The organism is Nostoc sp. CMAA1605 (assembly GCF_021596505.1).
GTDB lineage: Bacteria > Cyanobacteriota > Cyanobacteriia > Cyanobacteriales > Nostocaceae > Trichormus.
The window spans coordinates 115,344-173,014 of record NZ_PJIZ01000002.1 but is presented as its reverse complement, the minus strand read 5'-3'; the positions used below and the strand labels follow the sequence as shown (position 1 = coordinate 173,014).

The 57,671-nt window shown below is 41.2% G+C and carries 48 protein-coding genes, 4 pseudogenes and 1 CRISPR repeat array (2 of these 53 cut by a window edge); of the genes and pseudogenes, 30 read left to right on the top strand and 22 right to left on the bottom strand.

The window, feature by feature from the left end; all coding sequences use genetic code 11:
* Together CV014_RS01675 and CV014_RS01670 are read left to right on the top strand one after the other, a co-directional pair.
* Positions 1-1,467: the 3' end of a PAS domain S-box protein gene (locus CV014_RS01675; protein ID WP_236140423.1), read on the top strand. The gene continues 3,066 nt to the left of window position 1, outside the view; 1,467 of the gene's 4,533 nt are visible here — the last part of the coding sequence; its start codon lies off the left edge, out of view; the stop codon is at positions 1,465-1,467.
* A 14-nt stretch (positions 1,468-1,481) separates the two neighbouring features.
* Complete coding sequence (locus CV014_RS01670; protein WP_236140422.1) at positions 1,482-2,558, top strand: hybrid sensor histidine kinase/response regulator; 1,077 nt, start codon at positions 1,482-1,484, stop codon at positions 2,556-2,558.
* 126 nt (positions 2,559-2,684) lie between these two features.
* Here CV014_RS01670 and CV014_RS01665 read toward each other — a convergent pair whose 3' ends face one another.
* The 5 genes from CV014_RS01665 to CV014_RS01645 form a co-directional block, all read right to left on the bottom strand.
* Positions 2,685-3,338: an HAD-IA family hydrolase gene (locus tag CV014_RS01665; protein ID WP_236140421.1), complete on the bottom strand. Its 654-nt coding sequence runs from the start codon at positions 3,336-3,338 to the stop codon at positions 2,685-2,687.
* A 124-nt stretch (positions 3,339-3,462) separates the two neighbouring features.
* Positions 3,463-4,668 carry an NAD(P)/FAD-dependent oxidoreductase gene (locus CV014_RS01660; RefSeq protein WP_236140420.1) on the bottom strand — a complete coding sequence of 402 codons (1,206 nt, stop codon included), beginning with the start codon at positions 4,666-4,668 and terminating at the stop codon, positions 3,463-3,465.
* 214 nt (positions 4,669-4,882) lie between these two features.
* The gene (locus CV014_RS01655) at positions 4,883-5,077 is read right to left on the bottom strand and encodes an RNA-binding S4 domain-containing protein (RefSeq protein WP_236140441.1); all 195 of its coding nucleotides are present in this window, start codon (positions 5,075-5,077) and stop codon (positions 4,883-4,885) included.
* A 105-nt stretch (positions 5,078-5,182) separates the two neighbouring features.
* On the bottom strand, positions 5,183-5,428 hold the full coding sequence (locus CV014_RS01650; RefSeq protein WP_236140419.1) for a ChaB family protein: 246 nt from the start codon (positions 5,426-5,428) through the stop codon (positions 5,183-5,185).
* A gap of 124 nt (positions 5,429-5,552) precedes the next feature.
* Positions 5,553-7,172 (bottom strand): DUF655 domain-containing protein, encoded by a 1,620-nt coding sequence (locus CV014_RS01645; RefSeq protein ID WP_236140440.1) that lies wholly within the window; start codon positions 7,170-7,172, stop codon positions 5,553-5,555.
* 211 nt (positions 7,173-7,383) lie between these two features.
* On the opposite strand from CV014_RS01645, the gene CV014_RS01640 reads away from it, so the two are divergent.
* Complete coding sequence (locus CV014_RS01640) at positions 7,384-8,553, top strand: cysteine desulfurase family protein (protein ID WP_236140418.1); 1,170 nt, start codon at positions 7,384-7,386, stop codon at positions 8,551-8,553.
* A complete protein-coding gene (locus CV014_RS01635) occupies positions 8,484-9,533 on the top strand; it encodes a S1 RNA-binding domain-containing protein (protein ID WP_236140417.1) in 1,050 nt (349 codons plus the stop codon). The genes CV014_RS01640 and CV014_RS01635 overlap by 70 nt, the downstream gene beginning before the upstream one ends.
* Positions 9,534-10,316: 783 nt before the next feature.
* Here CV014_RS01635 and CV014_RS01630 read toward each other — a convergent pair.
* Positions 10,317-11,276 carry an aldo/keto reductase gene (locus CV014_RS01630; protein ID WP_236140416.1) on the bottom strand — a complete coding sequence of 320 codons (960 nt, stop codon included), beginning with the start codon at positions 11,274-11,276 and terminating at the stop codon, positions 10,317-10,319.
* 80 nt (positions 11,277-11,356) lie between these two features.
* Here CV014_RS01630 and CV014_RS01625 point away from each other — a divergent pair, with 80 nt between their 5' ends.
* Together CV014_RS01625 and CV014_RS01620 are read left to right on the top strand one after the other, a co-directional pair.
* Positions 11,357-11,944, top strand: a complete 588-nt coding sequence (locus CV014_RS01625; protein ID WP_236140415.1) for a DUF1802 family protein — start codon at positions 11,357-11,359, stop codon at positions 11,942-11,944.
* A gap of 355 nt (positions 11,945-12,299) precedes the next feature.
* The gene (locus CV014_RS01620) at positions 12,300-12,563 is read left to right on the top strand and encodes a hypothetical protein (RefSeq protein ID WP_103135824.1); all 264 of its coding nucleotides are present in this window, start codon (positions 12,300-12,302) and stop codon (positions 12,561-12,563) included.
* A gap of 65 nt (positions 12,564-12,628) precedes the next feature.
* On the opposite strand, the pseudogene CV014_RS01615 reads toward CV014_RS01620, so the two are convergent.
* Positions 12,629-13,435: pseudogene (locus tag CV014_RS01615) on the bottom strand (gamma-glutamyltransferase); the annotation flags it as partial.
* A gap of 110 nt (positions 13,436-13,545) precedes the next feature.
* Between CV014_RS01615 and CV014_RS01610 the strand changes: the two are divergent.
* The gene (locus tag CV014_RS01610) at positions 13,546-14,781 is read left to right on the top strand and encodes an RNA-guided endonuclease InsQ/TnpB family protein (RefSeq protein WP_236140414.1); all 1,236 of its coding nucleotides are present in this window, start codon (positions 13,546-13,548) and stop codon (positions 14,779-14,781) included.
* On the opposite strand, the pseudogene CV014_RS01605 reads toward CV014_RS01610, so the two are convergent.
* A pseudogene (locus CV014_RS01605) lies at positions 14,737-15,744 on the bottom strand (gamma-glutamyltransferase family protein); the annotation flags it as partial. The gene CV014_RS01610 and the pseudogene CV014_RS01605 sit on opposite strands and share 45 nt — an antisense overlap.
* A gap of 183 nt (positions 15,745-15,927) precedes the next feature.
* Here CV014_RS01605 and CV014_RS01600 point away from each other — a divergent pair.
* Together CV014_RS01600 and CV014_RS01595 are read left to right on the top strand one after the other, a co-directional pair.
* Positions 15,928-17,076 (top strand): AAA family ATPase, encoded by a 1,149-nt coding sequence (locus CV014_RS01600; protein WP_236140439.1) that lies wholly within the window; start codon positions 15,928-15,930, stop codon positions 17,074-17,076.
* Positions 17,073-17,681: a DUF4276 family protein gene (locus tag CV014_RS01595; protein ID WP_236140413.1), complete on the top strand. Its 609-nt coding sequence runs from the start codon at positions 17,073-17,075 to the stop codon at positions 17,679-17,681. The genes CV014_RS01600 and CV014_RS01595 overlap by 4 nt, the downstream gene beginning before the upstream one ends.
* A gap of 23 nt (positions 17,682-17,704) precedes the next feature.
* Here CV014_RS01595 and CV014_RS01590 read toward each other — a convergent pair whose 3' ends face one another.
* The 7 genes from CV014_RS01590 to CV014_RS01560 form a co-directional block, all read right to left on the bottom strand.
* Positions 17,705-18,445, bottom strand: a complete 741-nt coding sequence (locus tag CV014_RS01590) for a phytochelatin synthase family protein (protein ID WP_236140412.1) — start codon at positions 18,443-18,445, stop codon at positions 17,705-17,707.
* A 137-nt stretch (positions 18,446-18,582) separates the two neighbouring features.
* Positions 18,583-19,251, bottom strand: a complete 669-nt coding sequence (locus tag CV014_RS01585) for a Coq4 family protein (protein ID WP_236140411.1) — start codon at positions 19,249-19,251, stop codon at positions 18,583-18,585.
* Between the two features lie 105 nt (positions 19,252-19,356).
* Entirely contained in the window at positions 19,357-19,989 is a 633-nt protein-coding gene (locus tag CV014_RS01580; protein WP_103135829.1) for an ABC transporter permease, read from the bottom strand.
* Positions 19,986-20,744 carry an ATP-binding cassette domain-containing protein gene (locus tag CV014_RS01575; protein ID WP_236140410.1) on the bottom strand — a complete coding sequence of 253 codons (759 nt, stop codon included), beginning with the start codon at positions 20,742-20,744 and terminating at the stop codon, positions 19,986-19,988. Before CV014_RS01575 ends, CV014_RS01580 begins: the two co-directional genes overlap by 4 nt.
* A gap of 97 nt (positions 20,745-20,841) precedes the next feature.
* On the bottom strand, positions 20,842-22,503 hold the full coding sequence (locus CV014_RS01570; RefSeq protein ID WP_236140409.1) for a hypothetical protein: 1,662 nt from the start codon (positions 22,501-22,503) through the stop codon (positions 20,842-20,844).
* Between the two features lie 111 nt (positions 22,504-22,614).
* Complete coding sequence (locus CV014_RS01565) at positions 22,615-24,516, bottom strand: ABC transporter permease subunit (RefSeq protein WP_236140408.1); 1,902 nt, start codon at positions 24,514-24,516, stop codon at positions 22,615-22,617.
* Positions 24,517-24,540: 24 nt separating this feature from the next.
* Positions 24,541-25,491, bottom strand: a complete 951-nt coding sequence (locus CV014_RS01560) for an ABC transporter ATP-binding protein (protein WP_236140407.1) — start codon at positions 25,489-25,491, stop codon at positions 24,541-24,543.
* Between the two features lie 432 nt (positions 25,492-25,923).
* On the opposite strand from CV014_RS01560, the gene CV014_RS01555 reads away from it, so the two are divergent.
* The 3 genes from CV014_RS01555 (at position 25,924) to CV014_RS01545 (ending at position 30,651) form a co-directional block, all read left to right on the top strand.
* Positions 25,924-26,715, top strand: coding sequence for a fatty acid desaturase (locus CV014_RS01555; RefSeq protein ID WP_236140406.1), 792 nt, complete (start codon positions 25,924-25,926; stop codon positions 26,713-26,715).
* A gap of 110 nt (positions 26,716-26,825) precedes the next feature.
* A CRISPR array of direct repeats spans positions 26,826-28,496; the repeat unit is 37 nt; unit sequence GTTTCAGTCCCCTTGCGGGGAAATAGTTAATGGAAAC.
* Positions 28,497-29,116: 620 nt separating this feature from the next.
* Positions 29,117-30,103, top strand: a complete 987-nt coding sequence (locus tag CV014_RS01550; RefSeq protein WP_236140405.1) for a hypothetical protein — start codon at positions 29,117-29,119, stop codon at positions 30,101-30,103.
* 188 nt (positions 30,104-30,291) lie between these two features.
* Positions 30,292-30,651: a hypothetical protein gene (locus CV014_RS01545; RefSeq protein WP_236140404.1), complete on the top strand. Its 360-nt coding sequence runs from the start codon at positions 30,292-30,294 to the stop codon at positions 30,649-30,651.
* Between the two features lie 79 nt (positions 30,652-30,730).
* On the opposite strand, the gene CV014_RS01540 is transcribed toward CV014_RS01545, so the two are convergent.
* The gene (locus CV014_RS01540) at positions 30,731-33,181 is read right to left on the bottom strand and encodes an ATP-dependent Clp protease ATP-binding subunit (protein ID WP_236140403.1); all 2,451 of its coding nucleotides are present in this window, start codon (positions 33,179-33,181) and stop codon (positions 30,731-30,733) included.
* A gap of 232 nt (positions 33,182-33,413) precedes the next feature.
* Here CV014_RS01540 and CV014_RS01535 point away from each other — a divergent pair, with 232 nt between their 5' ends.
* Positions 33,414-33,710: a DUF3288 family protein gene (locus tag CV014_RS01535; protein WP_236140402.1), complete on the top strand. Its 297-nt coding sequence runs from the start codon at positions 33,414-33,416 to the stop codon at positions 33,708-33,710.
* Positions 33,711-33,755: 45 nt separating this feature from the next.
* Entirely contained in the window at positions 33,756-33,956 is a 201-nt protein-coding gene (locus tag CV014_RS01530; RefSeq protein WP_236140401.1) for a hypothetical protein, read from the top strand.
* Here CV014_RS01530 and CV014_RS01525 read toward each other — a convergent pair.
* Together CV014_RS01525 and CV014_RS01520 are read right to left on the bottom strand one after the other, a co-directional pair.
* Positions 33,930-35,315 (bottom strand): MlaD family protein, encoded by a 1,386-nt coding sequence (locus CV014_RS01525; protein ID WP_236140400.1) that lies wholly within the window; start codon positions 35,313-35,315, stop codon positions 33,930-33,932. The two genes, CV014_RS01530 and CV014_RS01525, sit on opposite strands and share 27 nt — an antisense overlap.
* A gap of 16 nt (positions 35,316-35,331) precedes the next feature.
* Positions 35,332-36,114, bottom strand: coding sequence for an ABC transporter ATP-binding protein (locus CV014_RS01520; RefSeq protein WP_236140399.1), 783 nt, complete (start codon positions 36,112-36,114; stop codon positions 35,332-35,334).
* 117 nt (positions 36,115-36,231) lie between these two features.
* Between CV014_RS01520 and CV014_RS01515 the strand changes: the two genes are divergently transcribed.
* The 4 genes and pseudogenes from CV014_RS01515 to CV014_RS01500 all read left to right on the top strand — a co-directional run bounded on the left by CV014_RS01515 (position 36,232) and on the right by CV014_RS01500 (position 39,826).
* Positions 36,232-37,731, top strand: a complete 1,500-nt coding sequence (locus CV014_RS01515) for a phytoene desaturase family protein (protein WP_236140398.1) — start codon at positions 36,232-36,234, stop codon at positions 37,729-37,731.
* Positions 37,732-37,915: 184 nt separating this feature from the next.
* Positions 37,916-38,395: pseudogene (locus tag CV014_RS01510) on the top strand (toll/interleukin-1 receptor domain-containing protein); the annotation flags it as partial.
* A gap of 138 nt (positions 38,396-38,533) precedes the next feature.
* Positions 38,534-38,911 (top strand): annotated as a pseudogene (locus CV014_RS01505) (Clp protease N-terminal domain-containing protein); the annotation flags it as partial.
* Positions 38,912-38,947: 36 nt separating this feature from the next.
* Positions 38,948-39,826: a DUF4351 domain-containing protein gene (locus tag CV014_RS01500; RefSeq protein ID WP_236140397.1), complete on the top strand. Its 879-nt coding sequence runs from the start codon at positions 38,948-38,950 to the stop codon at positions 39,824-39,826.
* Between the two features lie 115 nt (positions 39,827-39,941).
* Here CV014_RS01500 and murG read toward each other — a convergent pair whose 3' ends face one another.
* Positions 39,942-41,012, bottom strand: a complete 1,071-nt coding sequence (gene murG / locus CV014_RS01495) for an undecaprenyldiphospho-muramoylpentapeptide beta-N-acetylglucosaminyltransferase (RefSeq protein ID WP_236140396.1) — start codon at positions 41,010-41,012, stop codon at positions 39,942-39,944.
* 84 nt (positions 41,013-41,096) lie between these two features.
* On the opposite strand from murG, the gene CV014_RS01490 reads away from it, so the two are divergent.
* Positions 41,097-41,927 (top strand): nuclear transport factor 2 family protein, encoded by an 831-nt coding sequence (locus CV014_RS01490; protein ID WP_236140395.1) that lies wholly within the window; start codon positions 41,097-41,099, stop codon positions 41,925-41,927.
* 166 nt (positions 41,928-42,093) lie between these two features.
* Positions 42,094-42,861 (top strand): SDR family oxidoreductase, encoded by a 768-nt coding sequence (locus CV014_RS01485; RefSeq protein WP_236140394.1) that lies wholly within the window; start codon positions 42,094-42,096, stop codon positions 42,859-42,861.
* Here CV014_RS01485 and CV014_RS01480 read toward each other — a convergent pair.
* Entirely contained in the window at positions 42,846-44,390 is a 1,545-nt protein-coding gene (locus tag CV014_RS01480) for an FAD-dependent oxidoreductase (protein ID WP_236140393.1), read from the bottom strand. The two genes, CV014_RS01485 and CV014_RS01480, sit on opposite strands and share 16 nt — an antisense overlap.
* Positions 44,391-44,969: 579 nt before the next feature.
* On the opposite strand from CV014_RS01480, the gene CV014_RS01475 reads away from it, so the two are divergent.
* The 6 genes from CV014_RS01475 (at position 44,970) to CV014_RS01450 (ending at position 51,989) form a co-directional block, all read left to right on the top strand.
* The gene (locus tag CV014_RS01475; protein ID WP_236140392.1) at positions 44,970-46,268 is read left to right on the top strand and encodes a glycosyltransferase; all 1,299 of its coding nucleotides are present in this window, start codon (positions 44,970-44,972) and stop codon (positions 46,266-46,268) included.
* Between the two features lie 236 nt (positions 46,269-46,504).
* Positions 46,505-47,518: a glycosyltransferase family 2 protein gene (locus CV014_RS01470; protein WP_236140391.1), complete on the top strand. Its 1,014-nt coding sequence runs from the start codon at positions 46,505-46,507 to the stop codon at positions 47,516-47,518.
* A 372-nt stretch (positions 47,519-47,890) separates the two neighbouring features.
* Complete coding sequence (locus CV014_RS01465) at positions 47,891-48,763, top strand: ABC transporter permease (protein WP_236140390.1); 873 nt, start codon at positions 47,891-47,893, stop codon at positions 48,761-48,763.
* 2 nt (positions 48,764-48,765) lie between these two features.
* Complete coding sequence (locus tag CV014_RS01460; RefSeq protein WP_236140389.1) at positions 48,766-50,043, top strand: ABC transporter ATP-binding protein; 1,278 nt, start codon at positions 48,766-48,768, stop codon at positions 50,041-50,043.
* 15 nt (positions 50,044-50,058) lie between these two features.
* A complete protein-coding gene (locus tag CV014_RS01455; protein ID WP_236140388.1) occupies positions 50,059-50,952 on the top strand; it encodes a glycosyltransferase family 2 protein in 894 nt (297 codons plus the stop codon).
* Positions 50,953-51,026: 74 nt separating this feature from the next.
* A complete protein-coding gene (locus CV014_RS01450; protein WP_236140387.1) occupies positions 51,027-51,989 on the top strand; it encodes a glycosyltransferase in 963 nt (320 codons plus the stop codon).
* 85 nt (positions 51,990-52,074) lie between these two features.
* Here the strand turns inward: CV014_RS01450 and CV014_RS01445 are convergent, their stop codons facing one another.
* Both CV014_RS01445 and CV014_RS01440 read right to left on the bottom strand, forming a co-directional pair.
* Positions 52,075-52,467, bottom strand: a complete 393-nt coding sequence (locus CV014_RS01445) for a hypothetical protein (protein WP_236140386.1) — start codon at positions 52,465-52,467, stop codon at positions 52,075-52,077.
* Positions 52,468-52,479: 12 nt separating this feature from the next.
* On the bottom strand, positions 52,480-52,788 hold the full coding sequence (locus tag CV014_RS01440) for a hypothetical protein (RefSeq protein ID WP_236140385.1): 309 nt from the start codon (positions 52,786-52,788) through the stop codon (positions 52,480-52,482).
* Between the two features lie 160 nt (positions 52,789-52,948).
* Between CV014_RS01440 and CV014_RS01435 the strand changes: the two genes are divergently transcribed.
* From CV014_RS01435 to CV014_RS01420, 4 genes are all read left to right on the top strand, one after another.
* Positions 52,949-53,125 carry a hypothetical protein gene (locus tag CV014_RS01435; RefSeq protein WP_236140384.1) on the top strand — a complete coding sequence of 59 codons (177 nt, stop codon included), beginning with the start codon at positions 52,949-52,951 and terminating at the stop codon, positions 53,123-53,125.
* A gap of 395 nt (positions 53,126-53,520) precedes the next feature.
* Positions 53,521-55,380 carry an NAD(P)H-quinone oxidoreductase subunit F gene (locus tag CV014_RS01430; RefSeq protein ID WP_236140383.1) on the top strand — a complete coding sequence of 620 codons (1,860 nt, stop codon included), beginning with the start codon at positions 53,521-53,523 and terminating at the stop codon, positions 55,378-55,380.
* A gap of 173 nt (positions 55,381-55,553) precedes the next feature.
* Positions 55,554-57,065, top strand: a complete 1,512-nt coding sequence (locus CV014_RS01425) for an NADH-quinone oxidoreductase subunit M (RefSeq protein ID WP_236140438.1) — start codon at positions 55,554-55,556, stop codon at positions 57,063-57,065.
* Positions 57,066-57,173: 108 nt separating this feature from the next.
* Positions 57,174-57,671, top strand: the start of a protein-coding gene (locus CV014_RS01420) for a CO2 hydration protein (protein ID WP_236140382.1). 825 nt of this gene lie beyond the right edge of the window; only the first 498 of its 1,323 coding nucleotides appear in the window; it begins with the start codon at positions 57,174-57,176; its stop codon lies beyond the right edge, outside the window.

Here is a 57,671-nt window from a genome sequence, read left to right as displayed (position 1 = left end):
ATCGTCCAGCAAGTAGAAAATAACTCTCCCAGAGTTTGGGGATTGATCAGTGTTCACTCCTGTTCAAGCAAGCGTCAATGGCAATCCGATGAAGCTAACTTACTCCAACAAATTGCTAGCCAATTATCTGTGGCGATTCAGCAAGCCGACCTCTATCAACAAGTGCAAATTGAATTGAGCGATCGCAAACGTGCAGAAGTAGCCTTGTCTATGCTTAATGAACAGCTCCTTGGTGTCAACACAGAATTAGCCCGCGCCACTCGCCACAAAGACGAATTCCTCGCCAGTATGAGTCATGAACTCCGCACACCCCTAAACGCCATTTTGGGAATGTCGGAAGGGTTGCTAGAAGGAGTATTTGGAGAAATTACTGATAAACAAAAACGTGCTGTATTGACTATCGAACGTAGTGGTAAACACTTACTAGAATTAATTAATGATATTCTGGATTTAGCCAAAATCGAAGCGGGCAAACTAGAACTGCAAGTTACGTCTGTGTCTGTTTGTTATTTATGTGAGTCTAGTCTGACCTTCGTAAAACAACTAGCACATCAAAAGCAAATTCAACTCAAACTCAATATTCAAAATACCATCAGGAATATTGCTGTCGATGAACGCCGCATCCGACAGGTTTTAATTAATCTACTCAATAATGCAGTGAAATTTACCCCCGCAGGCGGTTCTGTGATTTTAGCTGTGAGGCGAGAAAGAATTGAAGAAAGCAGAATCCAAAATTCCCTGAATGGGAATAGTGTTGTTGGCATCGGGAGAAAGCAAAACGCAGACTGGGTGAGCTTTTCAGTCATTGATACAGGTATTGGGATTGCCCCAGAAGATATGGATAAACTCTTCCAATCCTTTGTGCAGATTGACAGTCGTCTGAATCGTCAGTACACGGGTACTGGATTAGGACTAGCTTTAGTGCGTCAAATCGCAGAACTACATGGTGGATATGTAACTGTCAGTAGCGAAGTAGGTAAAGGTAGTTGTTTTACGGTGCGTTTACCTTACTTAGACCAAAAATTAACTTTGCCCACAGCTAAAGCGGATGTACAATTAGGCTTAGAGAGCCTATCAAATCCTAAATCATTAGCCTCAAAATCACCACTAATTCTTTTAGCAGAAGACAATCAATCCAACACTGAAACAATTTCTAGCTATCTTGAAAGTAGAGGTTACAGGCTGCTCTTAGCAACCAACGGACAGACTGCCGTTGATTTAGCTGTATCTCAAAATCCCAGTTTGATCTTGATGGATATTCAAATGCCAGAAATCAATGGTTTAGAAGCCATCCGCCGCATTCGTCAATATCAGAAATTAGTCGATGTTCCCATAATTGCATTAACAGCTTTAGCTATGCCAGGCGATCGCGAAAAATGCCTCGAAGCAGGGGCAAATGATTATGTAAACAAACCAGTGAAACTGCGGGAGCTTACAGGTATAATCCAAAACTTGCTATCAAAGTAAACACGTATTATTAAATGGACAATCAGCCTTCTATTTTAGTTATTGATGATGAACCAGATAACTTTGACGTAATTGAAGCCCTACTTTTTAACGAGGGTTATGAATTAAACTATGCTGCTAGTGGTCAACGAGTTATAGAACGCCTCAAAATTGTACAACCAGATGTGATTTTATTAGATGTGATGATGCCCGATGTAGACGGGATAGAAGTCTGTAAACACATCAAATCCCATAGCCAATGGCAGTATATTCCCATAATTATGGTGACAGCCTTGACAGCAAAGGAAGATATGGTCAGATGTATGGCCGCAGGTGCAGATGACTTTATCAGTAAACCAGTCAATGGACTGGAGTTGCGTGCCAGGGTCAACTCTATGCTACGCATCAAGCGTCAGCATGACGACTTACAAGCATTGCTAAATCTTCGAGAAGACATGGTGAAGATGATCCTGCATGATATGCGTAATCCCCTGACCTCGATTTTACTAGCTACCGAAATTCTCCAGTTACCTCATTTTCCCCCAGAGAGACAGAAAACCAAAGTTGAGCAGATTGTCAATTCCGTACAACAACTGCAAGCCTTGATTGATGACTTAATGATCATGGCTAAACTAGAGTCAGGGAAAATGGTACTAAATTATACTAATGTTGATTTAGTAAGTTTATGTTTATCAGCATTAAATAGTTTTGAAGCGATCGCAACTCAAAAAAATCTCCAGTTGATTAGCAACTTTCCCCAACCCCATATTCATCTGAATATAGATGCGTTGATATTTCGTAGAGTCATAGATAATTTATTATCCAACGCTGTCAAATTTTCCCCGAAAAACTCTCAAGTTATCTTGCAGACGAATGATTGTAGACCAGAAAGTGTCATGATTCAGATTGCTGATTCTGGTGTAGGAATCAGCGACGAAGCTAAACAAATTATCTTTGAAAAATACGAAGTGGGAACACTCATGCCAGAAGTGTCTCAATTAGGTTTAGGATTAGCATTTTGCAAAATGGCCATTGAAGCCCACGGCGGTACAATCACCGTCAAAAACAATCAACCCAGGGGGTCAGTGTTTACGGTTTTTTTACCAGGGTGAGTGCTGAGTAATGAGTAATGAGTAATGAGTAATGAGTAATGAGTAATGAGTGATGAGTAATGAGTGCTGAGTGCTGAGTAATGAGTGGTAATTGTTGACTAATGACTATTGACTATTGACTATTGACTATTGACCTTTTTCCCGATTAATCCAAATCCCTCTTAACCCAGCTGCTTTTGCTCCTTGATAATCTTCTACAATACTGTCGCCAATATGCCACGCTAATGCAGGGGAACAATCATGTTTTTCTAGTGCAGCTACAAAAATTTTGAAATGGGGTTTGGCTGCGCCTACTTGGGTGGAAATTGTCACAGACTGGAAAAAGTGACTCAAATCTAACGCTTGTAAGACTGAATAAATCCGAGAATCAAAGTTAGACAACACGCCTAGTTCAATTCCCAAATGTTTCCAGTTACTCAGGGATTGGACAACATCAGGGTAAACAAACCAAGGTTCGGCTGTTCCAAAGTGAATGTACAGTTCGCTAAAAAAACTAGAAAAGTCAGCAAATTGATTGATAATACCAGCACTTTCAAAAGTATTAACAGCGATCGCCCGCCACCATTCAAATTCTTTTTGGGGAATATCTTCTAATTCCGTATCAGGAAAGATTGGTGGTGGTGAAGCTTTAAAACTCTGCACAAAGGCTTGATCTAAAACTTCTGGGGAAGCCTCCACACCAAATTCTAGTGCCAACTGACTATAAATTTTACCGACGCTGCCTTTAACACCAAACAGTGTACCCACCGCATCTAAAAAAATAACTTTGGGTCTTTCCATTAAACTTGCTAACAATAGATTTTAATTTGATTAGGAGCAATTGCTGAGTCAATAGTCAATAGGGGCGGGTTCAGTGAGAGATTCACATTGTCAAACAGATATTTTGGTTAAACCCGCCCGTACATTAGTCATTAGTCACAGCAGAAATTGTTTCTATAATAGGACGAACTAACCAATTAAAACCTACTTTGAGCTGATGATCAAATGTGGGCATTCTATACAAATAAGCCAGACGACGCGCAACATAGGCTAGAGAACCATCTAATTTGATTCCTAAACCTGTTAAGGTAGCGTTGTCTTTGCCTAGTGCCATCATTTCCCCTAACTGTTGATAGCGGAAGGGTAGGAGGGGACGTTGTGTCAAAGAAGCCCAGATGTTCCACCCTACGTAGTCTGCTTGTTGAAAAGCCGCTTGGGCTGTAGCGGGGATTTGTTGACCATTTGCATCTAGACAGTCGGCTAAGTCTCCCAAAGCAAAAATTTCTGGATGGTCAAGAACTTGTAAGGTTGTATCGGTGGTGATTTGACCACGCTGATTTTGTTTTAAAGGCAGGTTTCTCACAACGGGTGCGACTTTTGTCCCGACAGTCCAAATCGCTAAATCGTAAGGGATGGTATCTACTTGATTTTTGTATTCCAAGGAGATGGTGTCTTGAGTAATAGATTCAACCTTGGTTTCTAAGTCGATAAATACACCCCGTGCTTCTAAAGCTTTCTTGGCGGCTTCACGGTTAAATTCTGGGGAAGTTCTTAAAATTTGGTCGCTAATTTCAATGAGGCGGAAACGGCCTCTTTCTTTGAGTCTATCTGCTAATTTACAAGCTAATTCCACCCCACTGTAACCACCTCCGACAATAGCAACACGAATTTTCTCCGCATCGGATTCTTCTAAAATTCGCAGTTGTTCTTCTAGGCGATAAACATCATTGACGGTGCGGAAGGGGTAAGCATAGGATGTTGCACCTGGAACTAAATCTAGGGGTGTTTCTCCACCTAACGCTAATACTAGGCGGTCATAGGGAATTTCTGGGCCGTTTTGTAGATGTACTCGTTTTTGGTCAATGTCAATTCCAGAAGCCACAGCTTGATAAAAGCGTACCCCTGTACCTTCTAATAGTTCTGTAAAAGGAGGGGCGATTTCCCAAGTTTGTAGTTCTCCGGTGAGTAATTCGTACAATAAGGGGGAAAATAGGAAGCGATCGCTTTGGTCTACCAAGACAATTTCGGGTTTTTGCTGAGATTCCCAAGGTAATTGACTTAAACGCAAAGCTGTGTAGAGACCACCAAAGCCTCCACCAAGGATAACAATTCTCATATTCTGTTCAGTCATGTTTCTACAGGATATCCATCCCAGACAGGCAACTAACTCTCAGTGTAATGATTTATTGCGGTGTTGTGACCATTCCAGCGAAATCTTGTTGCAATGGGGTGTAGGGGTATAGGGTTATAGGATTGTCAGGAAAGATAAATTTTTTTACCACTCTTAGAGAGTAGCGATCGCCTATTTTAATTAATTCTAGAAAAGACGATAACTCACACTAAAACTATTCTTGAATTATATCTCCCACCTTGAAGGTTTTTCCGGCGACTGTGACTTGGTCTTCTGATACTAATTTTCGTCCCCGCCGGGTTTCAACTGCACCATTCACTTGCACATTCCCATCATTAATCATGAGTTTGGCTTGACCACCAGTCGGTGCTATACCTAGATATTTCAGAAATTGGTCGAGTTTAATCATTTGTACAAGAGTTAAATTGTCAATAATGATCAATTTAACCCAAAACAGGCGGTTTATAGAAACTACAAACCGCCTTGATTTTAATTGAATTGCAAATTAACTGAACTAATTACCACCAGAAACCACAGATTTGTTGTGTACTGCTGGATCTTCGGGTTTTCTGTGCCATGTGCGATCGCTACCTTGTTCATATTCATTTCTGACACTATTCCATGCCACATCGGTAGCACCATTTTCGGTCATACCATCTCTTTGGGCTGCATTAAATGCCGCCACAAAAATTTGTTGGGCGTGTTCTGGTAATTGTTCTCTAATTTCTTCGGGTAATTCATCTCTATTTTCGTAAGGCATAAACCCACTCCGAATTATCTAATATGGGTTTATCCTAGATACTGAATCACTCAAGTTTCCTCTTTCTGGAAGTAGAGATTAATAATTCCCCTACTTGGGGCGTAATTAAGACAAAAGCGATAATCTACAATTCGATATAACCTTGCCAATTAGCTATCATTCTCTCACTGATACCTGGTACTTTTTCTAAATCTTGTAAAGAAGCGAATTTTTTCTGTTGACGGGCTGTAATAATTTTTTGGGCTAACTTATTACCAACCCCTGGCAAGGTTGATAATTCTTCTAGACTGGCTGTATTAATATTAATGGGTTTAATAGTTTTCTCTGAACTATTAGGAGCAGAGATTTGCGGACATTGCTTTTGTTCAGCTTGAATTTTAGCTTGGATATTTTCCGGGACACCAACTTTTGCCTGAGTGTAAAGCCGATTAAATTCACGCACATAATGAGCAGCGATATTCGGATTTTCAATAATAATTAAAGTCTCATCATTAGCCGCATTCGCCGCATCTGACCAATTATGAGAGCCTGTGATTACCGTTTTTTGGTCAACCACTGCAAATTTATGATGCAATAAATCACCTTTGGGTAATGTGGGAACACCAACAGTGGTGAGAGGATTTTGCCAAGGTTTATTATCCAACTCATATTTACATTTATTACTTAAAGCTACGCCCATCATGTCTAAAGCTTCGCTATAAGGACGATAGGCGAATTGCTTGTCAATCAGTGCGCGAATCGCTACATTTTGCTGATGTCGAATTTCTAAAATATTGGCAAGTCGTTGTTCGGAAAACACAAACAAAGCCATATCTACAGATTGAGTAGATGAATTTAAAGTTTCGCCAATGAGTCCATTACTAGTATTACTCCAAGGTTGGGTAGGTGATGTAGGTGAAAAATGCACAGTGATTTTGTTATCACCTAATGTAATCGTTTTTGGCGGACGCACCGGTTTATTGACACCAAATTTACTATCGGGTTTACCACCAACCCCATCACCCCACATCAGATTAAATTCTTCTGTGAATAAATTGGCTAAATCTGGACTATCAATCTGTAAAAAGTTATTAGGATTTCCTAAGCTGCTAGGATTAGTAAAATCACCAAAAGAGTCACTTAAGGTAAAATTGGCAGAAGTAATAATCACAATCCGATTATCAACAATGACAAACTTATGGTGCATCAAATTACTACCTGCTGAACCATCCGCTCGATCATCGATTACAGGGATTTTGGCAGTTTGTAAAATGATTAACGCATCCCTTTGGTTAATTTCTTCTGGGCTGAGTTGATTATCTTGATTTTGGTCTACAAATTTAAAATATTCTTGATATCTATCTTTTTCTCTTGGCGGTAATTTCTTCACTTCCGCATCTGTAAAACTACTCCAAGGACGACTGTAGTTATTTTCTAAGATAACTCTAACTTGAATACCTGCTTTTTGTTTATCACTTAAAGCCTTGGCAATTCCTGGTAAACGTAACTCTTGGACTGCAATATCTATAGTAGATTTAGCCTGAGAAATTGTCTCAATAATTTGCTGTTCTAAATTATCTCCTAGTCGAGTTTGCTGACGGTAAGGTTCGCGATATTCACTAGACTCAGACTGATTAAAGTAAACTTTCACAAAGGGGTCTTGTGGCAAAGCAGGAAGGCGCGTATTTTGGGATTGGACTTTTTGACAACCTGCGATCGCTAACAGTAAAAATAAGACTAAAGATTTCTGCAATTTCAGTAAAATCTGCACGGTGATCTGCTAAAAGTAAATTGGGCATGAACACATTTATCATTCCCAAAACTATCTATGCCACATTAATTAGACAAATAGCTGTATCAGCATTAGCAAAAATTCAGCGAGTGAGTGTCTAATCATGCTGATTTGCAGATGATGCGCCCATTTACTCTTATATCCTGCCCATATAGACAGCCCGTTGTTTAAATCATCCAATGATATGCAAATATATCTAGATTACAGTGCTACTACTCCCACTCGCCAAGAAGCGATCGCCGCGATGCAAGCCGTACTCACCCAACAATGGGGAAATCCTTCTAGCTTGCATGAGTGGGGACAACGGGCAGCTATGATTTTAGAACAAGCTAGGGTACAAGTAGCGAGCCTAATAAATGCCCCTAATTCCGATACGATTGTGTTTACTTCTGGGGGTACGGAGTCTAATAATTTAGTGATTATGGGTGTGGCGAGGTTGTTCTTAGTTCCCCAACACATCATTATTTCCAGTGTGGAACATTCAGCGATTACTGAACCCGCCAATTTACTAGAAAAGTGGGGTTGGGAAGTCACCCGTTTGGGAGTAGATAGTAAAGGTAGAGTCAACCCCCAAGACTTAAAAGCTGCATTGCAACACAACACAGCTTTAGTATCGGTGATTTACGGACAAAGTGAAATCGGTACAGTCCAACCCATTGCAGAATTATGCCAAATAGCGCGACAACACGGGGCTTTATTCCACACCGATGCAGTACAAGCCGCCGGACGTTTACCGATAGACGTACAACAGTTACCTGTAGATTTACTGAGTCTATCCAGTCATAAGCTATATGGGACACAAGGTGCAGGGGCTTTATATATTCGTCCTGGTGTAGAATTGATACCCTTACTCGGTGGTGGTGGACAGGAGAGGGGTTTACGTTCAGGGACACAAGCATTACCCGCCATTGCAGGGTTTGGAGTCGCCGCCGAACTCGCAGCCACAGAACTAGTCACAGAAACACCACGTTTAATTAAACTACGCGATCGCCTATTTTCTTTGCTAGCCGATGTTCCTGGTTTAATACCCACCGGTGATTTAGAACATCGTTTACCCCACCACGTTAGTTTCTGTCTAGAATCCGCCGACGGTGAAAAACTCAGTGGTAAAACCATAGTCCGCCAACTGAATCTAGCTGGTATTGGTATTAGTGCAGGTTCAGCTTGTCACAGTGGTAAACTTAGCCCCAGTCCCATACTTTTAGCAATGGGTTATTCCCAAAACGCCGCTTTCGGGGGAATTCGCCTCACCCTGGGATGCGATACGACAGCAGCCGATATTGATTGGACAGCGATGGTATTAAAGCAAGTGTTGCAGAGGTTGAATTCAAATTTATCTTTAGTTCAGCGTTAAATGAAATCTTTATAATAATGAAAAGAAAGATAAATTTAAGCAGTTTCCAACCTGGACAAATAATTTTGGGAAAGATTATTAAGCTAGAACCCACAGGGGTTATAGTTGATTTCGACTCTGAGCAACCAGCTTATATCACACTACAAGAATTATCATTTTCTAAGATTCAAAGTCCAGAAGAAGCTGTGCAACTGAATGAAATTCGAGAGTTTTTGGTTGTTAGAAATTATGATGGTAAGAATGATATATTTTTTTCACACTGTACTCCAGAGACGCTGCAAGAAAGCGATCGCTTGCATGAGACAGTATTGACTATAGTTGCTAATAAATGTGGTCATCCCATAACTAAAGAAGACCTTATGATTGATACTAAAATTCTTGCTGTTCATGGAGGAGGAGTATCAATCAGAATTCAGTGGTTTTTATATTCTCAAGAACGTCCACCAACAGTGTTTTTTTCAATTCGCCAAATAGAGAAACAAAAAGCATGGCAACGTTTACGGCAACTACAAGCTGATGAGGTGACATTATATCCAAAAATATTGAAAACAAATAGTAGAGGTGCAATAGTGAAAGTTGAAGGTGTTTATGGTACTGTTATAACTTATCTAGATAAGCAAAAAAGGGAACTGGTAGTAGAACAAGAAATTCCTCTCAAAATTTTAGAAATCAAGGAAGATTTTGATCGATTATTATTGATACATCATACTACTTTCGTCAGATTCAGGCAATTGGAAGTCGGTCAGGTTGTCACTGGAACTGTAGAGAAGATAAGACACTATGGAGTGTGGGTTGATATTGAAAATCTCCTTGCTTTTTTACCCAAATCTGAAATTTATCCTTCATCTTTTAACTATCCTGACCAAGCTCTCCGGGTTGGTGATAATGTGCAAGTAATGATTATTGAATTAGATAGTGATAATTTTAGAGTTAAACTAGGCAGAACTAGGAATTGCCCAAACATTAGCTTACATGGCTAGTCATCCCAATCCAGAACAACCTTGATATGGCATGATTATCAACTGTAACAGCTTTTGATTTATCAAACATTTGGGTAAGCAAATGCGATCGCAATACCTCAAGAATTTATCTAGAGTTTTAAAAATCCTCAAGCATTTGGGTAAAATCATTGCGGATGCTTGAGTTATCACAATTAGTCTTTCAGATTCCTACAAATGCCAGATTATTTGTGATGAAAATATCTACAAAATTGAAAAGCCTAGTACGGGTTGACTAGGCTTTTCAATATGTATTGATTTCAAATTTTTAAGTTTAATCAACAAAAAGCAATTGAGAGGTTTATAACTAAGGTTGACATTGAAACTAACAAACTCAGCATTCTTTGTTTTTCCGCTTTGGGATTTGGCTTACCCTGTTAGGGCTTTGTGCCACATGACATAAATTCTGCTGAAATTTGCTTGGGCTGTTGACAGGAGACACCTTGTCTTTTGCCCTGGGGTTTGGTTTGTTTTCTCTTGGTGTCTTGCTATCTAAGTTAGCACTCAGTTTGCTGATGATCAACTAGTAGTTTACGAAAGTTGATATTTTGTAGATTTTTGCAATAACGACTTAAAACTTTGATCCCTGACTATGTTTTGTAGATATCTGCTAGGTAATAGGGCATAGGGAATGGGGCATGGGGAATAGGAGATAGAAAAAACTATCCAATTTATTTTCTCCAAAACAACTGTCTTTCCCCCTGCTCCCTGCCCCCTGCCCCCTTGCCATCAATGTGATAGTATATTTTTTGAATTAGAAGTCCCTTACCAGTTCCACATGACAGAACTGTCATCAAGATGATCGGTAACAATACGACCGATCGCATCAATTTCTGATAGTTCTTCAGGAGAAAGTTTCACATCAGCAGCAAGGGCATTGTCTTTGGCTTGTTCAGGATAACGCGCGCCGGCGATCGCTTGAGTTTGGGGTTGGGCAATTAGCCAAGCTAATGCTAACTGTGCCAATGTGCAGTTATGGCTTTCTGCTATGGGGCGTAGTTTCTCTAAGGCTTGGTGGGCGCGTTCAAAGTTTTCGCCCTGAAATAGTTTGTTGCCTGTACGATTATCTTCTGGATGAAACTTATATCCAGGGGCAAATCTGCCTGTTAATAGTCCTTGGGCTAAGGGTGAATAGGCCAAGATAGAAATATTATTTTCTCTGCAATAAGGCATAGCATCTTTTTCCACTTGCCGCCAAAACAATGAGTATGGCGGTTGTAAGCTATCAATGCGTCCATATTGGGAGGCTTCTGCTAGTTGAGTGAGAGAAAAGTTAGAAACGCCAATGGCGCGAATTTTACCCTGTGCTTGCAAGTCATTAAGGGCGCGCATGGTTTCTGCAATGGGAACAATTTCAGTATTGAAAGAACCACTCGGCCAGTGAATTTGGTAAAGGTCGATGTAATCAGTTTTGAGGTTTTTCAGGGAGCGATCGCAAGCCTCAATAACTTGATCATACTGGAGATGGTTCGCAAACACCTTGGTTGCATACTCGACTTGCTCACGCACATCAGATAAAGCCTCAGCCACAATCCTCTCAGAATGTCCTTCCCCATAAACTTCGGCTGTATCTATAGTGGTGATTCCGGCTTCAAAGGCGGCGCGGATAGTTTTAATGGAGTCTGCATCTTCAATTCCTACCCACCATTTTTTCCCGGCTTGCCAAGTTCCCATGAGGATGGGGGTAATTTCTACGTCAGATTTACCTAGTCTGCGTTTTTCCATAAAGGTTCTCTCAATTCATATCCCTGGATAGTTCTATACTTTAACGGTCTGCGCTCAAAATAAAATCAGAGTTACAGTAGATGCTGATGGAATTAGGTCAAACGGTACATACCCTGAAAGAGTGGGCGATCGCCATTCAAGCTTTAGAAGCGGGTAAAACTATCATGTTGTTGCGAAAAGGCGGAATTCGGGAACAACAAGGGCGGTTTCAGGTCACGCATCCACAGGTTTTACTTTATCCTACATTTGAACATCAGCAACCTTTACTACTTAAGGCAGAATATACCCACCTTGTCCAGCCAGTAGCTTCAGGATGGCATCCAGAAACAGTGAGAATCGGTAGTTGGGCAGAAATTACGGATATTTTTCCTGTGATGGATGAGTTAATCGTCAGTCGGTTATTACCTTTCCATATCTGGAATGAACATTTTATTAGCGATCGCCTTAAGTGGAAATCCCAGCAGCCATTATTTATCCTCTTGCTACGCACTTTCAAACTTGCTCAAGTGTGGGAAATTCCCTATCGTTTAGAATATGGTGGTTGCAAGTCTTGGATTAATATCACACAACCTATTGATTTACAAGGGTCTGAACCTGCTTTATCTGACTTAGATTACCAACATCTGAGGACAGAAATTAGGACAATAATTGCCAACAAGACTGATTAAATCTCGCGTCTATACAGGAATCAATCCTGCAATTAATCATCTGCATTTCGTAACAAAAATTAAAATGTTGCTGAAATAGTAACCCTCGATACATACACCTTTGGTAGTCGCGGATAACATTAAAAAAATCTTAGTCTTACATAAGATTGAGGCACAAACATTTGAACAATCTGTCTATCTACATATCTTCTGATGAATCAGCTCAATACCGCACAATTATTTAGGTAATTGTACGATTTTGAATTGTAGGTAAGTTGACTACCCTGGGAAGATTCTAAACTATCCCGCAAGGGTGAAGAAGCATTGACAAGAAAACGCCAATATGCAATAAAGGCAAAAAGCAAAGGAGTTTCCCATGTCTCAACAAATGTGTTGGATATCGAAAAGTAGCGGTGACGATGACAAAATTTTATATTTGCAAGAAGCACCTGGAAAACCTTGGCGACCCTACACAGCTTTTCCAAAATATTCAGTCCCAGATTATCCTATTCCTCGCGGCTCTAAAGGCTGGGCTACCTATCAAAAACTCCGTAAAGCAGGGTGGACGCTAGTACCTAGCGCACGCGCCAATGAGTTTGGTGATAGTGTTTATGCAGAGTCTTCCTATACTCAACAGTAAATAGTCAATATTTGTTAGTTAGACAGTAGTTGTGCTATTTTTCTTGTCTTTCTGGAGACTGAGATTTAAAAACCTCTAGGAGAGCCTTCACCGCGAGGATCGGCTGCACCTTCTAGGTTATTGTCAACAGTAACAGCGATCGCGTTAACATTTCCCCAAGGCTGACTTTCTTTTATATTGTGTCCTCGGCGACGTAACTCTTGCAGAGTCATTGCATCTAAAGCCCAAGTTTCTACTCGCAACTCATCAGGAAACCACTGGTGATGTATGCGCGGAACAGATATTGCTGCACCAACATCCATATTGTATTCCAGCACATTCAGCACTACTTGCAAGACCTGAGTGATGATTGTGCTACCACCAGGCGCACCTACTACCATCCGCAGACGGCCATTTTCGCTGATAATTGTCGGTGTCATGCTAGAGAGGGGAGTTTTGCGTGGTGCGATGGCGTTGGCTTCGTTACCTAATAATCCAAAAGCGTTTGGTATTCCTGGTGCAGCGACAAAATCATCCATTTCATTATTCAAGACAATACCCGTTCCCGATGCCACTACTCCCGCACCATAACCGTGGTTGACGGTGAATGTCAGACTAACAGCATTGCGTTCTGTGTCCACAACATTGAGATGACTCGTTTCAGGAGACTCATAACGAGTTGCTAGTTGCAGTCTGCGATTGAGGGGAATCTGAACTTGGGGAAGATTTTTCAGGAGAATTGGTTTGATTTGGGTTGCAGGAGTAGCTTGATCAGGATTAATCTCACTCCGGCGTTGTCTTGCGTATTTGTCACTCAGTAATGCTTGCACAGGAACTTTGACAAAATCAGGATCACCTAAATATTGTGCGCGATCGCTATAGGTAATTTTCATCTAGCACCCCCATTCCTCTCGCCGCTATACCCGATAGGGTATAGCGGCGAGAGGAATGGGGTGAAGCTCCTTGCTGTTAATAACCTTTGTGGATGAGTTACAATATTAGTATGACTCAATCCATATCTGTAAAATGCAAGCTTATAGTTCCCTCTAACTTGTGCGACGAAATTGACCGCACGTTGGAGGGGTTTGCTGATGCTTGCAATCAGATATTGGAGGTAGCCAAGCACGCGAATTGCTGGAATACCACCAAGTTGCACCACAAGGTTTATAAACCTGTGCGTGAAGCTACAGGGTTGAAAGCTAATCATGTTTGTCAGGCTATTAGACGAGTTGTTGGTAACGCTAAAGCTGTTAAGCAAATCCACGCCACTTCGCACAAGTCGGGAAACCCGCCCAAGCGAGTGGCTCACAAGTTTAGACCCACCTCTATTAGTTTGGATGTTCGCACCTTTGTTTATAAGGAAGAAACCCAATCTGTAGGGGTGACTTTGATGTGTGGGCGAGTTGAATTTAAGTTGTCCATTGGTGGCTATCAAATTGCATTGCTGAGGGGTCAAACTCCAACCAGTGCGACGTTGAAGAAAACTAAGCAAGGGCAATACTTTATCAACTTCGTTGTTGATATCCCAATTCAACCTACTGGCAAAACACCCAAGGTAATTGGGGTTGATTTGGGCAGACGAGATATCGCTACCACTTCCACTGGTAAATCGTGGAATGGCAAGCAGATTCAATCGGTTCGTGACCGTTACAGTAAGGTCAGAGCGAAAGTTCAAAGCAAACGCACGCGCAGTTCTAGGCGACTGATGCGAAGGCTCTCCGGTAGAGAACGCCGCTTTCAAGAATGGTTGAATCACAATATTTCTAAGCAACTTGTTCAAGATGCAAAACGGATAAACGCGGCACTGGCTTTTGAGGATTTGACTAACATTAGAGAGTCTTTGAACCAAAAGCCGAGAAGCAAAACAGAACGTCGCAGAACTAACAATTGGGCGTTCTATCAACTGCGTTTGTTTGTTGGGTACAAAGCGAATATCGCTGGTGTTCCAGTGGTATTTGTGCCGCCTGCCTACACAAGCCAGACTTGCTCTCGTTGCCACCACATTCACCCGACCAGGGGAAAGTCGTATCGCAACGGAAAAGTTTTTAAGTGTGGGCATTGTGGATTTGAGCATGATGCTGATATAAACGCGGCTAATAATATTGCTGTTCTTGGGGTGACTTTTGTAAACTCGCCCGAAATTCCGGGGATTGCTTGTCAATTAGAGGGGCAGTTGTCTCTCTTCCCGATAGGCGAAATCTGGGATAAAGCTCCCGCTATAATTGGTACTCCGATTTAGCGGTGAGTTGTTTACTGTTTCTGTCATCAGGTGTAAAGCATTGGGATGATGCCAACCCCAGGATTTTAAATCTGCATCACCGATGATGTTTAACATCTGCAATAACAATACACCACCGGAAGAAGGTGGTGGCATAGAACATACTTGAAATTGGCGGAATTTTCCACATACAGGAGTCCGCCAGATTGGTTTGTAGGTTTTGAGGTCAGCTAAAGTAATTAAACCGCCATTTTTCGCCATATCATTAGCGATCGCACGGGCGATATCACCAGTATAAAAACTTTGGGGATTTTTAGCGATCGTTGTTAAAGTGCGTGCTAAATCCCGTTGGATTAATTTTTCCCCTGGTTGATAAAATTCGCCGTTGCGGGTGAAAATTGCCCTGGCGGCTGGGTTATTTAAAATTACTTGCAGACGATTATTATAGACTGAAGCGGAACGCCAAGTAGGTTGGTGACTGAGAGTAAAACCATTTTCAGCTAGAGCGATCGCAGGTTTTAAAACTTCCTTCCAAGGCAGCTTACCATAACGACGGTGAACTTCATACATTCCTGCCACCGTCCCTGGTGTAGCCACGGCTAAATAACCCTTAACACTTGCATTGGGACGCACCTTTCCATCTGCATCTAAGTACATATTTCTTGTAGCCTTGAGGGGTGCGCGTTCCCGAAAATCTAAAGCTTTGATTTCGCCAGTTTTCTCGTTACGCAACAATAAAAAACCACCGCCACCAATGCCGGCGGAAAATGGCTCAACTACAGATATAGCAAAAGTTGTGGCGACTGCTGCATCAACGGCGTTACCACCTTGGCGTAACATCAAAAGTCCCGCCTCACTCGCCAAGGGATGGGCAGATACTACCATTGCCTTTTTGCTGCGTAAAGGTAAGGTGATGCTGGCTGATGCTACTTCGGTGTAGCAAAGCAGGCTGAGGGAAAGTATGGTAAATGCAAGCTGCTTCATTTGGGTAAAAATAGATAGATATTTCAACACAAAGGGGCGCGTTTACCCAGAAGATTATGAAGGGTGAATGACAGACATTTATTTGGTTGTAGGAATAATTGAGAGTTGAAATTAGGGAGATGATTTGTTTAACATCATAAAAAAATGCGTAATAATTATACTGCCATAAAGTAAATAATCATGATGAATTTATTTGAAAATATACATATTCATGGATATCGTCGTTTATATGATTTATCTATCAAGATGCGTCCATTAACGGTGATGATTGGGGCTAATGGTGTAGGTAAAACTTCACTTTTAGAGATTTTTTTACTCTTAGCAGCCTCAGCCAAAGGTCAGTTAGAACCCAAAATTTCTGAATGGGGGGGATTGAGTGAGATTATGACTCGTGATCGCTCTCATAGTTTAAATATTTCTTTGTCAATGAGTGTACCCAAATATGCACCACTTGATTATCATGTAGAAGTGATTCCTAAAGCTTTATCCTATGAAATTGCTTTAGAAACTCTGACACAACAAAATAATATTTACGCATCTGAACCATTTAAGCATATTGAATCTCGCGGTTTAGATGTCAAATATTTTAGCCCAGATGATCAAAAGCTATTACGTCCTAATTGGGAGCATAATCCTTTAGAAACTTCTCTGTCCCAAGTTCCTAAAATGTACCAAGAACCTGAGAATTTTCGTAAAAGATTGGCTTCCTGTAGTTTTTATGGTGCATTGAATGTTGCCCCGAAAAGTCCAGTTAGGCTTCCGCAATCAATGCGTCCGGCGACTTTACCTGGTTCTAATGGTGAGGATTTAGTCTCTTGTCTGTATTATTTACGAGAAACAGATGCTGAAAGATTTGAAATTATAGAAGATACCTTAGCTGCGGCTTTTCCCGATTTTGAGAGACTAGGATTTCCCCCAGTTGCAGCAGGTACTTTGACCATGACTTGGAAAGATAAAAACTTTTCCCAACCCCTCTATATGCACCAATTATCTGAGGGAATCTTAAGGTTTTTATGGTTAGTCACACTGTTACAAAGCCCAGATTTATCTGTTGTCACCCTCATAGATGAACCAGAAGTCAGTTTACACCCAGAATTATTAAGGCTATTGGCTGATTTAATGAGAGAAGCATCTCAAAGAACCCAGTTAATTGTTGCCACACATTCAGATAGATTAATTAGGTTTTTATCTGCTGAAGAAGTGTTAGTATGTGATGCTGAAGATGGTTTGACAACTATGAATTGGGCTGATGCTTTTGATTTAGACAAATGGTTACAAGACTATAGTTTAGATCAAGTTTGGGCTATGAATTTAATCGGTGGTCGTCCATGAAAATAGTGATTTTAGTTGAGGGTGCAACGGAAACAGCCTTTAAACCAATTCTACTAGACTTTCTAAAATCAAGATTGCAAAAGAAAATGCCTAAATTGCAATTTCTTCCCTATGATGGGCGTATTCCTAAAGCGGAAAAACTGAGGCGGATTGTGGAAAATTTGCTTAGTGGGAGTGATGCGGCTAATGCGGTGATTGCATTAACTGACGTATATACAGGTACAAATGATTTTCAAAATGGCGCAGATGCTAAAGCTAAAATGACCGCATGGGTAGGTAAAAATCCTAATTTTTATCCTCATGTAGCGCAGTATGATTTTGAAGCGTGGTTGTTACCTTATTGGTCAACAATTCAAAAGTTAGCCAAGCATAATAAATCAGCACCAGGGGGTTTACCCGAACAAGTCAATCACGATAAGCCTCCTTCGTATCACATTAAAGAAATATTTGAAATCGGTAAATGTAAACGCAGTTATAGTAAAACGCGTGATGCAGCCAGTATTTTGCGGAAAAATAATTTAATGGATGCGGTGAATCAGTGTCCAGAGTTAAAGTCTTTTTTAAATACTATTTTGTTGCTTTGTGAGGCTGATTTGATTCCATGAATGATCTCTTATATATTTGCTCATCATGGAGATTTACTAATAAATACAAATCCTCGCGTTTTACCGGAAACTGAATCAACTGTATTCATTGCTTTCCACAAATCCATTGTCTTCACCCAAACGGGCGGATATTTATAACGGGAGACATCCATAATTAAAAATCTATCTGTCTGCTCGTTATATGCGGCTAAAGGCGATATGTGTCCCCCACGTTCCTGATTAATTTCTTTGCGTAAATAATTAACAATGACAAAATTTCCTGGCTGTTGTAAATTGGCAGCCGCCATTTTTCTAAATTCCTCTATATTAGAATCGGCAGCATGATAGACTTTAACGCTCACATGATAACTAGCAATTAATCCTCCCAATTCTGCCAAAGTCATACCTTGACGTGAGACTTTTTCTGGAGTAATGACTGCTTGAGTTTTGGGATTACTAAAAAAGTTCTCTTGTGTAAAAATTCTATAGGGAGAATATTGTGGTGCTACTGGTGCAGAAATTTCCAAGCTATTTAAAACCATTACAATACTAGCGACACCACAATAGGCTTGATTATTTTGAGTAATAAACTGGCTACTTAAAGGAAAGAAGTCTTCCCGATGACGACTAGTAATTAATAAATTTTCTCCAGCGTCAGAGTTGAAATTAACTAGATTAGGAGCTAGTTTGAGAGTTTGAGATAGTGCTTGATTGCTAGCAGTGGATAAACCGATAATGGTAGCGGAAATAAAAGTTTTAATGATTGTTTGCAGCTTAAAAATCATCTCTATACTTTTTTTATAAACAAAATTGCAATGGATGTTAAACCTGAATCGTGTTAGCGATGCGTTAGCACGGTTCAGGACTCACCGCACTTTTAGGGTAGTGAGGATGTCAAGAAATAATCAATAAGATACAATTCCTAGTTGGGATGGAAAACTGTAATTCCCAATTCACTACGCCATTGAGTTAAGGGTTTTTCCCAATTATCTTCCCATTTTTGTGCCATCAAGGGTTTTGCTTTGAGTCCCATTTCCCAACCGCGATAAATATACTGCATAATGGCTGCTAATTCTGGGGTATTATTCAAGAAGTTAATAATACCAGCAGTCATAATAGCGATCGCAATGGGCGATTTCATCTGTGCTAGCTGAAAAGCTTGTAACCCCAGTTCCCCTGACGCGTCAGTCTTAAACCCAGTCACAATATGATGGATATCGTGGGTTTGACTGCGGCGCAAACTAACATAACTAATATCGTCTTTGACTTCTCTGGGACGATAAAATGTAGGATCAAAGTTGTTTGCGGTTAGATACGCTGCAAACTGATAACCCAAGGAATCTGGCGAATAGGTGAGTAATTTGGCTACATCTGGTACGGGGGCTAAATAACGTTCCTGAATAATTGCTGCTACTTCTGGTTGTGATTTGAGATATTCTACAGAGATGGTGCTGAGTTCTGTTTTAGCGAGAATCGCGTCTAAATCATAAATTGCTGAGAACGTTGCAGGGTTTTGAGTCATGATACAAAAACTCTGGAGTGCCTGAATTTGTTCAGCTAGGGGAATTTCTTGTTGGGTAGATAAAATCATGTTTAGTTCCCTTTTTTAGTCAAAAACATAAATCTATAAATACTGCTAAACCAAAAAAATTCTACTAGACTAGGGAATGATTACCCAGATAAATTTTGATGAAACTTAATTTTCTACCTTTAACTTTTTTTCTAGCCAACCAATTAAGGAATCTGCCAATAAAGCGATCGCGGCGGCTGGAACTGCACCTGCTAAAATTAACTGGTTATTCACAATAGCAATTCCTCGAAAGATAAATACGCCTAAACCCCCAGCCCCAATTGCAGCCGCAATAGTCGCAACCCCAATTGCAATCACCGTTGCAACTCTCACCCCTGCCAAAATTACCGCCATTGCTAAGGGAATTTCTACCTGAAATAACAATTGTCTATCAGTCATTCCCATCCCCCGCCCAGCTTCGCGAATTGCAGGATCTACGCTGGTAATTCCTGTATAAGTATTACGAATTATCGGCAATAAGGAATATAAAGTTAAAGCCACAATTGCCGGAACAGCACCAACTCCGCCAATTACAGGTACAGGGATTAGTAACCCAAATAAAGCTAAACTCGGAATAGTTTGTAGGATATTAACAACACCTAAAATGGGTTGTCGGAGTTGCTTTTGCCGGGTGATGAAAATTCCTAGAGGAATCCCCACAATAATGGCAATACTAATAGCAACACCTACTAAAAATAAATGCTCTAGTGTGTGTTGTAAAATTTCTGGAGCATACTTCACTAAAAAGAAATCTTTCATAGGTTGTCTTGCTGGGAACGCAGACATTGGAGAAAAGCCAGAGTTTCTGGATGTTGGGATTGCATGAATTCATCCTTGGTACCTAACACTACCAATTCTCCCCCATACATTAACCCAATGCGTGATGCTAAAACAAAGGCTTCTTGAATATCGTGGGTGACAAACACCACTGTTTTACCTAATTCCCGTTGCAACCGCCGAAATTCTTGTTGTAATTCTAAGCGCGTAATTGGATCAAGCGCACCAAAGGGTTCATCCATTAATAATACCGGAGGATCGGCGGCTAAAGCTCTAGCTACGCCTACCCTTTGTCTTTGTCCCCCCGATAATTCATGGGGATAACGCCTAGCAAATTGCGCTGGATCTAGTCCTACTAAATGTAATAATTCGTATACTCTGGTTTTAATTTGTTTGGGTTTCCAACCTTCTAAAGAAGGGACTAAACCCACATTGCGTTCGACTGTGAAATGGGGAAATAGACCAGTTTCTTGAATAACATAGCCAATTTTCCGCCGCAGTTTAATTTCATCCCATTGGGTAGTCGCTACACCATTAAATAACACCTCACCTTGGCTGGGTGTCAATAAGCGGTTAATTAATTTCATAGTGGTAGTTTTACCGCTACCACTACGTCCAAGTAATACTAATGCTTCTCCGTGATGAATCGCAAAATTGAGATTTGACACCAGAGAACGACGGTTACGACTCAGGGTAACATCACAAAATTGAATGGCAATTGAGTTAGCTTGTGGCATGACAATGAAAAATTATGCTGCCTGTTAGCCTCAGATTCTACTCTTTTGCATACCTGAGCGTAAACCTTTTCTCTCCTTGGTGTTAATTAACTACTAGCTACAATGCCTTTGTTGCTGACTCCCCAGCTTTCTTTAATTGGCGCGTCATTAGCAACAACATGAAACTCAAAAGGATTGTGTGTCCGATAATTGCCATAAGGGAAGTAATTATTATTACTTCACCTGATGTATATAAAGCAACCACGGGTGCAGCTACGGAAAATAGCCAAAGGAAAGTATAGTGTTGAGGAGAGGAAAACAGTATACCCAAAGCTACGACTGGTAAGATCATCACACCGATCATCACACCATTAGTCAAAAATAGGCGTTGTCCGTGTTTCATCAATAGAAGTAGCTGTGTTAAGGCTGCATAGATGAGGGTGAGACTACCAGCAAAGATGAGGGCGATTAAGGAGTTGACTTTATCATATTGATCACCTAAAGAAACAAGGGTAAATAAACTCAAGCCTGTAATGGCAATCATGACATTAATTGCGATCGCCAACATCGCCGGACTTTTTTCACCCCAAATCAAATCTTGAACTAAATTCAGCTTTTTACCCTGTTGAGTGCCGAAATGACGATAACGCGCCCAATCTTGTAATGTCTGACGATGGGGAGTTAAGGCTGCAATTAAATACAAGCAAAAAAACAAGTCCAGAAACATCAAACAAGCGATGTTTTCTCGCATGGCGTAAGTATAACTACCATCACCGAAGACTAATTGTGACCAGTTAGCAAAGCCTACAGTAATAATTGTGAAAGCTGATGTGAGCCAGTAACTCTGTTGTTTACTCAGCATGGTAGCATTGCGATCGCGGAAGCATCTTTGTAATGATTGCCAGAAAAAATAAGCTCCCACTAAATGAATCACTACTGTAAAACCAATCATTTCTACCCAACTATTTCCTATTAGGAAATTAAACCAACGCACATTAGTGAAATCAATCCTACTTGTGTCGGTTCCCAAGCTGGAAATCACATAGTACGGATTCATGAAATTCAAAATTATAAATGGGTGATTACTGGTATTACTATTTGTGATTGCTTGTTGAGTTATTAACAAAAATCCCAAAACTGCGCCACTTCCTAACCATGCTTGAAAGCTACCTAACCAAGAACCAACCAAGCCAAATAACAGTGATCCACTAAAGTAAAGTAAACTGGTAGTAAGAAACAGAATATAGAAACCGCAAATCAAACCTAAAGGGATTTGCGCGTTTAAACCTAACCATAAATGAAACGGAATAGCTAGGCATACTCCCAAATAGACTAAGATGGGAACTCCTAAAAGTTTACCGAAAAGAATACTTTGGGGTGATTGTGGACTCAAGCGAATAAAGTTGAGTGTATCGCGTCTTTCTTCCGTAGATAAATCATTAATGAGTAGGTAACTACCCGCCACAATAATTATAAAAATTCCCAGAATACTCAGCCAGCTAAATGTGTCTTGAAACCACACTTGCCAATTTATATCCAGATTCCCAGAATTATCTAAAAAGCATTCATTGTAAATCTCTAAATTCTGACCTCGACAATATCTATTTGAACCGATTGGTTCACTGGGTAAAAGACCTTGAAAATAAAGGAACACCACCAACTGCGTCAGGAAGGAAGCAACCATGATGATTAACACATTGCGTTTATGCAATCGCCCTTTAATCTCTCGTAATAATTGCGGATTCCAGTCTCCGATTTGATTTATCAAGTTAGTTTGCATAGTGAAAAATCCAGAAGTGTTAGATGAAAGTAACTGACACAAATGGTAGATATTTCAAGTTGATAGTCAGGAATATATTCCTAAACTATAAACCTCAGATGATTGATAGATTTAGCGTCCAGCTAATAAAGCTTTACTCGCAGATTCCCCTGCTGTTTTGATTTGCTGGTTGAGGTAAAAAATCAACAATCCTAACACTGTCAACTCAGCTAAAAGTGACATAAAAACAGTAGTAGTTGCAGAGTCTTTTACACCCGCCCAAGGAAAAGTCGAAAATAGCCACACTGAAGGATAATTTTCAGGATAAATGCCGCCTAATCCTAGAATCGCCGGTGGGAGAAACATGACTAAAGCCATAGTGCCAACTGCCCAGATACCCCGTTGAGGATTTTTTAGCATCAACATAGTTTGTAATATGGCAGCATAAATCATTGCCATGCTGACCAATAAGGCTACACTTAAAACTGCCTTCATCCTCCCAATGTCGTTCATCCAACCAAGAGCGTTGCTATTTCTGAAATTTAATACAGGTGCAATGATTATCCAAATAACTACAGGTGTCATCATAACTAAAAGGTTAATAGCAATTGCTGTCAAAGATGGGCTTTTCTCTCCCCAAATTGCATCTTTTAACCAAGAACTACGCCAAAACTTTTGCTGATTAGACACTTCATGGTAACTATAGCGTGACCAGTCTTGAATTTGCTGGCGATGGGGCGACAACATAATCATCAGGGCAAATACCAACGCCACGTTAAACAATACAATAAAAACCAAGTTTCTGCTGATTTGAAGATTCACATCATAGTAGCAATTACTCCCATAATAAGGATAACAGGAGTTATTTGCAGACTGGAGAGTAAATCCCCAAAAGATGAACTGAAAACAACCTACCAAAAAATAGCTTTGACCTTTACTTAAAACTGCTGTTTCAGGATTGCGAAATCGACGCTGTAATGCTTGCCAAGCCCAGTAGATACCAACACCGTAGTTAAATAAGTGTAAGGCTAATAAACCTACAAGACTTTTACCTAATGGTAAGTAGAAAAATTGTAATTCATCTAGGGATTGATCCCTATAATTGCGGAATAGATTACCAAATAGATAACCCATCATGTCAAATGGGCTTAATATTCTCAACCATATGGCTGTATTGCTACCATCAGAGCTATAAGAAGCTAAGTTAATAGTTGTAAACAAGAATAATAAAACTGCACCACTAGCTAACCAAGGTTGAAATCCACTAAACCAACGACTAATTAAGCCAAATAAAAGTGCGTAACTATAAAAGAAAGCGCAACAACCAACAAGCAAAATATCAAAGATGAGGATGTGGCTCAAGGCGATTTTGGCAGATAAACCGGAAAGAAAATGTAAAGGTAAGGCTGCAAATACTATCAGATAAATGACAATCGGCGCTCCTAACATTTTGCCTATTAAAATGCTCATTTCTGATTGGGGAGTCAGACGCAAAAAATTCAGTGTCCCCCGTCGTTCCTCCTGAGCTAAATTATTAATGAGCAGATATGTACCAGCTACTAACAAAATAAACACAAAAACCACACTTAATGTGAGAAAAATATATTCCCAGTGATCCCGCCACCAAAGAGTGAAATTGATTTGAGCAGTAGGACAGTATGTCTCATAGAGATTTCTATTAATATTGGTCTGTTCTGTTTGGAAACTGGCTAATTGGGTTTTTAGTGCTTGTAACTTGACTTTATCAAAGTTGGGTTGACCGCTATATATATTAATCTGTTGTTGGACTTGAGTAATTAATTGGGACAAGATATTGAGGCGTTCAAGATAACCTGGGGCTAGATTGCAATATGTCCCGGACATAGAATATTTTGCGCCAGGATAATCAGCAAATTGATAAAGAAAAGTTCCTAGTTGTCCTAATAGTGATAAGCCAACAGCAATCACTATATTAAAAACTTTGAGCCGACCTTTAATTTCCCGAAATAACTGTGGATTCCAGTTACCTATTTTATCTATGAAATTCAGCATCATTGGTGGTATCTCCCAAGTTAATGATTAAGATGCTTGCTTGTGTCCCAGTTTTAAAAATATGGTTTCTAAATCTTCTTGAACACAGTGAAAATCAGTAAGAGGAATCCCCGATGTAATTAGCGATCGCAATAATTCAGCGCAATCTTCCTGTGTACCGTTAAAATTAACTTTTAAGCCATTTTTACCTGGTAATTTCTCCCACTCTTCTACATGGGGATGATGTTTGACTGCACTTAAAAGTGCCTCTAAATCACCCAAAGTTGATAAAACTATTTGTTGGCGAGATAACCGTTGATAAAGATGTTGGAGGGAGGCACTTTCTACTAGAAAGCCTAATTCCATAATGCCTACAGAAGTACACAACTCTGCTAAGTCACTCAAAACATGGGAAGATATTAAAATTGTCATTCCTGCTTCTTGGAGTGCCTTAATAATTTCTCGGAATTGCATTCTGGCTATCGGGTCGAGTCCCGAAACAGGCTCATCCAATAACAGTACAATTGGCTCATGGATAATAGTCCGTGCTAAACTCAAACGCTGCTTCATCCCCCGTGACAGGGTAGAAATCAGACTGTTGCGTTTATTACCCAGTTGGATGAGTTCTAAAACTTCGTGTAGGCGTTGAGTGCGGCGTGGTTCTCGCAACCGATACAAACGCGCAAAATAATCTAAGTAATCCCAAACTGTTAAGTCTTCATACAGGGGATAATCATCGGGAAGGTAGCCAAGACGACGTTTGAGAGTAGGGTTACTCTTGTCACGACGCAGGCGATCGCCGTTAATATAAATCTCACCCGTAGTTGGTTCTTCTGCTGCTGCCAACATTCGGATGAGAGTAGTTTTACCTGCGCCATTGGGGCCTATCAGTCCGTATACTTCACCTGCTTGGATTTCTAACTCAACATCATTAACGGCTACGTGCCGTTCAAATTGCTTAGTTAAGCCATTGGTGCGAATTGCTAATTCTTTTGTCATAGCTGCTAGGGGTGCGGCTGTTGTTTAAACACTAACCTAACTTCTTTCTACAGCTTTCGGTAGTCTCGTTTCGGAAACTGTAACCAAAATCACGTATATCTTTAGTTGGAGGTTGTGGTTTTACCACATTCCATAGATAGAAAAACTCTACTAAATTGCGTTATCGTCTCGTAGAGAAGTCCATTACGTTAGCGTAGCGGGACGTACCCCTCTGAGGAAGCAAGCTACGCGCAGCGTCTCGGAGAGAAGTCCATTGCAAATTGTGTTAGCGGAGCGGGGCGAGAGCATCGTTGCAAATTGCGAATTGCGAATTGCGTTAGCGTAGCGGGACGTTAGTCCATTGCGAATTGCAAATTGCAAATTGGTATTAGATGGTTTTGAAACTTTATTATAAAATCCAGGTACATAAGTGATTTTTTAGATACCATTGTCATGCACAAAAATACTAATAAATCTTTAGATGAATATATAGTTAATGATCATGATGCTAATCATTATCTTTATGAATGCGCCATAGTCGCTTTTATATTATTAATAGCTTATGGCTTATCAGTAGCTGAATTAATTCCAAATTGGATTGTATTTATCATCATTTCTGTGACTCTACCCCGTTGGGTTATTAATGTACATGAACTTCTGCATATTAAAAGTAGTAAGGAGATGAATGAGATTATCAGATGTTTGGCTATCAGCCCCATACCACTCTCTCTTTTTACTCTTAGTTATCAACAAAATCATGAAATTCATCTAGCTCATCACCGTCATTCAGCAACAGAGTCTGACCCTGATGCTTACCACATCAGAGGAAATTTATTTTTGGTTATTTTGAATTCTTTTATTACACCAGAGCAAAGCTTTATTCGTTGGGTAAAAATCAACGGAATTAGTTTTCAACTAGGGATAGATTTACTCATAAAACTATTAATTTTCATAATATTAGCTTTTTTAGGCGGACAAAGATTCCTATGGTTTTGGTTGTTTCTACGAATTGTTTATGGACTAGGAGATATAGTATTTTTCCGTCTTGTTCACCACCAAAAAGGAGAATACGGAACGTTTGCCATGAAAATTCCTAATATTATCGAAACCTGGGGAGGAATAATATTTGGCTCAACGGTCATTCAAGCAACAATTCATCACGATGTCCATCATAAACATCCTCGCATTGCAGCACATAATCTAGCTGAAGCCCGGCCATACGTAATTAATTGTCCAAGCAATTAATTTTGTCATCAGTCGAACAAGGTGAATAATTAAAGGTTTGTAGTGAGAACTTTAGTTCTCAAAAAAGGACTAAAGTCCTTACTACGAACCTAAAGCGTCTATGAGTGCTGCTTGTAGTCCCCTTGCGGGGAAATAGTTAATGGAAACCAGATGAACTGAGGCGACTTGCTGACACATACAAGCGTTTCAGTCCCCTTGCGGGGAAATAGTTAATGGAAACTTGAGAATTTTGTAGGCCGTGACAATCGGTTAGTGTTTTGTTTCAGTCCCCTTGCGGGGAAATAGTTAATGGAAACTCATCTACTACAAACGCGATCGCCTGAGTGGAAGTATACGTTTCAGTCCCCTTGCGGGGAAATAGTTAATGGAAACGTCTATGTTATAGAAGTTGTCCCTAACATTGTTGGGGTTTCAGTCCCCTTGCGGGGAAATAGTTAATGGAAACCCATATCTGTTTTAAATTTCTGGTAGTTCAACCAGTCTTGTTTCAGTCCCCTTGCGGGGAAATAGTTAATGGAAACATATCAACAGGCTTCATATCCCGGTATTTTTTCATGTTTCAGTCCCCTTGCGGGGAAATAGTTAATGGAAACTGAATAAATCAGGTAATCCTGGTGCAGCCTACCAACAATTGTTTCAGTCCCCTTGCGGGGAAATAGTTAATGGAAACTCCTGTTCTCAAGTTATCTGTGGAGTGTATTGATGTTTCAGTCCCCTTGCGGGGAAATAGTTAATGGAAACGGTAAAACAGTTCAAATCTTTGCAGAAAGATGGTTTGTTTCAGTCCCCTTGCGGGGAAATAGTTAATGGAAACTAAAGTTGACTAGTGTAGCTCTAATAGTAGAGTGTTTAGTGTTTCAGTCCCCTTGCGGGGAAATAGTTAATGGAAACCGCCCACTAAGATTTGTTAGCCAGTGAGGACGCACTTTGATGCGTTTCAGTCCCCTTGCGGGGAAATAGTTAATGGAAACATCAAAAGATGGCTCACTTTCAAATTCTAACAAGTTTCAGTCCCCTTGCGGGGAAATAGTTAATGGAAACACCAATAATAGCCACACTTGTAGCAACTTGGTGAAACGTTTCAGTCCCCTTGCGGGGAAATAGTTAATGGAAACTCGCCATAGCGTGTATATACCATGAGTAATATTTAATATGTTTCAGTCCCCTTGCGGGGAAATAGTTAATGGAAACGTATGCCAGTCAGGTTTTATTATTTTCCCTATCTCCAAGTTTCAGTCCCCTTGCGGGGAAATAGTTAATGGAAACTTCTCCTCATAATCGATGATTTCAAACTGTTTTTCCATGTTTCAGTCCCCTTGCGGGGAAATAGTTAATGGAAACCTAATTACATTATCAGTTTCAACATAGAAAAAATGTTTCAGTCCCCTTGCGGGGAAATAGTTAATGGAAACGCAAACATCCCTAACAAAAACCCTATTACCTTTTGTGTTTCAGTCCCCTTGCGGGGAAATAGTTAATGGAAACCATGATTGTCCATTTCGATTGTTTTTCAATTAACACCGTTTCAGTCCCCTTGCGGGGAAATAGTTAATGGAAACAGTTTTATGAAAAATACATCCCTATGCCCTATTCCCCAGTTTCAGTCCCCTTGCGGGGAAATAGTTAATGGAAACGTTAACTATCTATTACATGAACCTGTCCCAGAAAATTGTTTCAGTCCCCTTGCGGGGAAATAGTTAATGGAAACCTACTCCCTACACCCTTACACCCGGCGCATTCACTTGTTTCAGTCCCCTTGCGGGGAAATAGTTAATGGAAACTGCTCGGTACTGAAACTTATATAGAGCAAGCTTCCTGGGAAGCATTTTGACGAGTCGCAAAATTAGGTCGATTTCAGCCCACCTTATTGCGAGTAATTCGCAACTTCCCGAATGATTGAAACGCTGTAATTATTACATTGTCAAGGTTCTGGCGATTTTGACGAATCCCCCAGGGTTTTTGCCCTCGCTTTGACTCGTCAATCATCAAGCTTATTACATCATCATAGGATGAGTATTTGCTGTTGTCGAGTATTTTCTTTAATTCAGTTTACACACTGTTTTCCCATTCTGTAACATTAGACCCATTTTCTCAGCCTACTGAAGTAAAGCTCACTGATGCGAGATACTGCATCTGCTCATACTCAGCAGCTAGAAAGCCAGGGGGAAAGAGGGGTTCAATATTTAACTCCTATCAAGCTACAAGTATTGTGAATCTTTCCAAATCCCCGTCATAATACGGAAAAAACTTTAGCGTAGCGGGACGTTAGTTCATTGCGAATTGGTTGAAAACGAAGCTTTAACCGTAAAAACTATTACATTTCATGGGCATTACTTTACAACCCATACTGAAACTGCCACAGTGAAACTTTGAGACAAAAAGTTGAACTGCACAAATCAATATGAAAAAACTTATTCTGTGCCTCATAGGTGTCAGTCTGGCGGTATTTTTAGCACTATTCTCAGAACAGACCTATGCACGCAATTCAGGTTATGAAGTGTGGCTTTCTGATCAAGGAAATACTCAAGGGATCACCTCTACAACACCAGATGGGGTGTATGGCGGCAAAGTGAGGATTTATGATAGCGCAGACTTAGAAAAGAAACCTCCTGTAAATAATCCACTGGTTTTAGATATAGCCACTGACTTATTTCCCAACGCACTCTCAACAACAGGATCTGATGTCAACAGAATTCATGGGATTATTCCCACCCCAGATGATAAATACATGACATTAAATTTTGTTGCTTCAGGACATTTGGGGATAGTAGATGGTGAAACAAAACAACCCGTGTGCTTATTTCGCTCTACCGGAACTAGTACAGGTAGGCAAAACCATATGTCTACAGTCTCCCCAGACGGAACAAAAATCCTCATCGCTAACCAAAATGGGAGAATGCTGGAGCGAGTAGATATTCAAAAAAATGCCGCCGGGAAAGTAACGGGATTTAATTATAATGCGGCTGCTAGTATTGATGTAGTCGGTGGCACAGGACGCATATTAGCTCAACCGATCGCAGTTGATGTGAATCTTGGAGATAACATTAATTGTACTGTAAGTGGACAGGTGGCAGACGGACAGCCTACTTTTACCCCCAATGGCAATCCTAAACAAGCAGCAGGAGTTCGCCCAACCAATACAGTCATTTGTCCGATTATTTCTGACAAGAGTCGTCACGCTTACCTAACTTTAGGCGGTGGTGGGATGTTTGTGGTGGACATTACAGCCACACCCATGAAGATAGTAGCTGAATACGATTTAAATATAGTTCACGCTGCGGGTTGTGGAGGACACGCAGCTAATGGATTTATGATGCTCAATACTGGAACATCTGGCCCAATATTTCCGAATTTACGGTTTATCGGTTTACACAAAACTATCCTCTAGCACCGAGCTACAATCAACCCAATCAACCATTACCTGCGGCTGTCTGGACGGATGCAGACAATGGCAAAACCATACCTGGGAACAATCGAGATGCACATGGTATGGTTGTTGTAAAAAATTTAAATTCTGGAAAGGCTAAGTATCTGCACCAGTTGGATAGGGTACGCAATAACGTAGAAGTATTTAAGATGAATGCGCCATGGGATAATCTTTACTTGCGTCACGAAGGTATGTATAGTTTGACAACTACTGGAGCTTGTGGAACAACTCTAGGTGCAGTACAAAATAATGATCCAACCCCAGATTTGGCTGATTTATCTTTAGGTAAGAATGAGGATAAGATTTATGTAGCTTTACGGGGGCCATATCCTCTGACCATAGCACACGCCGCAGCAGGCAGTTGTCCTGGATTGGGAATCATTACCCTCTCTTCTAATAAGAAAAGTGGTGAATTAACAAATGTTTTACCCACAATGATTATGAACGGAGATAGCACGAAAAACTTGAGTGACCCTCATGGGGCTATTGTGCGTCAAAAATTCAGCTAGATTTTGCATAAATTAAAAACCTCTGATAGCAACAAACTACCAGAGGTTTTTATGGCATACTATTTTGCTGATTTAAATATTAACCAGCATTTGCTAATAGTAATTCGCGTTTTTCTGAGTCGCGTACCTTAACTTGACCATCATCATCGACATCCACGACGGCGGTACAACCTTCACTGATTTCACCAGCTAGCATAGCTTCAGCAAGGGAATCTTCCAACAGGCGCATGATGGCGCGACGTAATGGTCTAGCACCGTAGCTGGGGTCATAACCTTCCCTGACTACTAGGTCTTTAAACCTTTCGGTAACTTCTAAGGTGATACCTTTTTCTGTCAGACGGCTAGCGACATCACGCAGCATAATTTCAGCAATTTGCTTGACTTCATCCTTAGATAGTTGAGTGAAGACGATAATTTCATCCACCCGGTTGAGAAACTCAGGACGGAAGTAATTTTTCAGTTCTTCGTTGACTAGGTTACGGATGCGGTGGTAACTAGCGTCTGGTTGGTTATCGAATTCAAAGCCTAAACCGCCGCCACCTTTTTCAATTACCTTAGAACCGATATTAGAGGTCAAGATAATTAAGGTGTTCTTGAAGTCTACCTTACGACCTTTTGCGTCAGTTAGGTGTCCGTCATCGAGAATTTGCAGCAGCATATTGAACACATCGGGGTGCGCTTTTTCGATTTCGTCGAATAGCAGCACGGTGTAAGGTCTGCGGCGTACAGCTTCGGTGAGTTGTCCGCCTTCGTCGTAACCGACGTAACCAGGAGGTGAACCGATGAGTTTAGATACTGTGTGGCTTTCCATGTATTCGGACATATCTAACCGAATCATGGCATCTTCTGCACCGAAGAAGTAAGTTGCTAACGCCTTGGCTAGTTCGGTTTTACCAACGCCGGTGGGGCCGGAGAAGATAAAGCTAGCGATGGGACGGTTGGGATTTTTTAACCCGACTCTGGCGCGACGGATGGCGCGAGACACGGCTGTCACTGCTTGTTCTTGACCGATAAGCCGCTTGTGTAGGGTGTCTTCTAAGTGCAGGAGTAATTCTGACTCAGACTCGGTGAGTTTGTTGACGGGGACACCAGTCCAAGAAGCGACGATTTGGGCGATATCTTCTTCGTCTACGACGATGGGGTGAGTAGCTGTTTCAGTGGAAGCGGCTTGAATTTCTGCTTCTAGGGCAATTTCTTGGTCGCGCAGTTCCCCGGCTTTATCGAAGTTTTGTAGTCTGACGGCTTCGTTTTTCGCTTTGGCGACTTCCCGCAGTTTCCGCTTGAGTTCTTTATCGTTGGAAATTTGGGAGTTTCTCAGACGTACCCGTGAGCCTGCTTCATCAATTAAGTCTATGGCTTTGTCGGGTAAAAAGCGATCGCTAATATAACGATCTGATAATTCCGCCGCCGCCATCAACGCTTCATCAGAAATCTGCACTCGGTGGTGTTGTTCGTAAACTGACCGCAAACCGTAGAGGATTTCGATGGTTTCAGATACGGAGGGTTCACCGACTAAAATCGGTTGAAAACGCCGTTCTAAGGCGGCATCGCGCTCAATATGTTGGCGATACTCATCTAAGGTGGTAGCACCAATACATTGCAGTTCACCCCGTGCTAAGGCTGGTTTGAGGATGTTGGCTGCATCTAAGCCGCCTTCTGTTCCTCCCGCACCGACTAGGGTATGAATTTCATCAATGACTAAGATGACATTTCCGGCTGTGCGGACTTCATCGACGATTTTTTTGATGCGTTCTTCAAAGTCTCCTCGAAAACGAGTCCCCGCCACCAATAACCCCATGTCGAGGCTGATGACTTGCTTACCTTCCAAGACTTCGGGGACATCTTGGTTAATGATACGCTGTGCCAAACCTTCGGCGATCGCTGTTTTACCTACCCCTGGTTCACCAATTAACACAGGGTTATTCTTCGTGCGGCGACCGAGAATTTGAATAGCGCGTTCAATTTCTTTTTGACGACCCACTACAGGGTCAAGCTTACCTTCTTGAGCGAGTTTGGTGAGGTTTCTGCCAAATTCTTCTGTGGTGAGGGTTTGGTTGCGTCTGGGACTACCAGCACCACTACCAACCGCCACTGGATCTTCACCTAAACGCCGAATCACAGCACTGCGAACATTTCTTAAGTCAACACCCAGATTTTGCAACACCTTGGCGGCGACACCTTCACCTGATTCTGTCAAACCTAAGAGTAAGTGTTCTGTGTTGATGTAATTATGACCTAGACTGTGAGCTTCTCTAAATGATTGCTCAAATAGACTTTTGACTTTAGGAGTAAAGGGGATTTCTGGTGGAACGAAACCAGTACCCCTACCAATAATTTTTTCGACTTCTCGACGTGCGTCTTTAAGAGTCACACCCAACTCATTCAGCACTTTGGCAGCAACCCCAGTTCCTTCTCCCATCAAACCCAGGAGAATTTGTTCAGTTCCTACGAAGTTGTGTCCCAGGCGACGTGCTTCCTCCTGAGCGAGCATAATCACTTTGATGGCTTCGGAAGTGAAGTGTTCAAACATAGCGGGTTCTTGCTCCCTTGCTGCTTGGACTTTGGGCGATCTAAAAATTTCACCCTTATCTAAACTTTTTTGTATTTTCTTAAAGATAATGTATCTTTATCTCTAATGGGGTGACAGTGGTGAGAGCCGTATGCACTCAGGGGTGGTAGCCGTCATCTCTAATTATCGTGCTACGGGCAGGTTTTAGTTTTAGACTCGGTAATGAGATTCCAATTTTACCACAGTATCAACTATGACCGAAAAGCACGGAAGTAAAGACCAACAGCACCCACTTTACAACCGCGATCGCCCTCTTATTGATATTCTACTAAGTCAAACCGCCACAGACTACAATTTAGCCGAATTAGCCCGTCTCAGAATCCGGTATCAAGGCTTCCCAGGCGCGAGGGACATACAAAGCGACCTAGATAAAGTTTTGCAACAATGGGGCTTAACTGAGGCGGAATTATTCGAGAAAACCCGACAATTGCATGATATTGGCGGTATTTACAAAAGTCGCGGCAAACGAGAGGAGCAGGACTGGAATTAGGCAGGGGGGCAGGGGGCAGGGGGCAGGGGGCATGGGGCAGGGGGCATGGGGCATGGGGCATGGGGCATGGGGCATGGGGCATGGGGCATGGGGCATGGGGAAAAATCTCCCTTATCTCCCTTGGCTACCAATTCCCAATTCCCAATTCCCTATTCCCAATTCCCAATTCCCCATGCCCAATTCCCAATTCCCTATTCCCCATGCCCAATTCCCAATTCCCTATTCCCCATTCCGATATTGCCGTAATTTCTGTAAAAGCTTCTCCTGAGATGAGGCAGGACTAGTGGGGTTAACCGTACTTTCAATTTTGCTAGATGTGGGGTTGTTGGTGGGTTTTTCTGGTTGCTTGGAGGTTAACGCTAATTGGGATTTACTGGCGGCGGCTTGCATTGACTCTAAAGTTACAGCAACATTGACTTGCTGTTGCATTTGGTCTGTGGACGAGACTAGGGTACTCAAACCGTTGACTAGTTGCCGTAAGTTATCGCGAAATTTGGGATCTCCGGTTAATTCGTCTAAATCTGAGGTGATTTTTTGGGTGTTTTCAAATGTCACTCTGGCTGAGTCTAGAGTTTGTTGCAGCAGCAGAGCATTTTTAGGATCATTTAATGCCTGAGTAGCATCTTTTAAGTTAGCGGATGCTTGGGCGGCGTTGGCTGAGAGTGTTTCTAAATTTTTCAGTAATTCCCCGTCGGATAACCGCGTAATGGCGGGGGAAAGGCTACTGACTGTTAACCGCAGTTGGTTGCTGGTTTCGGTGATGTTATTCAATGCACTCACTAATGTAGAACGGTTAGAGGTAACTAGTTCATCTAATTGAGTGAGTAACTTATTCGCTTGAGCTGCGGTAGTGCTGAATTGACTGGCAGTGTTACCTAGTTGGTCTACAGTCTTGGTGGTGGAAACGGTGAGTTTATTGGTGGCTTGTTGGATAGAATTGGCGGTGGCGGCAAATGTACCGATTTGTCCTTGAAAGCTTCTGCTTAATCTCCCGACATCTCGACTCAATGATGAGACGCTAGTAGCAGCTTCTGCTGAGGTTTCTAGTAATTTATTTACCCGTTGATAAAATTCAGGATTATTATAGGTAGTTGCTAATTCCGTGCTACTGCGGATGAGTTCATCTAAACTGATACCAATTTGACCTTTGAGTCGAGAACCATTGCAAACAATCAGAGTGCGATCGCAATTTTTATCCAGAGGTTTAGCAATTTTATCTTGAGTTTGTAGTGAAGATTTGGGCGTGATATCAATAATACTTTCGCTAATTAAACCACTTTGGTTAGCTTCAACTAACACATCACGAGGAATAATTAAGTCAGTTTGGGCAATTTCAATTTCTACTTCTACAGCATTTGGCTTTGGTTCAATGCGAGCAATATTCCCGACTTTTACGCCGCGATAACGTACAGGCGCGCCTTTTTGCATACCGCCAGCATTGGCAAATTCTACAATAGCTCTGTAAGAACTACGAGAGGCTGTGACTCTGTTGAGCCAGAGAATAATGACAAAAAATGCTCCTAGTCCCAGTAAAACTAATAATCCAACTGAGCCTTCCCTTAACGTCCGTCGAGATGCAAAACGAGTGGTGATAGAATCGCGCATATTATTCTTTGCCCAACTAACCAACAACCTGAATTGGCCCTTGTACACTCCCACTCATAAATTGATGAATTAATGGATGGTCTGTGTTATTTAGTTCACTAACTGAGCCTTGCCACTGCACTTTACCTTGATAAAGGAATACTAGTCTATCAGTGGTACGCCGTATTGTACTATCTTGATGTGTAACGATCGCATAGGTACTACAAACACCTTGAGTAGTCTGTAATCCCCGAATTAAATCTTCTATCACTGTAGAAGCAATGGGGTCAAGTCCGGCTGTCGGTTCATCGTAAAGTAAAACCTCTGCACCTTCCGTGGGATTATCAGGATTAGACATAATCGCACGGGCAAAACTCACCCGTTTTCGCATCCCCCCAGATAACTCCGAGGGGTACATATGACCAATACCCGGTAAACCCACCATTTCCAATTTTTCTTTGACTAATTCTTGAATACGCGATCGCGACAACTGAGAATTTTGATACAGTAAAAACCCCACATTCTCTTCCACAGTCAAAGAATCAAATAAAGCCGCCTGCTGAAACACCATACCAATACCCACAGGGTCATGACCATCTTCAATTAACCCCTCTCTTTTTACTCCTTGCACGTAAACTTCTCCCTCGTCAGGAGTAATTAAACCAGCAATTACCCGTAAAATTGTCGATTTACCTGTTCCCGAAGGGCCGATAATTCCTAAAGCCTCCCCCCGATAAATCGTCAAATCTACATTATCTAAAACCCGATTGTTCCCAAAGGATTTAGAAACGCCTTTTAGTTCAATTAGTGGTTTAGTCATTAGTCAATAGTCAATAGTCAATAGTCATTAGTCATTAGTCAATAGTGATTGGGCATGGGGCATGGGGCATTGAGAATTTAGATATATAATCTCTCTTGTCTCCCTTACACCCCTCTCATGTCTCCCCAGTCCCCCATCATCATCATCGGTAGCGGTATCGGCGGTTTATGCGCTGCGGGTTTGTTGGCGCGTTATGGTAAGCAGGTGATTGTATGTGAAAGTCATACAATGGCGGGTGGTGCTGCTCATAGTTTTAGACGACGCGGGTTTGAATTTGATTCTGGCCCCTCCTTTTATTGCGGTTTAACTGGTAAAGACAGTTTAAATCCCATTAAACAGGTGCTTGATGCTTTAGGTGAATCCATCCAAGTTATACCCTATGATCCTTTAGGTCACTACCACTTTCCCGAAACCAGTCTTGCAGTCTACAGCAATCCTGCACAATATCATCAACAGCTACACAAAATTACACCCCAAGGTGCCAAGGAATTCCAACAATTTGAGCAACGCCTTCTAGGACTCTATGAGGCGATGAAAGGTATACCTACATTGGCATTGCGCTCAGATTGGCTGGTGATTTTAGTGTTATTACAACGTTATTTGCCATCCTTGGCGAAAATGTTACCTTACCTATCCCTGGTGCAGTCTTCTGTAGGCAATGTTATGGATGCTACAGTCAAAGACCCCTGGGTACGGCGGCTGATTGATTTAGAGTGTTTCTTACTTTCTGGCTTAAAAGCCCACGGCACAATTGCCCCTGAAGTAGCATTTATGTTGGGTGAACGTTCCCGTGGGGTTGAGTATCCTGTGGGGGGGAGTGCAGCAATTGTTAATGCTTTGGTGCGGGGGTTGGAAAAATGGGGTGGAAAGTTACGTTTGGGGTGTCACGTTGAGCAAATTTTGGTAGAGTCTGGCAAAGTTACGGGTGTGCGGTTACGCAATGGTGAAGTTTTGTCAGCCGCAATTGTGATTTCTAATGCCACCCTTTGGGATACATATAATAATTTACTGCGTCCTGAAGATTTGCCTGCCGCTTATCGTGAAAGTGCTTTAAAGACTCCAGCCGTTGAGAGTTTTATGCACTTGCACTTAGGTATCAAGGCTGATGGGTTAGATAATTTAACTGGACATCATGTGGTAGTCCATGATTCTAGTCAAGATATCACCACACCAGGTAATACTTGCATGATTTCGATTCCCAGCGTGTGGGATAAAAATTTAGCCCCAGAAGGACATCATGTGGTTCATGCTTATACCCTCGAACCCTACGCTGGCTGGGAAAGCAATGATGAGTATGAAGCGAAGAAACGAGAAAAATCTCAAACTTTATACCGTGCCTTAGAGCGTATTATCCCTGATGTTCGTAAACGTGTGGTATTAGAACTCATAGGTACACCGTTAACCCATGCTCATTATTTACGAAGATATCAGGGAACTTATGGCCCAGCGATCGCAGCAGGTAAGGGGTTATTTCCTAGCACACACACGCCTATCCAGGGTTTGTATCGTGTGGGTGATAGCACTCTACCAGGAATCGGTGTGCCGGCTGTCGCTGCTTCTGGGATTTTGTGTGCGAATAGTTTAGTAAATGTGGGGCAAATGACGGAGTTATTGTAATTGGTAATTAACTTGTCCTTGCTACCACACAACTTAGTTTTGTGACCAAACAATTCGTATTCGCAACAATTCTATATCTTTGACTTGCTCACTTACTCTACAACAAAGTTAGAGTCTCAGGGAAATCAGGCAAAAATACTATAATTTATCCTAAGCGTGATTTATCCTACTCCTAAGCGCGAAAATGACAGAAGTATCTTTAAAGCTTTTCTTTTCTTACTCTCACAAAGATGAAACCCTACGAGATGAATTAGCCGACCACCTTGCTACATTGAAAAGAGAAGGTGTAATATCAAGCTGGCATGACCGCAAGATACTACCTGGACAAGAGTGGGATTATCAAATTAACGATAATTTAAACACAGCTGATATCATTCTGTTGCTAGTCAGTTCAAACTTTCTCGCTTCTGACTATTGTTGGGATGTGGAAGTTAAGAAGGCAATAGAACGCCACAACGCTGGAGAAGCTTGTGTAATTCCGGTGATTTTACGTCCTGTTGACTGGAAAGGCGCGCCATTTGCTAAACTCCAAGCCCTACCTAAAAATGCTGAACCCGTTGTATCCAGAAATTGGCATACTACAGATGAAGCTTTTATGGATGTAGCAAAAGGTATTCGTGCGGCTGTTGAAAAACTCAAACAGGAACGAGAAGAACGCCAACAAAAGCAGGAAGAGATAAGGTTGCCAAGGCAATCAGAAACAGAGCAAAAACTACAGCAGCAAACATCACATCAAGTTCCTATACCCTTAGATAGTAGTGAATTTTTCAGATACTTCACTGACGAAGCCATCAAAGTTATCATGCTCGCTCAGGAGGAAGCGCGTCGTCTAGGACATAACTTCATAGGAACTGACCAAATTCTTCTGGGGTTGATAGGGGAAGGAAGTGGGGTTGCGGCCAAAGTGCTGAATGAGTTTGGTATCACTCTCAAAGACGCACGTCGGGAAGTGGAAAAAATTATTGGGAAAGGTTCTGGTTTTGTTCAACCAGAAGTTCCGTTTACTCCTAAAGTCAAACGTCTATTTGATCAATCTGTTAGATATGCGAACAGTCTAGGGCATAATTACATCAGCACAGAACACTTACTCTTGGGATTAACAGACGATAGTGAGGCCACTGCCGCTAAAGTATTGCAACGTATGGGTGTTGATGTAAAAAGTGTCCGTACTGTGATAATTCATATGGAAAGCTCAAAATTGTGACACCCCAATTAAATGACGCGATTTATTCATGATCAATTTTCCAAAGATTATTTAGAAGAATTATTAAAACCATTCGGAAAAGTTCAAGCACCAAGTCGAGTAGCAGCAGAAGTCAGAGAAATAGATGTATTATTTTCTCCCTTCACTACACAAACAGCCAACATAGAAACATTAGGACTATTAGGAAAAATGGCAACCACCGCCGCCATTTTTGAACCATTCCGCAACCCAGCAACCAAAGAAGAAATCACAGATTGTCTATTGAAACTATTAGAAGTCAGAAACGCTATTCAAAGAGAAGCTAACCGCAATAAAACCCCCATCCCAACCGCAGAAATTCCCCAATTATGGGTTCTCACTCCCACCGCATCAGAGGCGATAATTTCCGGCTTTGGTGCGACTGTAAAATCAGACTGGGTAGAGGGAGTTTACTTTTTACCTGAATATTTGCGGACAGCCATAGTTGTCATTCATCAGTTACCATCTACTCAAGAAACACTGTGGCTGAGAATATTAGGGCGTGGTAGAGTACAGCAACAAGCGGTTGATCAATTGACAGCACTTCCAGCCAATCACCCCTTTGTGGAAGTGACGTTAGAATTACTCTATAGCCTGCAACAAAATTTGAGAATCAATCAGAATATAGAAATAGATGATCGGGAGTTAGTGATGAGATTAGCACCACTGTATCAAGAAGATAGGGCGCGAGCTATCCAGGAAGGAGAACAAAAGGTAATTCTGCGCCAGTTAAATCGTCGGTTTGGAGACATTGATTTGTCTTTAACTGAGCAAATTAAAGGATTATCTACTGAAAAATTAGAAGCACTAGCAGAACAATTGTTAGATTTTAATGAGGTTGCAGATTTAGCGACTTGGTTACAGCAACAGTAATAATGCGTTGCTGATTAGGATGGTGATTTTTTTTCACGCAAAGACGCAGAGGCGCAGAGAGTGTGAGGAGTTTGAGGTTTTGAAGTCTCAAACTCTTCTTAATGCCTATGTGTTTTTAGCTCTCTACCACTTCACGCACTAAGGAAGCTAGTTTATCTGCACTATCGGGAACTGCGATCGCTTTAGCATTCTCTGCCATTTTCCTTAACTCGTCTGGTGATTGCAATAAATTTAAAACTTGAGTTTGCAATAGTTCTGCTGTTAACTCTGATTGTTGAAAATTTAAGGCTGCACCAGCTTGAGTAAATACTGCGGAATTATACGATTGATGGTCTTCGGCGGCAAAGGGATAGGGTATTAATATCGCTGGTGTTCCACATACAGCTAATTCTGTTAAACTTCCCGCACCGGAACGGCTAATGGCTAAACTTGCACGTTGTAATAGTGCTGCCATATTGTCATAAAAAGGTAATTCTATATACTGGGGATGTTTTAATGTTCCCACATCGGGATCGCGATCGCCTGTTAAATGTACGACATAAGCACCAGCATTAAACCAGGCTGGCGCAGACTCGCGAACTAGTTTATTGACTGCGACTGCACCTTGGCTACCACCAAAAACGACAATTACAGGAACATTTTCGGGAATAGCTAAATCTAGTTTGGCACTGCTAGTATCGAGGAATTGGGAACGAACAGGAGTACCAACTGTGACATTTTTAGCACGGGGTAAATACTTAGTAGCTACGTCAAATCCTAAAGCTACCACACTACACCAAGGGCCGAAAAACCGTGTTACCTTACCGGGTAAAGCGTTAGATTCATGAAAAACTACAGGTAAACCCAAAGAACGCGCCGCAATTACTGCTGGCCCAGCAATGTATCCGCCAGTGGTAAAAACTCCTTGAAATTTCCCTTGTTTAAGGAGTCGCCTGACTTGGAAAATTGCACTAATCAGTTTACCCAAGGTGAGTAAAGAAGCAATGCTTAACCCTTGCTGAAACCCTTCAACTGCAATAGTATGCAAAGGATACTTTTGCGGAACAAGCTGGGTTTCTAACCGGTTGGGGACACCTAGCCATTCAATCTCATATTCTGGTAATTTATCAGCCAATGCGATCGCCGGAAACAAGTGTCCACCAGTCCCACTGGCAGCTATTAGTAATTTTATGGGTGCGTTTGTCATTCAAACTCTACCATTTAGTGCCTAGCTTAACTAAGATAAAACAATTTCCTCACCTTCTCTACTACAATCAGTAAACTCTTACCCATGAACAAGACAATTTTATTTTTACTAAAACGCCGAAACCGTCTCTCTACGGCTATTGCATTGATTTTGTCTATCTGCTCGTTTGGTATAGTTAATAATTGGCAATACGCACGAGCTGTAGAAGTCGCCCAAAGTAATAATACTCAAAATACGCCCGCAGCCGTCACAAATCTTTTGGCGCAAATTGATGCAGCCGCTAGTAAAGGTGATGCCAAAGCTGTATTGCAATATTACAGCCCCAGCTTTGTCCATAGCGATGGTTTAACCCGCCAAACAATGGAAAAAGCCTTGGTGACATTCTGGAAACGTCATCCCAATGTCCGCTACAGCACACAAGTACAGTCTTGGAAATCTGAAGGTAATGCCATCGTTGCCGAAACTGTTACTAATATCTCGGCTTCACCCTCAGCCAGCAACGGTAATTTGGCATTGAACTCTACCATCAGATCCCGTCAGCGCATCGTAGGTGGTGCAATTACACGCCAAGATATTGTCTCAGAACGTACTGTACTCACTTCCGGTAACAAACCGCCCCAAGTAGATGTGAAATTACCCCAGCAAGTCAAAGTCGGTCAGCAGTATAATTTTGATGCGATTGTGGAAGAACCATTAGGAGATGATTTACTCTTAGGTGCAGCCTTAGAAGAACCCATTCAAGCCTCAAGGTATCTCAACCCCACCAGTGTAGATTTACAACTACTCAATTCTGGTGGTTTATTTAAAATTGGACGCGCCCCCGCTACTCCTGGTAGTCGCTGGATTTCTGCCGTAATCATGCGTGGTAACGGCATGACGGTAGTTACTCAGCGTTTGCAGGTGGTGAAGAGGTAGGGGAATGGGGAATGGGGAATGGGGAATGGGGAATAGGGATGCGGAACAAAATTTTACACCAATGCCCAATGCCCAATGCCCAATGCCCAATGCCCAATGACTAATGACTAATGACTAATGACTATTGACTATTGACTATTGACTATTGACTATTGACTAATGACTAATGACTCTCACCAATCAAATTGTTTTAATTACTGGCGCAAGTAGTGGTATCGGTGCGGCTTGCGCTAGGGTGTTTGCGGCGGCGGGTGCAAGGTTGATTTTGGCGGCGCGGCGGTTGGATAAGTTACAGCAGCTTGGGGAGGGGTTAAATCTTGCGCCTGAGCGAGTTCACTTTATACAACTGGATGTGCGCGATCGCTTGGCTGTAGAATCGGCTATATCAACCTTACCGCCAGCATGGTCAGATATTGATATTCTGATTAATAATGCGGGTTTAAGTCGCGGTTTGGATAAGCTGCATGAGGGCGATTTCCAAGACTGGGAAGAGATGATTGATACCAATGTTAAGGGTTTATTGTATCTTACCCGTTATGTTGTACCAGGAATGGTGACGCGCGATCGCGGTCATGTGATTAATATCGGTTCTATTGCTGGACATCAGACTTATCCTGGTGGTAATGTCTATTGTTCTACTAAGGCGGCGGTGAAGGCGATTTCTGAAGGTTTAAAACAAGACCTTTTAGGGACTCCCATTCGTGTTACTTCTGTTGATCCTGGGATGGTGGAAACAGATTTTAGTAATGTACGGTTTCACGGGGATACCGAACGCGCTAATAAGGTTTACCAAGGCGTTACGCCACTCACAGCCGATGATGTGGCGGATGTGGTCTTCTTTTGTGCAACGCGATCGCCTCATGTCAATATTAATGAAGTGATTATGATGCCCGTAGACCAAGCTAGTGCTACTCTAGTTCACCGTAGAACATAATCACCACCAGAACCAAATTTCCACCCATCTATTAACCGATGCCAGTAATATTGTTGTGGAGTTGGTAAATTTTTCACCGCAGGTTCTATGATGGGAGTTATGGCATTTAAGGCAGAGTAAATACCTAAATTGCTGTAATGTAACATCCAATCTAATAGGTTAATTAAACCTACCTGCGGCATAATTTTTGCTACTAATACCGGATGATTAATTGCTGTTCTGGCTAGGGTTTGTGTCAGAGCAGAAAACTGGACTATATCTTGTAAAAACGGTTTGAGAATCGGCATCCCTAATTGTTGCATTTCTTGGAATACCGCAGATAGTAACTGGTTAATTTGTGCTGGTGGAATTGTTTGATTTACACCCACACTCATAGCTTTTTGGAATAACCAAGTCACACTCAAACTTGGTTGATATGGTTGCAATTGAGACAAGGCTTTCGCTGAAAGTTGCTCAGTTTGTAGTGCTTCTGCAATACCAATTGTTAATCGCTGCAAATGTCGCACCATTGCACCAAAACCACCAAAACTTAAGGGTGATTGACTACCGCTACTATCTCCCACTGGTAAAATTCGCTGCCAAGGAGTATGTAAAGGACTTTGGCGGTAACTGGGAAAGAAACCAAACAAGGCGCGTTGAAATTGGAGTTGCGGCAATTCTCTGCCTTGATATTCTGGTAATAATCGCAGATATTCTTCAAACAACGCCTCTAAAGTTAACCGTTGGGGATGAGCATCCAAGTAGGTAAATAGATAAGTTGTTCTCCCGTCTCTAGCGGGGAAAGCTTCCCAAAAATATTGACATTGATTCTGTAAGGAAGTGAAGGAGAGGATTAAATCTCCTGAGTTGTTTTCTGGGAAACCTTGAGCGCAACTTCCCACGACTAAACATAAAGCATCGGGTTTTTTTCCTTGGCGCGCTTGTTTTGTGATGGGAGAAAAATGTCCCATTGCATCGAGTAATAATTTACCTTTGTATTGACTGTTAACTATTACCCCGTCTGGATGCACTGCGATTGTGTTAAATGGTGTATTTTCTAACAGTTCTCCGCCGGCTGCCAAAAATTTACTTTTGAGTGTGGCTAATAAATAAACGGGATCTATGCCAATATTTAAAACGTTTTCTACCCAGATTTCTGCACCATCTTGAAATTTTACCCTAGCGGGATTGTATTCTGTAGCGATCGCCTGCGATAATTCTTCGGCTGTGAGTAAATTCAACTCTAAAAATACTTCTAATTCTTGGCGGGAAATATTCCACTCCTGTTCCCTTCCCCGCAAAATCCCTCGTTCTAGCAACGCCACTTTCAGTCCCCGCACCGCTAAAGCGCAACCAATTAAAATCCCTAAAGTCCCACCACAAATAATCACATCCCAGTCTACAGCACCTAATAAATGTTGACTTTCTGTCACTACTATGGGTGTCGGTGTAGTGTTTTCTCTAATCGATTTGAGGATTTGATCAGCACGACGTAAACCGCCTAAAACATCCCCCGACAGTTGCGAGAGAATTTCTTCAGTGAGGGACATAAAGATTCACCCTAATTAATCAAGATTTGTAGTTATAACTTCACTCATCTCTACGAAACAGCTACAGGTTTGCGTCAGCGTTTCGTAGGGAATCAATGAGGATGTATGGCAACTATTTTACATTAGTTAATCTATTCCAGAAGGAAGAGGAAAAGGAAAATTAGGAATTATACTGTTTTGATTGACGTATTAATGTTTACCACCGTAAATAATATTATTCGTGTCTACATCATTCAGAATGATTAATTAGCTAATGTATAGAAAATTTGTGTTGATGAGATTACATAATTAGCTTTTTTGTCCATTGCAAACAGAAAAAATATTTCTGTTTATCAATATCTATTACGTGAAAAGTTTGCTATCAAAATATTGTTTGATATGATGAATATTTTATCTCAATCCGGAAATTAATTATAAAATCTGTCTCCAGAAAGATTATTGATTTTTAAATTGCTGAATGCAACTATTTCCTATATGATTATCGGTGTCGTTCAATCCAGCAATAAAATAATAGATTCGATTTCAGATAATTAGACAGCATCACCGTTTCAAGAATCATCTGAATAGTGAGAGTTTGTCATGAAAATTGCTTTTATAGTCGGTAGTTTCCCAGTAATTTCAGAAACTTTTATTATCAATCAGATCATTGGGTTGATGGAGAGGGGAAATACAGTAGATATTTATGGTGTGGAAAATGGCAGTGTAAATGATCAAGCCAAAGTACATCCAGATGTAGAAAAATATCAACTGCATCAGTTCACTCACAATCAACCAAGCATTCCTCAAAATTACTTATGGCGTTTGTTAAAAGCCATCTGGTTAATAATTATTAATTTGCACAAATCTCCGTTAGTGATTCTGCGATCGCTTAATTTTTTGAAATATGGAAAATTAGCTGCTTCCCTGCGATTACTATATTTAACAGTACGCCTTTTAGAGTCTCCCAGCTACGATATTATTCACTGTCAATTCGGCACATTTGCTTTAATAGCAATGATGTTGCGTGACATTGGTGCAATCAAAGGCAAATTAATCACTTCATTTCGAGGCTACGATATTAGCTTATTTGTCCAGCAAAATGGAGAAGATGTTTATAATTCTCTCTTTACTCAAGGTGATTTTTTTCTTACCAATTGTGAATTTTTCCGCCAAAGAGCCATCAAACTTGGTTGTGACCCCCAAAAAATCGTCGTGCATGGTTCAGGAATAGATTGTAGTCGCTTTCCCTTAAAATTGAGATATCCTCATGCAGACGGAAAAATCCGTATCGCGACAACCGGGCGACTCATTGAAAAAAAAGGTGTGGAATACGGGATTTTGGCTATTGCTCAAGTTAGTAAAATCTATCCCAATATTGAATATAACATCATCGGTGATGGAGAATTAAAAGCTAATTTACAGCAACTCATAGATTCATTGCAAATTGCTGACCAAGTGAAAATATTGGGATGGAAAACCCAACCAGAAATTATTGAAATTTTAAATCACACTGATATTTTCATTGCTCCCAGTGTGACTGCCAAAGATGGAAATCAAGATGCACCAGTTAATACTTTAAAAGAAGCAATGTTAATGGGTTTACCTGTCATTGCTACCACTCACGGCGGGATTCCTGAATTAGTCAAAGATGGGATTTCTGGTTTTCTAGTTCCAGAAAGAGATGCTCAAGCTATTGCTGAGAAATTAACTTACTTAATTGAGCATCCAGAAATTTGGCCAGCAATGGGACAAGCCGGTCGTGCTGATGTAGAAAAAAACTACGATATCAACAAGTTAAATGATGAACTAGTAAGAATTTATCGCCAAGTTATCAACAATGATTTGTCAACGCAACAGTTGGGTTTAGTGCTGAGTGCTGAGTCAATACAGTGCAGTTAGAAAATAGTTTGTAGTGTACCCCTCCGGGGAAGCAAGCTACGCGCAGCGTCTCGTAGAGAGGGACTAAAGTCCTCATCTAAGGACTGAAGTCCTTACTACGAACTTTTCCTTACTTCACAGACCCCAAATTTTAGCCTTAACTGAACCGTGCTGAGTGCTGAGTTGTAAGTGCTAAAAAATTCTACCCTGTCCTCCTTGTCTACCTTCCAATTCCCAGTCCCTAATCCCCAATCGATATGACAAACTCATCAAAAAATCCCGATATCACCATTATCGTCTCACCTAGAGAACGTTTTAGCTGCACCATTGAATCTTTAGAAAGCATTTACGAACATACCGATTACCCCTTTGAATTAATCTATATAGATGGTGGTTCTCCACGGCACATCAAAGAATATCTAGCCACACAAGCACAACAAAAGCAATTCCAATTGATTCGCACAGATCATTATCTTTCCCCCAACCATGCGCGCAATCTTGGTTTGCGTCATGTTACCACCAAGTATGTTGTATTTATCGATAATGACGTTGTAGTTACCCCTGGCTGGCTTAAGCCTTTGATTGAATGTGCAGAATCAACCGGTGCAACTATAGTTAGTCCTCTGATTTGCCAGGGTACACCTCTGCATACAGAAGTACATTGTGCAGGCGGAGAAACCGGAATTAAGGTGGAAGCTAAAGGCGAAACCACCAGACGACGTATGATTGAAAAGATTTACAAACAAGGTCGTCAAGTTTCAGATGTGCGTCCTCAATTACAACGCCAACAAACTGGACTTGCGGAATTTCACTGCATGATGGTACGCACAGAGATATTCCAAAAAATTGGCTTGTTAGATGAGGGACTACTCAACACCAAAGAACACGTAGACTTGTGTATTTTGGTAACTGAAGCTGGCGGGACAATTTACCTCGAACCAGAATCTCTGATGACTTATGTCACAGGTAAACCCTTAGAAGCATCAGACATCCATTACTATATGCTGCGCTGGAGTGATGCGTGGGAACTAGCCAGCCTCCAACGCCTACGGGAAAAGTGGAATCTCACCGAAGACGAATACTTCCAAAATAAATACAAACGCTTGGGATGGCGGCGAAACATGGCTATTATCAATCCCCTAGTGGGTAAATTGCCTGTTGGTCAATTTGGTTCAAGAGTAGTCAGAAAAATTTTACGCATCCTAGATAAAACCGCTAACCGCTACATCACCAAACGTTATGCAGCATTACAAAACAGTAGTTTGAGTTAGTAAACACAATTTCTATAACCTTATCCCCCATCGTTTTAATCCCCTCCCCCCTAATGGGAGGGCTGTTTCACTCCCTAAAATGCGTAAAATTGCAAGATTCAAAGAGATAAAAATTGAGCATAAGCCCACAACTTTAATCAAAAATCTTTGCACCTTCAACTCAAAATATGTGATTTTCCTTTGCGTCTACCCTTCGGGAACGGCTTCGCCGAATGCAATGCGCCTTTGCGTGAGATTATCCTCTCGACAAATCTCCAACACAAGCGAATGAAACAGCCCTGCTTTTTAAGGAGGATTTAGGGGGATCAAACCACATTCTGTACCCAGATATGTTTACACCTTAACCCCATTCCTCAATGTAGGTGAAAAACTTTGAAACAACGAAACAGACAAAGTTCTCAGCTACCACAGAGTATCTATACACCTGAAAGTCTGCTGAGACATCCTCTAATATTACTGCGACAAATGTGGCGAGACCTGTTAGCGTCTCGTGAATTAGCTTGGCGGTTGATGGTGCGGGATATTAGCGCACAATATCGACAATCGTTTTTAGGTATTGCTTGGGCGTTTTTACCGCCAATTGTCTTAGCTGCTAGCTTTACCTTAGCTAATGCAGCCAAAGTCATTAATGTAGGCGCGACTGATTTACCCTATCCGGCTTATGTCATGTTCAGCACTGCATTATGGCAAACTTTTGTGGAAGCTTTAAATGCTCCAGTGCAGGCGGTGACAGTGGCAAAACCCATGTTAGCCAGAGTAAATTTCCCACGGGAAGCATTAATTTTGGCAAAGATTGGAGAAGTGTTTTTTAATTTTGCCATCAAGTTAATTTTAATTGTGGGATTGTTTATTTGGTTTCGCATTCCTGTCAGTTGGACGGTAATTTTAACCCCAGTACCATTAATTCATTTAGTTTTACTAGGAACATTTATCGGGATTTTATTAGCTCCCTTGGGAGTGTTATATCAAGATGTTTCTAAAGGTTTAACTTTGGTGACGGGGTTTTGGTTGTTCCTCACACCTGTAATTTATCCTGTCCCAACGGAGGGAACATTTGGCTTATTAGTTCGACTAAATCCTGTCACACCTTTATTAGTCACAGTGCGGGAATTAGCTACTACAGGTGTGGTTTCAGAACCGTTGGGTTTTTGGTTAGTGAGCAGCATAACTTTTATAGGTTTACTACTAACTTGGGTAGTGTTCCGTTTGGCTATGCCGTTTGTAGTTGAAAGAGTAAGTTCTTAATAATGACTGATTTAATAGAACAAAAATTTTCTTTGCAGCATCAAGATGCTGATGTGTTGATTTCAGTTGATCAAGTTTCTAAAAAATTCTGTCGCAATTTAAAGCGATCGCTCTTTTATGGTGTACAAGATATTGCCACTGAATTATTAGGTGGTAATCGCAAAAGTGACACTTTACGCCCGCAAGAATTTTGGGCAATTAAAGATGTGAGTTTTCAACTTAAACGCGGCGAAGCTTTAGGTTTAGTCGGGTCAAATGGTGCTGGTAAAAGTACCTTACTCCGCATGATTAGCGGTTTAATTAAACCTGATACTGGCTGTATAAAAGTCAAAGGCAGAGTTGCACCTTTAATTGCTCTAGGTGCAGGGTTTAATCCTATCCTTACCGGCAGAGAAAATATTTATGCTAATATGGCAATTCTTGGTTTATCTACTCAACAAATTTCCGAGAGATTTCAAGATGTCATTGATTTTTCTGAAATTGGCAATGCTATTGACGCGCCTGTCCAAAGCTATAGTTCAGGGATGGCGGCGCGACTGGGTTTTGCTTGTGCAGTTCATGTAGAGCCAGATATTTTATTAATTGATGAAGTGCTGGCAGTGGGTGATATTAAATTTAAAATGAAGTGTCACCGCAAGTTAGCACAACTGCGCGAAAAAGGCACAGCTTTTATTTTAGTTTCCCATAATTCCCATAGCATTCTCAATGTTTGTGATGCTTCGATTTATTTATCTAAGGGTCAATTAATTGCTTCTGGGGAGACGGAAACGGTAATTCGGAAATATGAAGAAGATTTGTGTTTAAGTGGTACGGAAATTGCATTAGGAAAATTAGTTTTACCAGAAAAACCAGCAACAGAAAGTTTAGGCTTAGATATTACCTCTGTATTTTTTAGAGATGAACAAGGTAATTTACTAGATGCACCGCTTTCTGGTGAACCTGCTTATTTATGTGTGGAATGTAAATCTTACCAAAAAATAGACCAAGCTAATTTAGGTGTTTTAGTCACAGCTTTATCTGGAGAAAATGGGCTAGTTCAGTATATTACATCTAACTGCGATCGCGAAGATTTAACTATTCTCCCTGGACAATCAGAAATTCAAATGTATATGCCATACTGCTCCTTTGTTCCTGGTGTATACAGTGCCAAAATTTATATTAGAAGAGGCGTACAATCTTTCGATATTGTGGAATCTTTTAGATTTACAGTTAAGAGCAACAAAACTATTAGTAGATGTTTATTTTATCAACCCCGCACATGGCAAGTTATTCATCAATAAATATAGGTATTGCAGATGAATAAACCTCTACTGAGCATAATTATTCCTACTCACAACCGACCCCATTTAGTAACTCAGGCTGTGCAGAGTGCGCTTGAGCAAACCATAGATGATTTTGAGGTCATTGTGGTAGATGATGCTTCCACACAGCCAATAGATTTACCTTCCCACTCCAAGTTGCGAGTAATTCGCCTATCACAACCGCATGGTGGTGCGGGAACGCGTAATATTGGACTAGCAGCAGCTATCGGTCGTTGGGTAACATTTCTTGATGATGACGATCGCCTGCTGCCCCACATGGCAGAATTATCATTCAAGGCGTTATCTTCAACCACTCTTAGCGCACCTGTGGCGGTAATTTCCGGCTTAGAAGAAGTCAACCCCCAAGGTGAGGTTTTAGGAATGCGTTTACCCCCGCTACTGCGTCCACGGGGCGCGCATTTTTTCCTTGAAGAACTCGAAGCAGGTAAATCCTACAATACCAAGCAAACCCTCGTAGTTGAGCGTGAGGTGCTGCAAAAAATTGGGGGTTGGGATAATCATATGCGATCGCGCGTTCACTCAGAACTATTTCTCAGACTCAACCCAGTTTGCTCAATTATTGGTCTCCCCATCATTACCTACCAGTTATACAACCACCAAGGGCAAAGAGTTTCACGTAATCCTCAACTGCGCCAAGAAAGCTTTATTCGCCTAGTCAAAAAACATCAAAAACTCTTCCAAGCTCATCCCCAAACTTTTGCGAAGTTCGTCTATGAACACGCTCGCAAATGTTACGAAATCGGACTAAAACGGGAAGCATTCTCTAATTTATGCTGGGCAATGCAAATAGACCCACCACAAATATTTCCACGCATTGCCGCAAAATTCTATCAATCGCGAATGAAATTATACAATTTTAGATTTTAGATTTTGTAATGCTTCAATAGAGAGCTTTTAACAAGCGAAATTTACCTATTCTCTATTTCCCATTAAGGTTCGATATGCCCAAAAAAGCCTCTGTAATCATACCCTGTTTTAATGCTGAAAACTGGTTAAAAGAAGCAATTGATAGCTGCTTACAACAAACCCACTCTAATTTAGAAATTATCGTCATTGATGATGGTTCTACAGATAATTCATTAGAAATCATTAAAAGCTACGACAAACAAATTATTTGGCGGAGTTATCCCCATCAAGGCGGGAATTATGCACGCAATCGTGGCTTTGATTTAGCTCAAGGCGAATATATTCAATATTTAGATGCAGATGATTATATTTTGCCTGAGAAAATAGCAAGACAGATAAACTTTTTAGAAACTACAGGCGCAGATGTTGTGTATGGTGATTGGAGACATCAGCGTCATTTACCTGATGGCAATGTTGTTTTAGAGAAGATAGAAATTTCGGGAAATCAACCAGATATTTTAACTGCTTTGTTGGCTAATTGGTGGGTGGCTTTAGCAGCTTTAATGTACACCAGAAAAGCAGTAGAAAATAGTGCTGGATGGGATGAAACCCTACCTGCTGCCCAGGATAGAGATTTTTTCCTCTCTGTTGTTATGAATGGAAGTAAAGTTGTTTATCAACCTGGTTGTCATGCTATTTACAGAAGGTATGGTGCGGTAACTGTTTCTACTGCATCTAAAGAACGTTGGTTAAAAAGTCATCATTTAGTATTGCAAAAAGTAGAACAGCAACTATCACAAAAAAATCAGCTTTACCCTACTTATCGTCAGGCTTTAGCTACATCATATTTTGAGTTAGCAAGAGAAGCTTTATTTTTTGATTATTCCCAATATTTAAGGTTCTTGGAAGCAACATTAGTGATGTTTCCAGAATTTCGGGCTAATAGTAAAAGAAAATTCTACAGAATATTGCAAAATAGCTTTGGCTTTCGGCAAGCTGAGAGAATTGCGTGCGGTATCTTGTTTGCTCAGAAGTTTGTTAGTTCCCGCTTTGCTTAGAGATAGATTATTGAGCTTTTAAACTGGGTGCAAAAACTCTTTCCTGAGTTGTTTTTTCTCTTTAATTCTCTAACAATGATTCATGTCACTTCACAAGTAGTGGAGAATCAACATCTAAAAGCCAATTCTCATCAATGAACTCTAGATTTTCATCATAAATAATAACTAATTCACCAATTTTTTGCCCTTGACGACTTGCAGACTTTATGTTATCCGTAGCATCAGCTATGAGTGAAAATTTTAGTTGTAAAAAACGTTCTTTGTGAGTAATGCCAATAGAACTGCTAATTAATTCTGCTTCTAGGTTAATAGGCAAAGTAATTGTTTCATAATATTCATCTTGTTCATCCCAGTAGCCACACACTTGATAATCACATTGATCAAGATGTTCTTGAACAAGAGTATTGGCATCTAAATTCTCTAATATTTCATTTAAATCTCGCCAGACTTGATGATTTTTTAATTCGAGTCTTGTCATAGCTATGTGACTTTAATGTTCTGTTACTAAACCAGGGAAGTGTAATATATCATCAATATATTTTGCATGAAATCGGCGATCGCCACCTTTACCTAAGACTTTAGACTTCAAATCATAGCCTGATTCTTGGGAAGCCACCAACCCAACATTACCGCGAGGAGGTACTTGCCCTTTCTCAATAGCTTTTAGATGTTTCCCTTTTTGATCATATTTTAATCCCAGTCTGATTTGTTCACTTGCAAATGAAACTAGCATTCCACTCGTTGAAAGATATACAGTATCAGGTTGAATATCTGCCCAATTATCGGGTAAAGCTTCCATAAAATTAATACTGGTATAGTAGAAGCACTATTTATTTAAGTTAAGAAATTATGTTACCCAATTAGTAGCGATCGCCGTTATTTTGAAGATGTATTTTGGCATCAGTTGTGGCAATGTGGATATAGATACAGACTTATAACCCACAATGTAGGAAATACTGATGAATCGTTCAAAAATAGTAGCTATTATTACAGGTGCAGTTTCTATATTGTTAGCCCTAGCATACCTGATTGTCGTGCAAATATTAGATTATCGTGATATGCAGCCTGCACCCATTGGTCAAATTAACCAGCTATCAACAGTTGTGGGGTTGGTAATGACATCTACTTTTAATTAATGCACTGCTTCTTATCCTCCAGAGATGCTACGTTGCTTTTGCTCAGATTCCCGACGTTTCAAAAAGTCGGGGATCTGAAAAAATCTTTATATTGGTAGTTGTTTATCTATTCATAGACTTAAATTAATGATTTATATTGACTGAGCCAGATACAAATCCATAGACTTTAGTCTATGGTTATGCCTGGAAAATCCATTATATAAGAATTAATTAGAGTAGTTATCGTAGATTTATTTTGATAGGTAATTTATTTTTGATCCATATAACGATAAGCTGAGAACAATATTAAGCAAACATAAACTACCTTTATCTACAAATACTTGGTTTGACTGGGAGCAAAGTTAAGTTTGCCCCCATTGTTGTCAATCTGTGCTACAAATCCAGAGGTTAATTTCATGGCTCAGTTTCTACTAGAGACTGTTTGGCTAGTTCCGTGCTATGCCTTAATAGGCGGACTATTGGCTATTCCTTGGTCGCCGGGAATCATCCGCAGAACCGGGCCAAGACCAGCAGGTTATGTCAACTTAATCATGACGTTTTTGGCGTTGGTTCATAGTGCTTTGGTACTACAAGCGACCTGGAACCAACCAGCCCAAGAAGTATTGATTCCTTGGCTATCAACCGCAGGATTAAATTTGACTATTACTCTCGACATTTCCTCTGTAAGTGTCGGTGCAATGGTAGTAGTAACCTGCTTAAACTTTTTAGCTCAAATTTTTGCAATTGGCTACATGGAAATGGACTGGGGCTGGGGACGCTTCTATTCCTTATTGGGATTATTTGAAGCGGGATTGTGTGCCTTAGCTCTATGTAATAACCTGTTTTTCACCTATGTAGTTTTGGAAGTGCTGACCCTGGGAACGTACTTGTTAGTAGGTTTATGGTTTAGCCAACCCCTGGTAGTGACTGGTGCAAGAGACGCTTTCCTCACCAAACGGGTAGGGGACTTATTCTTGCTGATGGGAGTCTTGGGACTGTGGAATCTCGCCGGAACTTGGAATTACGCGGATTTAGCCGAATGGGCTGCTACAGCTAATGTTGACCCAACTGTGATGACATTGGTGGGTTTAGCTTTAGTCGCCGGGCCGATGGGTAAATGCGCCCAATTTCCTTTACATTTGTGGTTAGATGAGGCAATGGAAGGCCCTGTACCCAGCACAATTTTGCGGAACTCAGTGGTAGTTGCTACTGGTGCATGGGTACTGATTAAACTGCAACCAGTGTTAACTTTATCACCTGTAGTTTCAGCGTTTATTGTGGCCATTGGTGCGGTGACAGCAATTGGTGCTTCCTTAATTGCGATCGCTCAAGTTGACATCAAACGTTGCTTATCTTATTCTGTCAGTGCTTACATGGGCTTAGTGTTCATTGCTGTAGGCACACAACAAGACGAAGCTGCTTTATTATTGGTACTCACCCACGCAGTATCAGCCGCCTTATTAGTCATGAGTACCGGCGGAATTGTTTGGAACAGCATCACTCAAGATGTTACTCAACTTGGTGGCTTATGGTCACGCCGTCCCATTTCCGGTTTAGCCTTCATTGTCGGAACTTTGGGTTTAATTGGCTTTCCTCCCTTGGGTAGCTTTTGGGCTTTATTAAAATTAGCTGATGGTTTGTGGGGAAATTACCCTTGGTTAGTGGGAATTATCATTGCAGTTAACGCTTTAACAGCCGTCAGTTTAACCAGAGAATTCGGCTTAATTTTCGGTGGTAAAGCTAAACAAATGAGTGAGCGATCGCCTGAAGTTCATTGGCCAATGGTATTGCCAATGATGATTTTATTCGGCTTCGTTTTACATTTACCTTTGGTGTTACAAAGCTTTTCACTCCTACCAAGTTGGGCAACCTTAAATAAAGACGTGGCACTATTACTAATTTGGTCAAGTATTTTTGGTTGCAGTATTAGTGCAGTCATTTATTTAGGCAACATTCCCAAACCAGTGCGCCTACCTTGGAAGCCTTTACAAGATTTATTTGCTTACGACTTTTACACACCCAAACTCTATCGCATGACCATCATTTTCAGCGTTGCTCAACTTTCCAAATTCGCTGATATGGTTGATCGCTTTGTAGTAGATGGCATTGTTAACTTTGTCGGTTTATTTTCCCTATTAGGTGGCGAAGGTTTGAAATACAGCACCAACGGACAAACCCAATTTTATGCCCTCACCGTGTTACTAGGCGTAGGTGTCTTAGGCGCGTGGGTAACTTGGCCATACTGGGGAGTACAGTTTTTAAGTCTCATTTTTTAATTAGTGCTGAGTAATGAGTGATGAGTAATGAGTAATGAGTAATGAGTAATGAGTGCTGTTAGCGGTAGCGCAGTGTTTAGATGCTAAGAAAACTCTACCTTGTCTACCTCGTTCTCAGTCCCCAATCCCCAATCCCCAGTCCCCAATCCCCAACTACCAATCATCAAATTAATATGCTCAGTGTTTTAATTTGGATACCAATTATCAGTGCGATAATTATCGGGTTTCTCCCTGGTAAAGTCGTCCCAGCCAGTAAGGTAAGAATAGTTGCTTTAACTGTCGCAGGTATAGTCTTACTGTGGAATTTGTTTATTCTGCTGAAATTTGATATCAGCAATCCTGGGATGCAATTTCAAGAGTATTTACCTTGGAATGAAACCTTGGGTTTGAGTTATCAACTTGGTGTAGATGGCTTATCAATTTTAATGTTGATTCTTAATAGCCTCCTTACCTGGATTGCGATTTACAGCAGCAGTAAAGATACTGAACGCCCCAGACTTTTTTACTCGATGATTCTATTAGTCAGTGGTGGCGTTGCTGGAGCATTTTTAGCTGAGAACTTATTACTTTTCTTCCTGTTTTACGAACTAGAATTAATCCCCTTTTATCTGTTAATTTCGATTTGGGGAGGGGAAAAACGGGCTTATGCAGGTATCAAGTTCTTAATTTACACTGCTGTTTCCGGTGCTTTAATTCTCGCTACCTTCTTAGGTATGGTATTCCTGACTGGTTCTACCAGCTTCTCGTTTGATGCCGTATCTACACAAACTCTCTCCGCAGGTTTACAATTCATCCTCCTAGCTGGCATCATCTTAGGTTTTGGGATCAAAATTCCCCTCGTTCCCTTCCACACTTGGCTACCTGATGCTTATGTAGAAGCTTCCGCACCCATTGCTATTTTGTTGGGTGGTGTGTTGGCGAAGTTGGGAACTTACGGACTGTTGCGGTTTGGGATGGGAATGTTTCCCGAAGCTTGGAGTGTTGTTGCACCAACCCTAGCTATTTGGGGTGCAGTTAGTGCCATCTATGGGGCAGTAATTGCGATCGCGCAAAAAGATATCAAGCGCATGGTAGCATACAGCTCTATCGGTCACATGGGCTATGTGTTACTAGCTAGTGCCTCCAGCACAGCTTTAGCACTAGTGGGCGCAGTTTCCCAGATGTTCAGCCACGGGTTAATTCTGGCAATTCTTTTCCACCTAGTCGGGGTTGTGGAAGCAAAAGTTGGTACTAGAGAATTAGATAAACTCAACGGTTTGATGAGTCCCATTCGGGGTTTGCCCTTAATTAGCGCGCTACTAGTCCTCAGTGGTATGGCAAGTGCCGGGATTCCTGGTTTAATCGGATTTATCTCAGAATTTATCGTCTTTCAAGGTAGTTTCTCCGCTTTCCCCATCTCAACACTTTTGTGCGTCGCCTCTAGCGGCTTAACAGCAGTATATTTCGTCATTCTGCTCAACCGTACCTGCTTTGGCAAATTGGATAATAACCAAGCTTACTATCCCAAAGTTTTATGGTCTGAGAAAATGCCCGCCTTAATTTTGGCATCCCTCATCATCTTCTTAGGCATCCAACCCACTTGGTTAGTCCGTTGGAGTGAACCCACGACTACAGCAATGGTTGCCACAATTCCATCAATAGAAAAAACCATCAACTCTCAAGTAGCTTTAAAGCCAGGGGTGTAAGGGTGTGAGGGTGTAAGGGTGTAAGGGAATACCTAATCCCCAATCCCCAATCCCCAGTCCCCAGTCCCCAGTCCCCAGTCCCCAATCCCCATTCCCCAACCCCGAACTATGGTACAAACCCCAGAAAAACCCATTACCAAAATTCCCCCTTCCCGCCACGAATTTGCTGATATCATTTATCGCTTAGAAGCTGGCGGTTCGATGTTACCTGATACGCCAGAGAATTTAATGCAAATTATTGGTATCTACAAAGCTTATGCTGTACCGATGGATTTTTACTGGCGCGACTTACTATATATCGCCGAACAAGTCTTTTTAGATCCCTTTCCCTTTTTTAAATACTTTATTTCCCAAGAATATTTAGATAGACATAATCATTACGCTGGGGACGACGCTGATTTAAGAATTTGGCGTGGTGAAGCCACAGCACACCCAGAACTTTTGGCATTTATGGACAGGGGCGAAACCTTCAAAATGCCAAAACTATTGCATCATTTACTGCACGATCGCGTCAATATGGAATTTGCCGAAGCCTGTATGCGGGCTATGTTGTGGCATCGTCATATGTACGCGCCTGTCAACCAATTTGATGCTTACCTCGACTCA

What these genes read in the sequence shown, in the direction of transcription:
- CV014_RS01670 (WP_236140422.1), top strand. Translation starts at nt 1,482, where the DNA reads ATGGACAATCAGCCTTCTATTTTAGTTATTGATGATGAACCAGATAAC.
- CV014_RS01665 (WP_236140421.1), bottom strand. Translation starts at nt 3,338, where the DNA reads ATGGAAAGACCCAAAGTTATTTTTTTAGATGCGGTGGGTACACTGTTT.
- CV014_RS01660 (WP_236140420.1), bottom strand. Translation starts at nt 4,668, where the DNA reads ATGACTGAACAGAATATGAGAATTGTTATCCTTGGTGGAGGCTTTGGT.
- CV014_RS01655 (WP_236140441.1), bottom strand. Translation starts at nt 5,077, where the DNA reads ATGATTAAACTCGACCAATTTCTGAAATATCTAGGTATAGCACCGACT.
- CV014_RS01650 (WP_236140419.1), bottom strand. Translation starts at nt 5,428, where the DNA reads ATGCCTTACGAAAATAGAGATGAATTACCCGAAGAAATTAGAGAACAA.
- CV014_RS01640 (WP_236140418.1), top strand. Translation starts at nt 7,384, where the DNA reads ATGCAAATATATCTAGATTACAGTGCTACTACTCCCACTCGCCAAGAA.
- CV014_RS01630 (WP_236140416.1), bottom strand. Translation starts at nt 11,276, where the DNA reads ATGGAAAAACGCAGACTAGGTAAATCTGACGTAGAAATTACCCCCATC.
- CV014_RS01625 (WP_236140415.1), top strand. Translation starts at nt 11,357, where the DNA reads ATGCTGATGGAATTAGGTCAAACGGTACATACCCTGAAAGAGTGGGCG.
- CV014_RS01620 (WP_103135824.1), top strand. Translation starts at nt 12,300, where the DNA reads ATGTCTCAACAAATGTGTTGGATATCGAAAAGTAGCGGTGACGATGAC.
- CV014_RS01610 (WP_236140414.1), top strand. Translation starts at nt 13,546, where the DNA reads ATGACTCAATCCATATCTGTAAAATGCAAGCTTATAGTTCCCTCTAAC.
- CV014_RS01600 (WP_236140439.1), top strand. Translation starts at nt 15,928, where the DNA reads ATGAATTTATTTGAAAATATACATATTCATGGATATCGTCGTTTATAT.
- CV014_RS01595 (WP_236140413.1), top strand. Translation starts at nt 17,073, where the DNA reads ATGAAAATAGTGATTTTAGTTGAGGGTGCAACGGAAACAGCCTTTAAA.
- CV014_RS01590 (WP_236140412.1), bottom strand. Translation starts at nt 18,445, where the DNA reads ATGATTTTTAAGCTGCAAACAATCATTAAAACTTTTATTTCCGCTACC.
- CV014_RS01585 (WP_236140411.1), bottom strand. Translation starts at nt 19,251, where the DNA reads ATGATTTTATCTACCCAACAAGAAATTCCCCTAGCTGAACAAATTCAG.
- CV014_RS01580 (WP_103135829.1), bottom strand. Translation starts at nt 19,989, where the DNA reads ATGAAAGATTTCTTTTTAGTGAAGTATGCTCCAGAAATTTTACAACAC.
- CV014_RS01575 (WP_236140410.1), bottom strand. Translation starts at nt 20,744, where the DNA reads ATGCCACAAGCTAACTCAATTGCCATTCAATTTTGTGATGTTACCCTG.
- CV014_RS01570 (WP_236140409.1), bottom strand. Translation starts at nt 22,503, where the DNA reads ATGCAAACTAACTTGATAAATCAAATCGGAGACTGGAATCCGCAATTA.
- CV014_RS01565 (WP_236140408.1), bottom strand. Translation starts at nt 24,516, where the DNA reads ATGATGCTGAATTTCATAGATAAAATAGGTAACTGGAATCCACAGTTA.
- CV014_RS01560 (WP_236140407.1), bottom strand. Translation starts at nt 25,491, where the DNA reads ATGACAAAAGAATTAGCAATTCGCACCAATGGCTTAACTAAGCAATTT.
- CV014_RS01555 (WP_236140406.1), top strand. Translation starts at nt 25,924, where the DNA reads ATGCACAAAAATACTAATAAATCTTTAGATGAATATATAGTTAATGAT.
- CV014_RS01550 (WP_236140405.1), top strand. Translation starts at nt 29,117, where the DNA reads ATGAAAAAACTTATTCTGTGCCTCATAGGTGTCAGTCTGGCGGTATTT.
- CV014_RS01545 (WP_236140404.1), top strand. Translation starts at nt 30,292, where the DNA reads ATGAATGCGCCATGGGATAATCTTTACTTGCGTCACGAAGGTATGTAT.
- CV014_RS01540 (WP_236140403.1), bottom strand. Translation starts at nt 33,181, where the DNA reads ATGTTTGAACACTTCACTTCCGAAGCCATCAAAGTGATTATGCTCGCT.
- CV014_RS01535 (WP_236140402.1), top strand. Translation starts at nt 33,414, where the DNA reads ATGACCGAAAAGCACGGAAGTAAAGACCAACAGCACCCACTTTACAAC.
- CV014_RS01530 (WP_236140401.1), top strand. Translation starts at nt 33,756, where the DNA reads ATGGGGCATGGGGCATGGGGCATGGGGCATGGGGCATGGGGCATGGGG.
- CV014_RS01525 (WP_236140400.1), bottom strand. Translation starts at nt 35,315, where the DNA reads ATGCGCGATTCTATCACCACTCGTTTTGCATCTCGACGGACGTTAAGG.
- CV014_RS01520 (WP_236140399.1), bottom strand. Translation starts at nt 36,114, where the DNA reads ATGACTAAACCACTAATTGAACTAAAAGGCGTTTCTAAATCCTTTGGG.
- CV014_RS01515 (WP_236140398.1), top strand. Translation starts at nt 36,232, where the DNA reads ATGTCTCCCCAGTCCCCCATCATCATCATCGGTAGCGGTATCGGCGGT.
- CV014_RS01500 (WP_236140397.1), top strand. Translation starts at nt 38,948, where the DNA reads ATGACGCGATTTATTCATGATCAATTTTCCAAAGATTATTTAGAAGAA.
- murG (WP_236140396.1), bottom strand. Translation starts at nt 41,012, where the DNA reads ATGACAAACGCACCCATAAAATTACTAATAGCTGCCAGTGGGACTGGT.
- CV014_RS01490 (WP_236140395.1), top strand. Translation starts at nt 41,097, where the DNA reads ATGAACAAGACAATTTTATTTTTACTAAAACGCCGAAACCGTCTCTCT.
- CV014_RS01485 (WP_236140394.1), top strand. Translation starts at nt 42,094, where the DNA reads ATGACTCTCACCAATCAAATTGTTTTAATTACTGGCGCAAGTAGTGGT.
- CV014_RS01480 (WP_236140393.1), bottom strand. Translation starts at nt 44,390, where the DNA reads ATGTCCCTCACTGAAGAAATTCTCTCGCAACTGTCGGGGGATGTTTTA.
- CV014_RS01475 (WP_236140392.1), top strand. Translation starts at nt 44,970, where the DNA reads ATGAAAATTGCTTTTATAGTCGGTAGTTTCCCAGTAATTTCAGAAACT.
- CV014_RS01470 (WP_236140391.1), top strand. Translation starts at nt 46,505, where the DNA reads ATGACAAACTCATCAAAAAATCCCGATATCACCATTATCGTCTCACCT.
- CV014_RS01460 (WP_236140389.1), top strand. Translation starts at nt 48,766, where the DNA reads ATGACTGATTTAATAGAACAAAAATTTTCTTTGCAGCATCAAGATGCT.
- CV014_RS01455 (WP_236140388.1), top strand. Translation starts at nt 50,059, where the DNA reads ATGAATAAACCTCTACTGAGCATAATTATTCCTACTCACAACCGACCC.
- CV014_RS01450 (WP_236140387.1), top strand. Translation starts at nt 51,027, where the DNA reads ATGCCCAAAAAAGCCTCTGTAATCATACCCTGTTTTAATGCTGAAAAC.
- CV014_RS01445 (WP_236140386.1), bottom strand. Translation starts at nt 52,467, where the DNA reads ATGACAAGACTCGAATTAAAAAATCATCAAGTCTGGCGAGATTTAAAT.
- CV014_RS01440 (WP_236140385.1), bottom strand. Translation starts at nt 52,788, where the DNA reads ATGGAAGCTTTACCCGATAATTGGGCAGATATTCAACCTGATACTGTA.
- CV014_RS01435 (WP_236140384.1), top strand. Translation starts at nt 52,949, where the DNA reads ATGAATCGTTCAAAAATAGTAGCTATTATTACAGGTGCAGTTTCTATA.
- CV014_RS01430 (WP_236140383.1), top strand. Translation starts at nt 53,521, where the DNA reads ATGGCTCAGTTTCTACTAGAGACTGTTTGGCTAGTTCCGTGCTATGCC.
- CV014_RS01425 (WP_236140438.1), top strand. Translation starts at nt 55,554, where the DNA reads ATGCTCAGTGTTTTAATTTGGATACCAATTATCAGTGCGATAATTATC.